Origin of the sequence: Terrihabitans rhizophilus (assembly GCF_033898525.1) — a bacterium.
GTDB lineage: Bacteria > Pseudomonadota > Alphaproteobacteria > Rhizobiales > Methylopilaceae > Flaviflagellibacter > Flaviflagellibacter rhizophilus.
In genome coordinates, this window is the sequence record NZ_JAXAFJ010000005.1 from 51,865 (window position 1) to 107,212 (window position 55,348).

Here is a 55,348-nt window from a genome sequence, read left to right on the forward strand (position 1 = left end):
TGCACGCGAGGGCAGGCGGCATCAGCGAAGGCGACGAAGCCGGCGCGGATCTGGACGCCATCGGGCATCAGTCGGGCCAGACCCTTCGCGCCACCACGGCGCGGTACGTGCGCGGCACCATCGAGAAAACCCGTAAGGTCGCCAACCTGCGGAACGCTCATGTCGAGCGGGGTCAGAACGGCGGGTGAACAACCCCGAGGCACGCGCGAGGCACGCGGGGCACGTCCAGTTCAGCGGTAGGGTGTTAACCCCTTGCTCTATCTAAGGAAACTTGGAGCGGGCGATGGGAATCGAACCCACGACATTCAGCTTGGGAAGCTGACGTTCTACCTCTGAACTACGCCCGCGCAGGCCGGACACTAAAGGGGGCTGGCGCCCTCGGCAAGCGCTCACCCGGTTTTGCGGTAATCCCTATACCACTCGACNGTTCTACCTCTGAACTACGCCCGCGCAGGCCGGACACTAAAGGGGGCTGGCGCCCTCGGCAAGCGCTCACCCGGTTTTGCGGTAATCCCTATACCACTCGACGAACCGGGCTATCCCTTCCTCCAGCGATGTGCGTGGCCTGTAGCCGGTCAGGGCCTCCAGAAGTCTGTAGTCCGCATGCGTCACGGGCACGTCGCCGGGCTGCATGGGCAGCATGTCCTTGATGGCGGTCCGGCCCAATGCAGCCTCTGTGGACGTGATCAACTGCATCAGTCCGGCTGGAGCGCCGCCGCCCAGATTGACGATCCGCCACGGAGCAGCCGGGGAGAGGGTGTCCGTGACACCTTCCCCTTGCACCGGCTCTCCTCTAACGGGGACGACGTCGACAAGTCGGGCGACAGCCTCCACCAGGTCATCGATATAGGTGAAATCGCGCTGCATCTGGCCGTTGCCGAAGACGGGTATGGGCTGTCCTGCCTCGATCTGCGCGACGAACTTGAAGAGCGCCATGTCCGGCCGTCCCCAAGGTCCGTAGACGGTGAAGAAGCGGAAGCAGGTGGTCGGCAGGTTCCAGAGATGGGCGTAGGAGTGCGACATCGCCTCCATGGCCTTCTTCGTCGCCGCATAGAGCGTCATTGGATGATCGGTGGGATCCGTCTCCGAGAACGGCATCTGCGTGTTCGCGCCGTAGACTGAACTGGTCGATGCCAGGAGCAGGTGGGCAGGCTGCGTCAGCCGCGCGATCTCCAGGACGTTGAAGGAGCCGACGAGGTTGGAGTCGACATAGGCGCGGGGGTTCTCGAGGCTGTAGCGGACACCGGCCTGTGCTGCGAGGTGGACGATCACGTCGGGCTGCGCCTGTTCCGCGGCACGGGTGAGGGCGTCCATGTCCTCCAGCATCGCGACATGGGCGTGGAAGCCGTCATTGGCCTCGAGCACCGCGTGCCGGTCCCGCTTCAGCTGCACGTCGTAATAGGGCGTCATGCCATCGAAGCCGGTGACCTGGTGCCCATCGGCCAGCAGGCGTCGCGCGAGATGGAACCCCACGAAGCCCGCTGTTCCCGTGATCAAGAAACGCATGAACGACCCGCTTATGTGATGCCTGCCCAGGCGACGCCGAAACAACGTGCGGTCACACGGGTTGGTTACACGCGGTGGTGTTCATCGTCCATGACAATGCCCGGTGGGGCGCGGGAGGATAGATGGCGACGGGAGACGGACAGGTGACGGCAGGTGACGAGGCGGTTCTCCGCAGCGAGGCGCTTACGGCTACAGTGGCAGCCAAGGGCGCCGAACTGGTGCGCCTGCAGGATGCGCAGGGGCGCGATCTGCTCTGGAGCGGGGATGAGGAAGTCTGGGGCTGGCACGCGCCGCTGCTGTTCCCCATCGTCGGCCGCGTCAGGAACGATCAGGTTAAGGTTGCCGGTCGGTCTTTTCCGATGAAGCAGCATGGCATTGCGAGGAAATCGCAGTTCCGCTCCATCGAGGCGGATGCCGGCCATTGCCTGTTCAGGCTGTCGCCCGACGCCTCCACCCGTGAAGCCTACCCGTTCGAATTCAGGCTGGACGTACTGTACGAGCTCAAGGGCAACGAACTCGCGATCACCGCATCGGTCACCAATACCGGCAGCGGTGACTTGCCCGCTTCCTTCGGGTTCCACCCGGCTTTCGTGTGGCCGCTTCCGGAAGGCGGAGCGCGTGAAGATCATGTGGTGCGGTTCGACGCCGATGAGCCTGCGGGAATACGGCAGTTGAACGACGGCCTGTTGAAGCCGGGTACCGTGCCAAACCCGGTTAGGAAACGCCGCCTGGCGCTGACGGATGAGCTGTTCAGCAAAGATGCCTTGGTCTTCGATCAGCCCAGGAGCCGGCGGCTGGTCTATGGCGGCAGGGGCGGGCCTCAAATCAGCGTCGAGTTTCCGGACATGCCGCATCTCGGCATCTGGTCGAAGCCCGGAGCGGGCTTTGTCTGCCTGGAACCCTGGCACGGGCATGCCAGCCCCGAAGACTTCGACGGTGAACTGCGCGACAAGCCCGGCATCGTCAATGTGCCCGAGGACGGAACCGCGCGTTTTGCCGTCCGCATCAGCGTTCTCGACCACCAGGAAGATCGGGTCTAACCTCCGTTGTATTGTGAGCGTTACAAGGGAGGATGGAGATGCCGGGAAGGCGCGAAGACGGACAGTTGATCGAGGAACTCGGGGTTATCGAAACCACCGAGAGCGATCAGATCCTCCGCTGGGACGGCGATGTCGTCTATATCGAGCAGGACATCTACCACAACGGCCAGTTGGTCCATCGCAAGTACCGCAGGCGGGTGACCGACGATGTGGCGCATGCCCTGCTGAAGCAGCTTGGCCACGTTCACTAGCTGCCACTGATCACGAAAAAGGCGGGCCGGGCGGCCCGCCTTTTACATCAGCCTGCGGGTTGATCCGGCCAGAACTGGAAGGCCCAGGTTTCGCTGAATGCCTGCTCGCCTATGTGCAGGAACAGGCGCAGCTCCACAGGATCGACGCCATCGGCGCCCTTGAGGTCGAACCGGGCGCGCCAGCGCTCGGTCCGCGGAATAGGCTCTACGATAACGTCGGTAAGCATGCCACGCGAGGTCGAGGCCGTGCCCTGGGGAGGTGCTTCGGTCGTCAGACCAGCCAGGGCGCCACCCTCGAATTCGACCACGAATTTGACCGCATCCGGTGTCGCGGTGTGGTCCTGCCCCGGTTCGCCGCCGCGCCCGATGCGGGTGGCGAACACATCCGCCAGTTGCTCCGCGGGGAAGGGCTCCTCGGCGCGCCAGTGCAGGCGGTAGCGGAAGTTGAGCGATGTGCCGGCCTCGATCGCCTGTTCCGGAACCCAGAATGCGACGATGTTATCGTGGATTTCGTCCTGCGTCGGGATTTCGACGAGTTGCACCGATCCCTTTCCCCAATCGTGCAGCGGCTGCACCCACAGCGATGGGCGGCGGTCATAGTTCACGCCGTCGAGATAGTTCTCGATGTTGCGATCCCGCTGCAGCAGGCCAAAGCCGAGGGGGTTCGTGTCCTGGAAGCTGGAGGTGACCACTCGCCGCGGATTGTTCAGCGGACGCCAGATGCGCTCGCCCTTGCCGGTCCAGAGCGCAATGCCGTCCGAATCGTGCACCTCCGGACGCCAGTCGATGAGGCGCATGCGGTTGTACTCGCCGTACCAGAACATGGAGGTCAGCGGCGCGATGCCGAGCTGCTGGATAGGCCTGCGGGCGAACAGGCGGGCGTCCACGTCCATCACGGCGCCGTCGGTGCGGATGACCGCGAACTTGTAGGCGCCTGAGATGCTGGGACCGTCGAGCAGCGCGTATACGAAGGTGGGGTCGCCCTCCTTCCGCGCCGGATCGATGTAGAACTCCACGAAGTCCGGGAATTCCTCGGGTGTGGGCACACTGACATCGACCGCGATTCCGCGCGCCGAAAGCCCGTACTGGTTCAGCGATCCGATAGAGCGGAAATAGGATGCGCCGAGGAAGACCATCCAGTCCTGGTGCTTCCAGTCCTTCCGGCGACGCGACTCGTGGAGGCGGAAGCCAGCGAAGCCTGCGTCCGAGGGCAGGCCCCGCGCCACGCTGTCCTTCGGCATGTCGAAGTAGTCGGCCGAGAACAGGATCTCTTGCGAGGTCTCGCTCTCGATGAGGTTGATGCTGACCTTTTTCGGGAAATACATCCCGAGGTGGAAGAACTCGATAGGATAGGCGCCGGGCCCGTTCGCGTTCAGCGCCTGATCGGCCTTGAAGACGATCTTGCCATGGGTGGCATAGTCGATCTTCGAGACGATTTCAGGGGCGGGGCGGTAGGGCTGCTTGTACGGCTCAGCGGAGCGCTGCTTCGCGCGTTCGATCAATCCCTCGAACGAAAACGGCTGGGACGGGCCCATCGGGTGTGAGTTCTGGGCGAAGGCCTGATCGGCGATGCCCGCCGATGCAAGGGAACCGAGAAGCCCGCAGATAAATTCACGCCGATCCGGAGTCACGTTGTGCATCCTCATCTGCTGTTCCGACAGAAACGTCCGAGCTTTCTTTAGTGACCTAAGCCATGGCGATCAATCCGCAGCCCTACGAAGATGCGCGCATGCCCTTCAAAGAGCAGGTAAATTAGGCTATATTGATGAGGCCGCGCAGCTTCGCGGCCCGGTCGATCCAGGAGAAGCCGCAAGGCTACCGAAGGCGCAATTCCCGAAAACGCTCAGGTCAGGTACTGGAACGGCTGGAGAGGAGATCTGGAGAGCGCGCTGAACCCAGGTTCAGGGCCGCCGAAGGGGCAAGCGGAGCCGTCATTGGCCTCGTGAATCTCTCAGGCAAAAGGACAGGTCGGGGACATGGACCCGAAATCCTTTGCGGAGAGCTCTTATGCATGTCCTCGTTCTTGGTGCCGGCGTCATCGGCACGTCCGCCGCCTGGTACCTTCAGAAAGCCGGCCATCAGGTCACCGTCCTTGAGCGGCAGGGCGGCGCCGGTCGCGAAACCTCCTTCGCCAATGGCGGGCAGATTTCGGTCTCCCACGCCGAGCCCTGGGCCAATCCGTCGGCTCCACTGAAGCTGATGAAGTGGCTGGGGCGGGAAGATGCGCCGCTCCTGTTCCGTCTTCGCGCGGACTGGCGGCAGTGGCGCTGGGGGCTCAGCTTCCTGCGCGAATGCACGGCGGCGCGAACCAGCCGGAACATCGCGCAGATCGTCAATCTCGGACTGTATTCGCGTCAGTCGCTCCAGGAACTCCGCGCCGAAACCGGCATCCAGTACGATCATCTGGAACGGGGCATCCTCCACTTCTACACCAGCCAGAGCGAGTGGGACGCGGCGCAGGAGCCGGCCGAAGTGATGCGCCGCCACGGCGCCGATCTGGACATGCTGACGCCGGATCAGGTGGTGGCCATCGAACCCGCGCTTGCCGGCGCCCGCGACAAGATCGTCGGAGGCAGCATGACGGTCGCCGACGAGTCCGGCGACGCCGGCATGTTCACGCGGGAACTCGCGAAGCTCTGCGAGGCAGCGGGGGTCTCATTCCTCTACAACACCACCGTTTTCGGGATGAACGAGGAGGGCGGCGAGATCACCGGCGTCCGCGTCCGCTCGGAGGATGGCTCCTACGCGACTTTGCAGGCCGATGCCTATGTGGTCTGCCTCGGCAGCTACAGTCCCATGATGGTGCGGCCGCATGGCATCGACCTGAACATCTATCCGGCCAAGGGCTACTCGGTCAGCATGCCGGTGGCGGATCCGGACAAGGCTTATCACGTGAGCCTGACGGACGATGAGTACAAGCTGGTCTTCTCCCGCCTCGGCAACCGGCTCCGGATCGCGGGCACGGCTGAGCTGAACGGCTACAATCTCGACCTCAACCCGGTGCGTTGCGAGGCCATCGTGCGCCGAGTGGAAGAACTGTTCCCCGGCGCGGGCGACACCTCGCAGGCCAGCTTCTGGACCGGGCTGCGGCCGCTGACGCCTTCCAACGTGCCGTATATCGGACGCACGCGGGTGCGGAACCTGTACCTCGACACCGGGCACGGCACCCTTGGCTGGACCCATGCCTGCGGCTCCGGCCGTGCAATCGCCGACATCATCTCCGGCAATAATCCGCCGGTGGATTTCGCCTTCACCCAGGCTTGATCCGGCTGCGGCGTCAGCGCGTTTGACGCCGCAGTTCCGGCCGGACTAGGTCTGCGCGAAAGGGAGCGACCACACATGAGGCTTCGTGGACCAGTCCTCGGCCTGTCCTTCTTCATCGCTGGCCTCGTGGTGATTGCCGTCGCGATGCTGTGGATGATGCCGTCCCGGCAGGCCGTCACCAACACCGCCTCGCTGGTGGGCGGATCGTTCCGGGGGGTCGATCAGGACGGCAAGGCGGTCACCGAAGCCGAGATGAAGGGCAAGCCCTTCCTCGTCTTCTTCGGCTTCACCCATTGCCCCGATGTGTGCCCGACCACCTTGTTCGAACTGTCGCAGGCCCTCAACGGCCTTGGCCCCCGGGCCGAAGGGATCAACGCGCTGTTCGTGACCGTGGACCCGGAGCGGGACACGCCGGAGGTCCTCCAGCGTTATCTCTCAAGCTTCAACCCGAGGATCCGGGGCATCACGGGTGACACGGCCTCGGTCGAGGCGATGGTCAAGACCTACCGTGCCTACGCGAAGAAGGTGGCGCTGGACGATGGCTCCTACACGATGGACCACACGGCGCTTGTCTACATCATGGACCGCAATGGCGGCTTCGTCCGGCCGCTGAACATGCAGCGTCCCACCGCCGAGATCGTCGACGAGCTGCGTACGGTTCTTTAGCCGCTGCATCCGCGACGTGCGGGCAAGGCCGTGTTCGGTTTTTTCCCAGAGATGCGGCGCATGCAGCATCTGGAAGGTGGCGCGCCACATGGCGGCGGATCCCAGCAGCCAGTACAGCGGCATCAGCGGCAGCCAGCGGTTCAGCCAGGACAGGTTGCGCCGATCCGCTCCGATGGCGCCCAGCGCAATGGCCGTGCCGAAGCCGAGCACGAGGTTCAGCAGCTCCAGCCCCTCCGTCGCCGAATGGGCCCAGCCACCTTCGCCCGTCAGCCATAGCCCAGCCGCCGTGTGGGCGAACACGCTGGTCAGGAAGATGGGAAGCATGATGGCGCTAAGCGGCACACCGCCGATGAAGGCCTGGAAGACAAGGAAGTTGCGCCAGCCAAGATCGCGCAGCAGCCGGCGCGGACTGCGCATGTGCACCATCCAGGTCAGGGCATAGCCTTTCAGCCACCGCGTGCGCTGCTTCAGCCACGCGTGGAAGGTGTTGGGCGCCTCCTCGTAGGTGGTGGATGTGATGGTGGTGGACGCATAGCCCGCGCGCGCCAGCCGGACACCGAGATCGGCGTCCTCCGTAACGTTCCACGCATCCCAGCCGCCCAGCCGGTCCAGCACCTCGGTGCGGAAATGGTTGGACGTTCCGCCCAGCGGGAAGAACAGGCCCGAACGCGACAGCGCCGGCAGGAGAGCGTCGAACAGGCCGGCATATTCCAGCGCGAACAGGCGCGTCAGCGGATGGTCCCGGATGTTGTCGATCGCGAGTCGCGCCTGCACGCAGCCGAGATGTGGCCCGGTTCGCGCAAAGGCGTGCAGCGCCTCACGGAGTTGACCCGGATCGGGCCGGTCCTCGGCGTCGAACACGGCAACGAAGCTGCCTCGGGCAAGGACGAGGCCCATGTTCAACGCGCGGGGCTTGGTGCGGGGCTGCCCATCAGGAAGCACCAGAACCTCGAAATGGCCGGGGAGATGCACATGCTCGAGCGCCGAGCGGGTTTCCTGGTCGGCTTCCTCCACCAGCAGCTTCACGTCCAGCTTGACGGCCGGATAGTCGAAGCCGTCGAGCGCCTGGATCAGTTCGGGCAGGCAGCGGCTTTCCCGGTAGAGCGGCACAAGCACGGTGTAGACGGGCAGGCGAGCATCCGGAACGCGAGGTCGGCTCTCGACCGAAAGCTCGGCCCGCACGGCCAGCAACCGCAGCGCCGTGAGGGCGATGAAGACAAGCGAAAGCGGTATGGCCGCGATCAGCGAATTCGCCACGGTGGCGCAGAGCGCCAGCGCCACGGCAATGCTCAGCACGAGAAAGCAGCAGGGCGCCAGCCAGGCCGCTCTCGCGCTCTGGCCGGATTGCTCGCGCGCGGGTCCTTCGGACGCGGTGACCACCAGTGCCGGCGCCGCTGCCCGGATCAGGAGGTTCGCGAACAGATCGGGTTCCGCCAGCAGGATCTGGTGGCGCATGCCGGGCAGGATCAGCAATTGGCGGGCAAGCGCCTCCATGCAGGTTCCGCGCACAGCCACGACCAAGCGGCTGTCCGGAAGCCGCAACACGCCGGCTCTCGCTGCAGCGCGCGTCTTGGCGACATCGAGGAAGGCGGCGGGAACGTCTTCCAGACGCGCGGCGCGGAGTTCGAGCCGGCGGGCAAGGCGGCCCACCAGATCGCTGGCCGGTACTGAAGAGAGAGCGAGGAGCCAGTCCATCGCGCTCGGATTCCAGCCGCCTGCCTGCTGTGAGGCCTGCCGGGCTTCGCCGTCGTTCGTCATGGCGCCGAGGAGAGCGCGCATGATCGTGTCCGTGGAAGGTACGTCTTCATCGAGCGAAAGATCGCGGCCGTGAGGGATCGTGCCGCCCTGGGCCGGCGGCAGATCCCCTCCGTGCGCCGACACGCGATGCTTTGCCCCGCCCGGCAGCATGCTTTCCCCCGCTCCCGTCGGCGTTATAAGCTAATCCGGATCAACTGACGCTGGTAAAACGACAAAATGCGCATCGCGCTCGCGCTCGGCCTTGCCGGGCTGCTCCTTGCTCTGGCGCCTGCCGCATCCTCTGCGCAGGAAGCTTCCCCGCTTCCCCGCTTCCGGGTCGCGCCGCTGGAGCCGACACCGGCCCCTCCCGGGCCGAGCCGTGTCGTGCGCTTCCTGACAGCCTCCGAGTTCCCGCCCTTCCAGTTCGTCGGCGGCGATGGAAACCCGGCGGGGCTCAATGTCGATCTGGCGAGGGCGATCTGCGCGCGCCTGAACTTTCCCTGCACGATCCAGGCCCTGCCATGGGACGAACTGCCGGCTGCGGTGGAGAGTGGACGCGCGGACGCTCTCATCGCGGGCATGAAGCCGACGGCCGCGCTGCGCGAGAGGCTGGATCTCACGCGTCCCTATTTCAGGCTGCCCGCCCGCTTCGTGGCGCTGCGGGACAGCCAGCCGTCCGAGATCTCGCCAGATGCCTTGGCCGGCAAGAAGGTCGCGGTGGTTCAAGGCACCGCGCACGAGGCTTTCCTGAAGGCCTTCTTCCCACAGGCGCAATTGATGGCAGAGGCCGATGCGAACGCCGCCCGCGCGGCGCTGCGGGAAAAGCGGGCCGATCTGCTGTTCGGTGACGGCGTGTCCCTGTCGCTGTGGATTGGCGGAACAGAATCGGCGGAGTGCTGCAGCTTCGTGGGTGGCCCCTATCCAGAGAGCCGCTTCTTTGGCGAGGGGATGGTCATCGCGGTGAAGAAGGGCGAGGTTCGCCTGCGCCAGCAGCTGGATCGCGCGCTGGACGAGATTGAGACCAGCGGCGCGATGGCCGATCTCTACCTGCGCTGGTTCCCCATCGGTATCTTCTAACGCGAGATTTGACGGCTACCCCGGCCGCCACCTAGGTTCCGGCCGATTTCTGGAGACAAGATTAGATGAGCGTTGCCGGTACCGGCACGGCCGCGGACATCGCGGCATTGGCGAAGGTTTCGACGGCATGGCCGTTCGAAGAAGCGCGCAAGATCGTGGACAGGCTGGAGCGCCGTGGCGGCGATGCCGGCAAGACGGTGCTGTTCGAGACAGGCTATGGCCCCTCGGGCCTTCCACATATCGGAACCTTCGGCGAGGTGGCGCGCACCAGCATGGTGCGGCATGCCTTCCGGGTGCTGACCGAAGACCGCATCCCCACGCGTCTCGTCTGTTTCTCCGACGATCTCGACGGCCTGCGCAAGGTGCCGGACAATGTGCCGAACCGCGATGCCATAGCTGCCTATCTTGGCCAGCCGCTGACGAGGGTGCCCGACCCGTTCGGCAGCCCGGAGGGTTCCTTCGGCGCGGCGAACAATGCCCGGCTGCGCGCGTTCCTCGACAGGTTCGGCTTCGAATACGAGTTCCTGAGCGCGACGGAGCAGTACACGTCCGGCCGCATGGACGAGACGCTGCTGCGGATGCTCGCCAAGTATGACGAGGTGATGGACATCATCCTGCCGACGCTGGGACCGGACCGTCGCGCTACCTATTCGCCCTTTCTCCCTATCTGCCCGCGCACCGGCGTGGTGCTGCAGGTGCCGATGGTGGACCGCGACGTCGCCGCGGGCACCATCACCTACCTCGATCCCCAGACGGGCGAGCGGATGGAAACGCCGGTCACCGGCGGGTGCGTGAAGTGCCAGTGGAAGGCGGACTGGGCGATGCGCTGGGTAGCGCTTGGCGTCGATTACGAAATGGCCGGCAAGGACCTGATCGATTCCGTGAAGCTGTCCGGCCAGATCGCCCGCGTGCTGGGCGCCGAGCCGCCGGAAGGCTTCAACTACGAGCTGTTCCTCGACGAGAACGGCCAGAAGATATCGAAGTCCAAGGGCAATGGCCTGACCATCGAGGACTGGCTGGCTTATGCATCGCCGGAGAGCCTGTCGCTCTACATGTACCAGAGCCCCCGGTCTGCGAAGCGGCTCCACTTCGACGTGATCCCGCGCAATGTCGACGATTACCTGAACTTCCTGGAGAAGTACCCGCAGCAGGAGCCGAAGGACCGGCTGCTGAACCCCGTCTTCCACATCCATTCCGGCGAGCCGCCGGCGGTTGAGCGGATCGGCTCGGAGGAGGTGCAGCTGTCGTTCTCGATGCTGCTCAACATCGCCTCGGTGTCGAATGCGGAAACGGAGGAGCAGCTCTGGGGCTTCATCCGGCAATATGCGCCGGGTGTCGGGCCGCAGACCCATCCGCGCCTTGGCGCGCTGGTCGGCTACGCCGTGCGCTACTACCACGACTTCGTAAAGCCCAAGAAGGTGTTCGCCGCGCCCGACGAGACCGCGCGTGCAGCACTCCAAGCCCTCGACGTGGCGCTGGCGGCGCTGCCGGCCGATGCGACCTCCGACGCCATACAAGCGCAGGTCTATGAGATCGGCCGCACCTTTTATCCCGACACCTCCGGCAAGGCGAAGTCTCCGGACGGACGCCCCGGCGTGTCGCATGCCTGGTTCGGCACGCTCTACAAGACGCTGATCGGGCAGGAGAAGGGGCCGCGCTTCGGCTCCTTCGTTGCGGTGTTCGGCATCGAGGACACACGGGCGCTCATCGCACGGGCCCTCAACAACGAATTTGCGGCGGCGTGATAATGAGCGGGCTGAACGTATATCTGTCGGGCGAAATCCACACCGACTGGCGCGAGCAGATCGAGCAGGGCGCAAAGGCGGCCGGGCTCGACATCGTGTTCACCGCGCCGGTGACCGTGCACGAAAACAGCGACGATTGCGGCGCGGTCATCCTCGGCGAGGAAGAGCGGACGTTCTGGCGGGACCACAAGGGCGCCAAGATCAACGCGATCCGCACCCGCACCCTGATCGGCAAGGCCGACATCGTGGTGGTGCGCTTCGGCGACAAGTACAAGCAGTGGAATGCCGCGTTCGATGCCGGCATCGCCTATGCGCTCGGCAAGTCGCTGATCGTGCTGCACGATCTGTCGCTGACGCATCCGCTGAAGGAAGTCGACGGCGCCGCACTCGCCGTGGCGGAAACGGCCGGGCAGGTGGTCGAAATTCTCGCCTATGTCCTGACGGGCGACCTGAAGCGCTGAGGCTGACGCCCTATTGGCTCGACCAGAGGATGCGGGCGATAAACGCCACCTGATCGAGCGGGATTGTCCGATCCGGATGCTCCGCATTGAAGGAGCGCAGCTCCACCAGCTTGGTGGTGCGGCGCTTCAGCTCCTTTGCCAGAACCTCGCCTTCATTGGTTTTCACCACCACGCGGTCGCCGCGCCGCACCTCGGCTGCGGGTGAAACAACGATGACGTCGCCGTTCCGGTAAAGCGGCAGCATTGAATCGCCTGATATTTCCAGCGCGTAGGCGTGTTCGTCGGCAACGGCCGGGAGATTGACCTCCTCCCAGCCTTCTCCCGCCGGAAATCCGGCATCGGTGAAGAACCCGCCCGCGCCGGCCTGTGCGAGGCCGATCAGTGGCACGGCCCGATTGGCCTTCGGAGATGCCGAGACAAGGTCGAGGAAAGCTTCCAGAGAAGAGCCGGTGGCGTGCAGGATCTTCGCCACGGATTCGGTGGACGGCCAGCGCGGACGCCCGTCGGCGGCGACCCGCTTCGAACGATTGAAGGTGGTGGGGTCCAGCCCGGCCCGCTTGGCGAGCGCCGAGGCCGACAATCCGTTGCTCTCGGCGAGCTGGTCGATCGCTGCCCAGATGCGGTTGTGGGTAAGCATGTGCGCCTTCCGGCTTTTATGCGGATAGTAGGAATTAGCTCCTTCTACTTGCGTTGTCCAGTAGATGCCGACCTTCCGGCGCTTGATCGCCGCTGACAGCGCGCCTAACACTCCGCACCATGGTTTCCAGCGGCCTCATCTTTAAAATCTTGGACGATGCCTTGTGGCAGGAGGCGCAGAGGGCGGGGGTCTTCCGTGGTGCGCCGGTCGATCATGCCGACGGCTACATCCACTTCTCGACGTCCGAACAGGTGGCAGAAACCGCGCGGCGTCATTTCGCCGGCCGCGACGATCTCGTCCTGCTCGCGATCGACACGGCAAAGCTCGATGCCCACGCCCTGAGATGGGAGCCCTCGCGGGGAGGCGACCTGTTCCCGCACCTTTACGGCGACCTGCCGCTGACCTCCGTCCTCTGGGCCAAGCCGCTTCCGTTCGTCGGCGGCCAACACATCTTTCCGGATACTGCATCATGATCACTGCCGGCTGGCCTCTTCTCCGCAGCGTCCTGGGCGGCGTGGACCCCGAGCGCGCGCACGACATGACGATCTCGGCACTGGAAAGCGTGCCGATGCGCGCCGCGCCGCCCGATGATCCGAGGCTGGCGGTGGAGGCGTTCGGGCTGCGCTTTCCGAATCCGGTGGGCCTTGCGGCGGGCTTCGACAAGGACGGGCGGGTGCCCGACCCGTTGTTGCGGATGGGGTTCGGCTTCGTGGAAGTGGGCTCGATCACGCCCAAGGCGCAGCCCGGCAATCCGAAGCCTCGCATCTTCCGTCTTCCCGAGGCAAAGGGCGTTATCAACCGGCTGGGCTTCAACAATGCCGGCCATCAGGCCGCGCTCACACGGCTGTCCCAGCGTGCCGGGCGTCCGGGCATTGTCGGCGTCAATGTGGGAGCCAACAAGGACGCGCTGGACCGCGCGGCTGACTATGCGGCGGGCGTGCGCGCCTTCTCCACCTTCGCCAGCTACCTGACCATCAACATCTCCTCGCCCAACACTCCGGGATTGAGGGATCTTCAGGCACGCGATGCGCTGGACGATCTTCTGGCCCGCGTCATGGAGGCTCGCGAGGAGGCACGCATCCGCCGGCCCGTGCTGCTGAAGCTGGCACCCGATCTGGCACTGGACGATCTGGATGATGCGGTCGAAGTGGCGCTGGCGCGGGGCGTCGATGGTCTCATCGTCTCCAACACCACCATCACCCGGCCGCCGGGCCTGACCGATGCGGCGATGGCCGAAGCCGGCGGTCTCTCTGGCGCGCCGCTGTTTCGCCGGGCTACATGGATGCTTGCCCAAACCGCACGGCGGACCGAGGGCCGGGTGCCGCTGGTCGGCGTCGGCGGCGTGGACTCCGCCGAGACCGCGCTGGCAAAGCTCCGTGCGGGTGCAAGCCTCGTCCAGCTCTACACCGCCATGACCTATAACGGCCCTGGCCTGATCGGCGAGATCAAGACCGGCCTGTTAGCCGCCATGGAGCGGGAAGCAGCCCCGTCCATCACCGATTTCATCGGCCGCGACCGTGACGCCATTGCAGCCGAGGGGCCGGGCTAGCGTCCGGCGTCCCAGACGAAGCCGGAGGCCCAGAAGGCGCCGATGGCAATGAGAATGCCCACCAACACGATAAGGGGGAGAGAACTGCTCCTCTCCCGGCGCGTTTCTGCCGGTACGGCGGGTGCTGCCGGTCCTGTGGGCACCGCAGGCGCGGCCGTTTCCATGGCGCGGGTTACAAAGCTGCCCGGAACATCCGAGGCAAGGGCCTTCTCGCGCTCCACGATACGGTGGGCCACGTAGTCGGTGATGGCCTGCGTGATCCCGTCCAGGCTCTCCGTTTCGGCCAGCAGCCTGCGGCCATGCCGCGTGTCCTGGAAGAACCTATAGGTTCGCTTGTCACGGTCGAGTTCGACGAAGCCGAGCACGTCGATGAACAGGCGCGCGGGATCTCCGGGCATGATGGCGGAATCGAACAGCTCGACGTCCTGCGGAACCTGCGCAAACACCGGCTCCAGCTTTTCCTTCAGCAGGTCGAGCCGCGCCATTTCCGCCGTGCGGAGTTCGACCAGGACGCCGGTCCGCTCAGCCGATGCCGTGCGCGCCCGGCGCAATGCCTCGCGGAGGCTTGGCACACCTGCTTCGCGTGGCATTTCCATTGGTTAACCCTTGGTTTACGAGCCTGACAAACTACCCTTCAAAATAGGTGAGCGGAAGTGTGGCGGAGGCGGCCATCCCCGCGCGAATCGAAGACTTGCCAACAAGGTGAACAGCCGCTGGCGGCAGGTGGTCTCGTCCGCGCCAGCCGTGCACCAGATTCTGCCTCATCTTGAGCCTGTCGAAGGATGGTCGGGCAGGGAGCGCAAGCATTCCTCGACAAGCCGAGGATGAGGTCCGTTCCCGCGGACGAACGATCTAAAATTTGAGGTCCGGCCCGATGGGAACGATCCGCGTCGGGTTTATGCCGGTGTGGCTCCAGTAGTAGTGCGTCTTGATGTGGTTGAGGTCTACGGTCTCGGCCACGCCCGGCGTGTGGTAGAGCCGGTGCAGCAGGGCCGACAGGTTTGAGTAGTCGGCAATGCGGCGCCGGTTGCACTTGAAGTGGCCGTGATAGACCGCATCGAAGCGCACGAGGGTAGTGAACAGCCGCCAATCCGCTTCGGTGGACTGGTTTCCGATCAGGAAAGGTGTTCGCCCGAGGCGGCCTTCCAGCATGTCCAGAGCTTCGAACAGCGCGGTTGCGGCTTCCTCATAGGCCTCCTGCGTCGTGGCGAAGCCCGCGCGATAGACGCCGTTGTTCACGCGCTCATAGACCAGCGCGTTCACCTCCTCGATCTCTTCGCGCAGTGGGGCGGGCCAGTAATCCTCCCGCGCATCGGTCAGGGCATCGAAGGCACTGTTCATCATGCGGATGATGTCCGCGGATTCGTTCGAGACGATGGTGCCGCGTTCGCGGTCCCACAGCACCGGCACGGTGACGCGGCCGGTATAGGCGCGGTCCGCCTCCAGATAGACTTCATAGAGCCGCCTGTGCCCGAACAGATGGTCGGGTGTTGCGCCGGGAAAGTCGCCAAACACCCAGCCTTCATCGGCCATGCGAGGATCGACGACGGAGACGCTGATCGCATCCTCAAGGCACTTCAGCTTTCGGAAGATCAGCGCACGGTGCGCCCAGGGACAGGCAAGCGAGACGTAGAGGTGATAGCGGCCCGCTTCAGCCTTGAAGCCCCCGTCGCCGCTCGGTCCGGGTTCGCCCGTAGCCGTCACCCAGTTCCGGAACCTGGAGCTCTCGCGGACAAACCTGCCACCCGACTTCTTGGTGTCGTACCAGGTGGTCTCCCACTTGCCGTGAACCAGCTGACCCATGGTGACACCTCGCCTGTTCGTTGGATTGGAGGAGCGGCTCCAGAAGAACGCCCGTTCTTCCTACTTGTGCCGGGGAATGCACTGTGATGTTAGTCGCGCCCGTTCTTCCGGGGGTTCCTGTGGTCCGACGATGCGGTCTTGAGGTGCGTAGCTGCGCACCGGAAATTTTCCGCCGCTGAACCCTGTTCGCGGCCTCCGCACCACGTGCCGCGAGCCTTCACATGACGCTTCTTTCTCTCGACATCGGGCCGGAGAGCCCGGACCTCGCCCCTGCCATCGACAAGCTGCACGAGCGGGCGTTCGGCCCCGGCCGCTTCGCGCGCAGCGCCTTCAGGCTGCGCGAGGGTGTGGCGCCCCTGCCTGAACTGTCCTTCGTCGCGAAAGTCGCGACCCTGCTCGTCGGATCCGTGCGGCTGACGCCCATCCGGATCGGCACCGCACCTGCGCTGCTGCTGGGTCCCCTGACGGTGGAACCAGCCTTTATGGGCCGCGGCATCGGCAGCACGCTGATGGAACGCTCCATTGCCGCGGCGCGCGAGGGCCAGCATGCGTTGATACTGCTGGTCGGCGACGAGCCCTATTATGGCCGCTTCGGCTTCCGGCGTGTCCCGCCGGGCCGCATTGCCATGCCGGGTCCCGTCGATCCCGCCCGCGTGCTGATCTGCGAGCTCCAGCCGGGGGCCTTCGTGGATGTCAGCGGGCCGGCAAACCCCGGCGGGCTATAGACCGCCTTCGCGCGGGCTCGCAGGCGCCTTGATGCCCGGCTGCACGCGGATCTCCACGCCAAGTCCGTCCATCAGGCTTGCGCTGGCGGCAGAGGTGGTGGCCACGAGAGCGGCCTCGCTCGAAAGATATGGCCCGGCCTCGTTGCCGTCGTGCAGGACGAACCATTTCTCTTCGCGGGGCATGATCTCGTAAACGGCGATGGCCATCGGCTTTCCTCCACTGCGTTCCGGGGGAAACGGGAGGGTTGCGGCGAAGGTTCCCCTTCAAGGGAGCGGATCAGCGGCCTTCGCGCGCCCAGGCTGCGGCCAGCGCGCCGATCAGCAGGATGAAGCCCGCGAAGCCGGCGAAGAGCGGGAAGATGTCGAGGCCGCGCACGGTGCTGGCCTGCGCCTGCCGGACGCCGATCCAGTCCGCCCCATATGCCCGCGTACCATCGCGCACGGCCACGATACGCGGAACATCAAGGCTGCCGCTGCCTTGCAGCAGGCGTCGCACGGATCCACCCGACGCATCCGTGACAGGCTGCAGCCGATCCGCCGTCGAGACGACCTCCTGGAACTCGCGGGGATTTGGCGTTCCGACATTGACCAGAGCGGTGAAGGTGCCGTCCTCTGCGCGGTGAAGGCCCACTTCGCCGGTTTCGAGGCTCGCCGTGAACAGGCCGGGCTCAGTCTGCTGAAGGGTAATGGGCCGAGTGGCCCCGGAGGGAAGTGTCAGTGTGACCTGCGGAGGGGTGTCCTCCATGGTCTGCCGTTCCACCGTGAGCAGGCCGCCACTGGCACGAAGCCGCAACGCCTCTTCTTCAAGGTCGGGCTCCTTCATCAGCCAATGCGCGGTGCGGCGCAGCAGGTCGAGATGCGGACCGCCGCCTTCGAAGCCGCGCGCCCACAGCCATGCCTGATCCGAGAGAAGCACGGCAACCCGGCCCTCCTCCTCGCGCGAAAGCACCAGAAGCGGACGATCCTGCGCGCCGGACATCAGGGTCTGGCCTTCGCGCGTTTCGGTTTCCACCACGCGGAACCAGTCGCTCCAGTCGGGCACGGTGCCGTCACCCGGAAGCTTGCGCGTCACCGGGTGCCGTTTGCCCGCATCCGTCACCAGAGGCTTGAAGCGCTGCTCGATCACCCCTCCGATAGGCTCCGCAGGCAGGACGGAGGCGAGCGGCGTCTCGGACAGGCTGCCCGGCCCCGCATAGTCCGGTCCCGCCGCCACCAGCACGGCGCCGCCATTGCGGACATATTCGGCGATGTTGTCGAAGTAGAGCATCGGAAGGATGCCCTGCCGCGCATAGCGGTCGAAGATGATGAGGTCGAAGTCCTGGATGCGCGTGACGAAGAGTTCGCGCGTCGGGAAGGCGATCAGCGACAATTCGTTGATGGGGGTGCCGTCCTGCTTCTCCGGCGGGCGCAGAATGGTGAAGTGAACGAGGTCGACGCCGGCATCCGCCTTCAGAAGATTGCGCCAGGTGCGCTCTCCGGAATGCGGCTCGCCGGAGACCAGCAGCACGCGCAGCTTCTCGCGGACGCCCTCGATCTGCAAGGCGGTGCGATTGTTCGCGAGCGTGAGCTCGCCGTCGACCGCCGAGGCCTCGATCTCCACCACATTCGGCCCCGCATGGGCGATCGGCACCTCGACGCTGGCATTGCGGCCGGGGATCACGACGGACCGCGCAATCTCCTCGCCGTCACGCCGCGCGATGACGGTCACAGGCTCCTCGCCCGAGATGCCCACATCATCGACGCGGAAGCCGACGCGTTGGGTGCGCTCGACAATGCCGAAGCGCGGTGCAGCAGTCAGGACCACGCGACGGTCGCGCTCGTTCTCGCGGCCGGACAACAGCGCGTGCATGGGGGCCTTGAAGCCGAGGGCCTGCAGGTCCGGGGGAACATCATGCACGATGCCGTCCGAGATGAAGACCGCCCCGGCCACGCGGTCAGGCGGCACGTCCGAGAGGGCCGCCTGCAAGGCTTTGAAGAGCTCCGTGCCGTCCGAGCCCTGTCCGGGCGCACCGCCTTCGACGATGCGTACCTCCATGTTCGGCAGCGCGCGGGCGCGTTCCTCCACCAGCCGCCGGGCTTCGGCGGTGCGCTCGTCGCGGCCATCGAGGTTCTGGCTGGCACTGCGGTCGACGACGACCGCCAGCACGTTGGGCACCGTGTCGCGCTCGGTCCAGTTGATCGCAGGATTGGCGATCGCCAGCAGCAGCAGCGCCAGCGCGATGCCACGCAGCATGGCGCCCCGTGGCCGCACGAAAATCAGCGCTGCGATAGCTGCTGCGGCGAGCACCGCGGCGACGATCAGCGCCGGCAGCGGCAGCAGCGGAGCGAAGGAGAGGTCGAGATCCACGCGGCGCTCCTACTGGCCCAGCCGTTCGAGAAGGGCGGGCAGGTGCACCTGATCTGCCTTGTAGTTGCCGGTGAGGGCATACATCACGATGTTGATGCCGGCGCGGTAGGCAAGTTCGCGTTGTCTCGGATCCGAGGGCACGGTCGGCAGCAGAGGCCGGCCCTGATCGTCCGCCGCCCAGGCGCCGGCCAGATCGTTCGACGTGATGAGGATGGGCGACACGCCGTCGCCGGAACTGACAAGATCGGCTTCGCCGCTCTCCTGTTCCTCAGCCGTGGGCTGCGCCTCCACCCAGAGCGGCCCCTCGTTGAAGCGCCCGGGAAAGCCGGACATCAGGTAGAAGCTCTTCGTCAGGACGTGCTCCGGCGTGATCTGCTGCAGTTCCGGCACGTCGAGTCCGGCCAGGATACGACGCAGCGCGCCGTTGGCGGCTCCCGCGGTTGACGCGAATGGCGCGTCGCGGGTGTCGAAAATGATACTGCCGCCTCTCTTCATATAGGCGTCCACGCGGGCCAGGGTTTCCGCCGGCGGTGTCGTGGCGCTCTCTGAAACGGGCCAGTAGATAACGGGGAAGAAGGCCAGTTCGTCACGGGCGGGATCGATGCCGACCGGCTCTCCGGGTTCGAAGGCGGTGCGGGCGGCCAGTTCGAATGTGAGGCCTTCGAGACCTGCCTTGCTGATGCGGTCGATCTCGGCGTCGCCGGTGACCACATAGGCGAGGCGCGTCGTCAGCGCGGCGCCCATCTCCTTATCTTCCTGTGCGTGGCCCGGCACAGGGTGGAAAAGGAAAGCGCCTGCCAGCAGGGCGGCTGTCGCGCCGGCACGCCGCAGGCGGGGCATGCGTCCCGACAGCAGGAGAACGAGGATTGTGTCGGCCAGCAACGCCAGGAAGGCGGCCGTCATCAGCCATGGCGCCAGCGGTTCCGGTTCCGCGGCGACGTAGCTGCGCACCTCAACGCCCAATCCATCCAGATCGAGCCGCGCCAGCGCTGCGTCGGCTTCGAGCGCGTTGACTGCGACGAAGCCGTCGGGCGGCCCATAGATGCCGGGCGGGTGGTCGCGATCAGCGACCGGCAGGCCGGTCGCGGGCACCGGCTTCGCGTAAGGCGGCGGCGCCCGGAAGGCGCCCGTTCCATCGAGGGTGCGCGTCGGGGCCAGTGTTGCGGGGGCTGTTTCGCCAGCTTCGGCGGTTGCATCGGCTGTTCCGGCGTCTCCGGACAATGCCACGGTGCGGCGCAGCATATCGACGAACACGCCTGAGATCGGAAGGTTCGACCAGACGGTGTCCGCTGTGACGTGGAACAGCACGAGAGTGCCGGTGCCCTGACGCCGATGGGTGACGAGAGGCGTGCCGTCGGACAACACGGCCCAGGTGCGCTCGGCAAGGTCGGGGGAGGGCTCGGCCAGCACCTGACGGTTCACCTTTATCTCTTCGGCCACCGGCAAGCCTGCGAAAGGGCTGCCTGGCGGGAAAGCGCCGAGCCCCTGCGGTGTCGACCACGCCAAGGCGCCGCCGAGCACGCGGCCGCCGCGCCTGAGCCGGACCGGAACCAGATCGTCCTCCTCCGCAGCGGCCAGGCGCGAGCCGGCGAAGCGGATCAGCATGCCGCCATTGTCCACCCAGGCCAGAAGCCGATCATGGGCGTCCGGCGTCAGCGTGCCGACATCGGCCATCGCAATGACGGAAACGCCATCCTCGACGAAGGTGGAGACCGATTCGGAAGCCGAACCGCCCGCAGCGTTGCGCACATCCGCGAACGGCTCCAGTGCGCGGGACAGGTAGTAGACCGGCGAGAGCAGCGGCTGCGCGGTGTCTGCGGTCGCGCCCGAAATCAGGCCCACTGCACGGCGGCGCCATCTCTCGTCGAGCATCTGCACGCCTCCGGCGGAACGGCCATCGGCAAGTTCCAGGCGCGCGATGTCGTTTCTGAGTTCCAGAGGCAGTTCGAAGCGGGCCGTTGTCTGGAGGTCACCGTCGGGGAAGGTGAAGACGGTGTCGCCCAGCGGTCTTCCCCGCAGGTCGAAAGCACGAACGCTTCCGCTCTCGCCGGCAGCCGACTCGCCGCGCAGCACCCGCACCGTCAGTGCGTCAGGCGTGTTGTCCGCACCTGCCAACGCCCGCGTGGTGCGGGCCGGGACACGCACCGCCACACGGCTGTCATTGCCTATACCGGCCAGCCCTTCGGCGAAGGCGCGCCCGCCTCGCGCTTCAAGGCCTGACGTGAACCACACGATCTCCGTCGCGGCATGCTCCCGCACAAAGGCCGTGATGCGATCGAGATGGTCGGCTGGACGGGAGGTGTCCGGCCGGGGTGCGAGGGTCCGCAGTACTTCGCGAGCTCCCGCAGGCGTCGTAATGGACAGGTCCGAAGGGCCGCCGCCGAGATCGAGCAGGGCCACAGGGCGGCCAGCCGTTTCCGCGCGGATGATCTCGCTCTCGATGGCCTCGACACGCTGCGGCCAGTCCGGCGCGCTCGCCCAGCCGGTTTCGACCAGCAGCGCCACCGGTCCGCTACCGGGGGCGACCGGCGGTGCCGGGTTGAGGATCGGTGCGGCCAGCGCAAGGATGATCAGGGCGGCCATTCCGAGCCGCAGCAGGATCAGCCACCACGGCGTGCGCGCCGCGCTCTCTTCGCTGCGGATGTCCAGCAGGAGGCGAAGCGGCGGGAAATGTACGCTGCGCGGCCGGGGCGGGACCATGCGCAGCAGGAAGTACAGCGCCGGAAGCACGATCAGGCCGGCAAGAAGCCAGGGGCTGAGAAAGGCGAAGGGCAGGGCGCTCACAGCCGGGCTCCCTCGACGGGTGCGCCAAGTTGCGCGTGGAGCGCGAGAAGTGCCCCGGTCGCCGGATTGTCGGTGCGATGACGTCCGCTGGACCACAGACTGGCGGCAGCGGCGGCATCGACCGCTTCACGATGGGCCTGCAGGCGGGCGGCATAGCCGGCGCGCAGATCCTGCGGGCGGCCGAGCGTGATGCGCTGGGCACCTTCGGGGTCGAGGAATTCCGTGCGCCCGGAAAAGGGAAAAGTCTCCTCGACCGGATCGGAGATGGAGAGCAGGTGCCCTCGGGCGCCGCGATTGGACAGCGTGCGCACCGTCTCGGCGATCTCATCCTCCGGCGCGAGAAAGTCGCCAATCAGCACGCCTTCCTCCAGGGGAGCGAGGGCATGGGCCATTGGAAGGCCGGACCCTGCGGGCGCGGAGGCCAGACGCTGGGCCAGCACCTCGATGGCCCTGCGGCTCGCGGTCGGCGCGCCCAGTCCGAGGATGCCGACGCGCTCACCGCCCCGTACCAGCAGATCCGCAAGCGCGAGCCCGATGATCACGGCGCGTTCGGCCTTGGAATCCTCGGCGAGACTGGAGCGGTAAGCCATCGAGGATGAGGTGTCGATCCACAACCACACGGTGTGCGCGGCTTCCCATTCATGCTCCCGCACGAACAGATTGTCGCCGCGTGCGGAGCGCCGCCAGTCGATGCGGCTACCCGGTTCGCCCGAGTTGAAGCGACGGAACTGCCAGAAGTTCTCGCCGGTGCCGGAACGCCGCCGCCCATGCAACCCATGCACGACGCTGGCCGCGATGCGGCGTGCGGAGACCACAAGCCGCGGCATTGCCGCCGCCAAACCTTGCGCGGCAGCATTGTGGCGTGCTCCGGGAGCGATCTCGTCGGGCTGGAACGTCCGGACCTGCACCATCCGCCGTCAGCCGAGCCTCTCCGCGAGGCGCACGATGACGTCCGAAACGGTGCGTCCTTCCGCACGTGCTGCAAACGTCAGCGCCATGCGGTGCTTCAGGACGGGTTCGGCCAGTGCCATCACATCCTCGACCGAGGGCGCGAAGCGGCCATCGAGCAAAGCGCGTGCGCGCACCGCGAGCATGAGAGCCTGGCTGGCACGGGGGCCGGGGCCCCAGCCGATGAACCGGCCAATTTGCGGATCCGCCGTCTCCGGGCGAGCCGAGCGCACAAGATCGAGGATCGCATCGACCACGCTTTCCCCGACCGGCAGGCGCCGGATAAGCCGCTGCGCCACAAGAAGATCCTCCGCGCTCATGGCGCGACGAGCGGTTGTTTCCTCGGCCCCGGTCGTCTCCAGAAGGATGCGGCGCTCGTCCTCGCGGCCCGGATAAGTGACGTCGATCTGCATCAGGAAGCGGTCGAGCTGTGCCTCGGGCAGGGGATAGGTGCCCTCCTGCTCCAGCGGGTTCTGCGTGGCAAGCACGTGAAAGGGATGCGGCAGGTCATGGCGCTCGCCGGCCACCGTGACGTGATGCTCCTGCATGGCCTGCAGCAGGGCCGACTGCGTGCGCGGGCTTGCGCGGTTGATCTCGTCGGCCATCAGCAGCTGCGCGAAAACCGGGCCGCGGATGAAGCGGAACGCCCGCACGCCGCCGGCGCCCTCTTCGAGCACTTCCGAACCAAGGATGTCCGACGGCATCAGATCGGGCGTGAACTGCACGCGACGGGCATCGAGGCCCAGCACCGTTCCCATGGCCTCCACAAGCTTTGTCTTGGCGAGGCCCGGCACGCCGACCAGCAGAGCGTGGCTTCCGCACAGGATCGTGAGCAGGGCACGCTCAACCACCTGTTCCTGCCCAAAGATGACCTCGCCAAGCGCCTGCCGTGCGGCGGCCACCTGCGCGATGGTGCTCTCCGCATTGCGCAGGATCATGGCGTCCAGGGATTCGGCTTCGGTGACGCTCATCGCTTGCTTGTCTTTCGGCTGGGGCCACCGCTCGCAGCTTGCGCCGGCCTTGTCCCATCAGGTTATGGTGTCGGACACAAAAGGGCGAGAGCGTGACCACACACTTTGCGGCGATTGATAGGACCGGGGTAGAGGCCAGACCGTTGTCTTTCGAGAAGACACGGGGAAATGCAGCATCATGATCCGCGCCATTGGTCCGAGCGTCCTTCTCTTCCTGCTCCCGTTCCTTCTGTTCTTCGCATGGAACGCGTTCCAGCGCCGCCCCGGCCGGTCGCGCGCGGTCCCGTATCTGAAGCTCTCCATCGTCGGCCTGGTTCTGGCTCTTGGCGGGCTGCTGTTCTTCCTCGATCCCACCGCCGACGAGCCGCGCGGCATCTACATCCCGCCGCGCTATGAGAACGGGCAGGTGGTGCCGGGGCATTTCGCGCCGCATCCGAAAGGTCAGCCTTGAACCCTGCCATCGCCGAGCTGCTGCGCAGCCCGGGCGTGGCGCGTGTCCTGTCTGTTCTGAACCAGGAGGAGGAGGAAGCGCGCATCGCAGGCGGTGCCGTGCGCGATGCCCTGCTCGGGAAGATCCCCGAGGACGTGGATTTCGCGACGACGGCGGAGCCGGCGACCACCGAACGGCTTGCGAAGGACGCAGGCATCCGCACGGTCCCCACCGGTCGGGATCACGGCACGATCACCTTCCTGCTCGAGGGCCGCACCTACGAGGTCACAACGCTTCGGCGCGACGTGGAGACCGATGGTCGGCGGGCGGTCGTCGCCTTTGGACGCGACTGGGCCGAGGACGCCCGTCGGCGCGACTTGACGATCAACGGCCTCTTCCTCGACCGCCACGGACTCGTCCACGATCATGTGGGCGGCATTGATGACCTGCAGCACAGCCGCGTGCGCTTCATCGGCAATGCCGGCATGCGGATCCGCGAGGACTATCTGCGCGTGCTGCGCTTTTTCCGCTTCTTCTCCCGGTTCGCGGATGGGCCGCCCGATGCGGAGGCGATGAGCGCCGCCATTCGGGAGCGACATGGCCTTCGCACGCTTTCGCGGGAACGCGTCAGGTCCGAACTGCTGAAGCTGCTGGTGACGCGGCGTGCCTCCGAAACAATGACGTTGATGGAGGAGGCCGGGCTGCTGAACGTGCTGACGGGCGGCGTTGCGCGGCTCGCGCGCTTGCAGAGGCTAGCGGAGATCGAAGCCGGCACAGGGCGCCTTCCGGACAACGTGCTCAGGCTCGGCGCCCTGGCGGTGTTCACGCAGGAAGATGTGGATCGCCTGCAGGAGCGCCTTCGTCTGTCGCGTGCCGAAACCGAACGATTGTCTGCGATGGCCGGCACGCACTGCGGCCTGGACCCAGCCGCGGACGCGAAGAAGAGGCGGCAGATCCTTTATCAGCTCCGACCCGCAGCTTTCGTGGATGGTGTCCTTCTTGGCTGGGCCGGTTCCGGGGCGCACGCGGATGCAGAAGCCTGGCATGACCTGCTGGCTTTCCCCCAAAGCTGGACCCCTCCGCAGCCACCGTTCCGGGCAGAGGACTTCATCCGGCTGGGCCTTCCGCACGGGCCGAGACTTGGGCACGCGCTTCGTCTCGCCGAACGGTTCTGGCGAGATGCCGATTTTCCGGATGATGCAGGCAGCCTTCAGTCCATCCGGCAACAGGCGTTCAGCCATGCCGGCTGACAGTCCCATCTTGGATTGCGGATTGAGCAATCTCCATATGGTTCGGCGAGAAACCACGGATGATGCCCATGAGCAGATGGAGAATGCCGGCAGCGATTATCGCGGTATCGCTCGCGGCAGGCAGCCTTGCCCGTGCCGATGTGCGGGTCGTGTTCGAAAATCCGCGCGGTTACACCGACGCTTCATCGTTCCGGCGCGGCGGGGTTGAACCCGGCGCTGGAGTGCTTCGCGAACTGGAGCGCTATCTCCAGCGCCTCGGCGAACGGAATCTCGGCCCGACGCAGCGCCTCGACATCCGCATCTCGGACGTCGATCTGGCGGGCGGCTTTCGCCCGTCCGCAGGCGCGCTGGACCAGGTCAGGATCGTGGACGGGCTGGAGCCGCCCCGCATTACGCTCTCCTATGAGCTCCATGAACGCGGGCGGCGCGTGGCCTCGGGTCGCGAACGGCTGGCAGACATCAACTTCCAATGGCGAAGCCATGCCAGCGGTCGCCTGGGCTATGAAAAGGCCCTGCTGCGGGACTGGTTCGAAGACCGCATCGTCAAGCGCCGGCCGGCACGCCGCCCCGGTTGATTCTCACGGCCAGCGGACGAGCGGCGGCATGGACGACAGGATCGAATCGACATTGCCGCCGGTCTTCAGGCCAAAGATCGTGCCGCGGTCGTAGAGCAGGTTGAACTCGACATAGCGCCCGCGCCGGATGAGTTGCTCTTCGCGGTCGGCATCGGTCCAAAGCGTGCCGACATTGCGGCGCACGATCTCCGGGTAGGCGGCCAGGAACGCATCCCCGACATCGCGCGTGAAGGCGAAATCCGCCTCGAAGTCGCCCGTGTCCAGCCAGTCGTAGAAGATGCCGCCGATGCCACGCGGCTCGTTGCGGTGCTTCAGGAAAAAGTACTCGTCGCACCACTCCTTCATGCGCGGGTAATCGCCCACGCCGGGATGGGCCTCGCAGGCCGTGCGATAAGCTGCATGAAAGTGGACGCTATCGGGGTCTTCCTGCGTTCGCCGGCGGTCGAGCATAGGCGTCAGATCGCCTCCGCCGCCGAACCATGCTTTCGTGGTGCGCACATGGCGGGTGTTCATATGGACGGTCGGCACATGCGGGTTGCGCGGATGGGCGATCAGCGAGATGCCGGACGCCCAGAATCGGGGGTCCTCCTGTGCACCGGGAATCTGCGCGCGGAACTCAGGTGAGAATTCGCCATGCACGGTCGAGACGTGCACGCCGCATTTCTCGAACACGCGTCCGTGCATCATCGACATGACGCCGCCGCCGCCGGGGCTGCCGTCATGGCCCGTGCGCGTCCACGGCGTGCGCACAAAGCGGCCGGCCGGCAGGCCGTCATTGCCCGGAGCTTCCCCCGCCTCGTCTTCCAGTGCTTCCAGCGCAGCGCAGATTCGGTTGCGCAGGGCCTCGAACCACACCGTTGCGGGATGATCGCTCATCTTCATGCTCCTCTTTGCGGTCCCACCTATTAGCCGCGTAAGGGTGGTCCGGAACGGGATGTCCGTGCGACATGGTGTCGTGCGCCGAGCCTTACTCTGGACAAATGCCAAGGTGGGGTGCCAAAACGCAGCCAGCGTGCGCCACAATGATGCCGCAGACGAGACGATTCCTCTCGCGGGACGCAGGCCATGTACGACCATTGGATGAGGTAGCCCAGGTGTCGACAGCAGACGCGGTTGAACCGACCCGCCGGGATTTCCTGTACATCGCGACAGGCGCTGTAGCCGCCGTTGGCGGTCTGGCGACGGCCGTGGCGTTCATCAACACGATGAACCCCGATGCCTCGACGCTGGCGCTTGCCTCCACCGATGTCGATCTCGGCCCCATCGCCGAAGGCCAGAGCATCACGATCAAGTGGCGCGGCAAGCCGGTCTTCATCCGGCACCGCACGCCCAAGGAGATCGAGGACGGCAAGGCCGTCCCGATGGCAGACCTCATCGACCAGAGCGCGCGCAACCCGAACATCGCGGACGCCGCTGCCGAGGCGACGGACCAGAACCGCGCAGCCGTTGGCAAAGAGCAGTGGCTGGTCATGATCGGCACCTGCACGCATCTTGGCTGCGTGCCGCTCGGCCAGTCGGGGGACTACAACGGCTGGTTCTGCCCGTGCCACGGTTCGCACTACGACACGGCGGGGCGCATTCGTAAGGGGCCGGCTCCGGAGAACCTCCATATCCCCCCTTTCGCCTTCACCAACGACACCACTGTGCGGATCGGTTAACCGGCCAACAGAAGCCGCCAAGGCAGGACAGCGATGAGCGGACATTCGACCTATTCCCCGCAGAACCCGGTTCTCAAGTGGTTCGAAAGCCGCCTGCCGATCATCGGCTTGGTGCATTCGTCTTTCGTCGCTTACCCGACGCCGCGTAACCTCAACTACTGGTGGACCTTCGGCGGCATCCTCGCGATCATGCTGATGGTGCAGATCGTCACGGGCGTCATCCTCGTGATGCACTACACGCCGCATGTGGACATGGCGTTCAACTCCGTCGAGCACATCATGCGCGACGTGAATCTTGGCTGGATGATCCGCTACATGCACGCCAATGGCGCGTCCATGTTCTTCGTGGCGGTCTACATCCACATCTTCCGCAACCTCTACTACGGCTCGTACAAGGCGCCGCGTGAGGTTCTGTGGATCCTGGGCGTCATCATCTTCCTGCTGATGATGGCCACCGCATTCATGGGTTACGTGCTGCCGTGGGGCCAGATGAGCCTGTGGGGCGCCACCGTCATAACTAATCTGTTCTCGGCCATACCGTTCGTGGGAGAGGCTGTGACCACCTGGCTGTGGGGCGGCTTCGCCGTCGACAACCCGACGCTCAACCGCTTCTTCTCGCTGCACTACCTGCTGCCGTTCATGATCGCCGGCGTGGTCGTGCTGCACATCTGGGCGCTGCACATCCCGGGCAACAACAACCCGACCGGCGTCGCGGTGAAGTCCAGCTCCGACACCATTCCCTTCAATCCGTACTACACGGTGAAGGATGGCTTCGCGATCGTGCTGTTCTTCATGTTCTTCGCCTGGTTCATCTTCTATGTGCCGAACTTCCTCGGCCACGCGGACAACTACATCCGCGGCAACCCGCTGCAGACGCCCGCGCACATCGTGCCGGAATGGTACTTCCTGCCGTTCTACGCGATCCTTCGCGCCGTACCGGACAAGCTTGGCGGCGTTATTGCGATGTTCGCGGCGATCGTCGTGCTGTTCTTCCTGCCGTGGCTCGACACCTCGAAGGTCCGCTCCACGTCCTACCGGCCCCTGTACCGCCAGTTCTTCTGGGTTCTGGTGGTGGTGTGCCTGTTGCTCGGCTATGTCGGCGGCAAGCCGGCTGAGCCTCCGTACATCCTGATCGGCCGCATCTTGACGGTCTATTACTTCGCTCACTTCCTGATCATCCTTCCGCTGCTCGGCTTCTTCGAGAAGACCAAGCCGCTGCCGGCGTCGATCACGGAGGCCGTGCTTGCCAAGACCCATGGGGCGCCGGTGGTGCCGGCGCACGGGGTCGCCCAGCCGGAGCGCCAGGGGTGAACCAGAACCGTATGACCCAGAAGGGCCGTCCCATGAGCAATGGCTTCCTCTCCCTGCTGAAGGCAGCCAGCCTGGCACTCGCGGTCGTCGTGGCCGTGCCGGCCATGGCTGCCGAAGAGGGCGGAACGGGCGAGATCAAGGGAGAAGACAACGCTCCCGGCGGTCATGGAAGCCTGAAGCCGACCAAGGAATCGTGGAGCTTCGCCGGTCCGTTCGGCACCTTCGACCGCGCTCAGGTGCAGCGCGGCTTCAAGGTGTACCGCGAGGTCTGCTCGTCGTGCCACGCGATGTCCCTGGTCTCCTTCCGCAACCTCATGGAACCGGGCGGCCCGGAATTCTCGGAAGGTCAGGTCCGCACCCTGGCCGCCGAGTACAAGGTGATGGACGGGCCGAACGACTCGGGCGAGATGTTCGAGCGTCCCGGCCGTCTGTCCGACCGCTTCCCTTCGCCGTTCCCGAACGATGCGGCGGCGCGTGCGGCCAATGGCGGAGCGCTGCCGCCCGACTTCTCGGTGCTGGCAAAGGCGCGCGGCTATGAGCGGGGCGTCTCGCTCGCGCTGCTCGATCTGGTCATGCAGTACCAGGAGCACGGCGTGGATTACATCCATGCCCTGATGACGGGGTACGATCATCCGGCTCCACATGGCGAGACAAAGCCCGGCCTGCATCACAACCCGTACTTCCCGGGTGGCTGGATCGCGATGCCGAAGCCCATCAATGACGGGCAGGTGGAATACACCGACGGCACGCCGACGACGGTCGATCAGTATTCGCGCGACGTGTCTGCATTCATGATGTGGGCGGCGGAGCCGCACCTCGAGGCCCGCAAGCGCATCGGCTTCCAGGTCATGGTGTTCCTGGCCATCTTCGCGGCGCTGCTCTACTACGTGAAGCGCAAGATCTGGAGCACCATCCCGCACTGACGGCCACGTGCCTTCAGGGCTGTGCAAAGCAGGTCGATGGCGGCTATAAGCCGCCATCCCAGCCCTCCTTCCCAGGCTTCCGATGTCCCTTGCGAATGAGCTTGAAGGCCTGATCCGGACCATCCCGGATTATCCCAAGCCCGGCATCATGTTCCGTGATGTCACCACCCTGCTGCAGAACCCGACCGGCATCCGCAAGGCCGTGGACGGACTGGCTGAGGCGTTCTCCGACATCGACTATGATCTGGTGGCCGGCATCGAAGCGCGCGGCTTCATCCTTGGCGGGGCCTTGGCCTATGCCCAGAACCGCGGTTTCGTGACCATCCGCAAGAAGGGCAAGCTGCCGCACGTGACGCTGAGCCAGCAATATGCGCTGGAGTACGGCGTCGACCATGTCGAGATCCACGCCGACGCCGTGAAGCCCGGCCAGCGCGTCCTGCTCATCGACGACCTCATCGCCACCGGTGGCACCGCAGAGGCCGGCATGCAGCTTATTCGCCGCCTCGGCGGCAGCGTGGTTGGGGCCGGGTTCGTGATCGACCTGCCGGAACTCGGCGGCGCCCGTCGCCTTGAGGGCCTTGGCGCCCGCGTGGAATGCCTGATGCGGTTCGGCGGCCATTAGCTGAGTACAGGCAACCACCGTCCGGTCGTCAGAACGCCCCGGCCGCATTGTGCGCACTCCGGATCGGTTCCGGCAGCCGGAACTTCGGGGCGCAAGCCAGGATCAGCGAGATTGTGCTGTCGAGGTCGGCGAGGTGTCCCGCTGACACGTAAACCGGCTTGCAGCCTGCTCGCGTGCGCAGGGCCGCGCCTATGATCTCGCCCCGGTCCGTCACCAGCTGACAGGCGCCGCGTTCCGGCCCCACCTCCTCATGCGAGCCGCACAGACGGTTCTTGGCGTTGGCGACCGTGGGCACGCCCAGCCAGAGCCCCATATGGCAGGCGATGCCGATCCGGCGCGGGTGCAGGTAGCCCGAGCCGTCGAAGATGAAGACATCCGGCACATGACGGAGCCGGCTGAACGCCTCTTCCAGAACCGGACCTTCACGGAACGACAGCAGGCCGGGAACATAGGGGAACGGCGTCGGCATCTGCGCGACGGCGGTCTCCACCGGCTCGAAGTCCGGGAAGGTTGTGACGACCACGGCTGCGCGCGAGACGTCGTTCTTCACGCTGACATCGACACCGGCCACGAGGCCGATGCCGGCAAGATCGAGCGGCCGATCCGTGATCACCTCGCCCCGCAGCCGGTTCTGTTCGGCCACGGCTTCCTTCGGCGAGATGTCCCAGCGGTTGACCGCGTTGAGCTTCATCAGTTCGCGAAGCGGAAGTGCAGCACGTCGCCATCCGCGACCACGTATTCCTTGCCCTCAAGGCGCAGCTTGCCGGCATCGCGCGCGCCGGCCTCACCCTTCAGCGACACATAGTCGGTGTAGGCGATGGTCTCTGCGCGGATGAAGCCCTTCTCGAAATCCGAGTGGATGACGCCGGCCGCGGCCGGAGCCTTCGTGCCTTTTTCGATGGTCCAGGCGCGCGCTTCCTTTGGGCCGACCGTGAAATAGGTGACGAGGCCCAGCAGCCCATAGCCAGCACGGATCAGCCGGTCGAGGCCGGGTTCGGTCAATTCGAGCGCTTCCATATACTCGGCGCGCTCCTCGTTCGGCAGCACCGCGATTTCGCTCTCGATGCGCGCGGAGATGGTCACGGCGACGGCGCCTTCCTCCTTCGCCCGACGCTCGACCTCGGCGGAGAATTTGTTGCCGGTGGCGGCGGACTCTTCCTCCACATTCGCCACGTAGAGCACGGGCTTCGAGGTCAGCAGGTTGAGCGCCTGGAACGCCGGCTGTTCGTCTTCCTTGATGGAGGCGAGGCGAGCCGGCTTGCCCTCGCGCAGAAGCGGAAGCACCCGGTTGATGAGCTCGATGCTCTCCTTGGCTTCCTTGTCGGTGCGGGCGCGCTTCTCGAGCGCCGGGAGCCGCTTCTCGAGGCTGTCCAGATCGGCCAGCATCAGTTCCGTTTCGACCGTCTCGGCATCGGCGAGCGGGTCGATGCGGCCTTCGACATGGGTGATGTCGTCGTCCTCGAAGCAGCGCAGCACATAGGCAACGGCATCGACTTCGCGGATATGAGCGAGGAACTGGTTGCCGAGGCCCTCGCCCTGGCTCGCGCCGCGCACAAGGCCGGCGATGTCAACGAAGGTGAGGCGGGTCGGGATGATCTGCGCGGAACTGGCGATGGCCGCCAATGCGTCCAGCCGAGCATCGGGCACGGCGACTTCACCCACATTGGGCTCGATGGTGCAGAAGGGGTAGTTCGCCGCCTGCGCGGACGCGGTCTGCGTCAGGGCGTTGAACAGGGTGGACTTGCCGACATTGGGCAGCCCGACGATGCCGCATTTGAAACCCATGATTATCCCCCTGCACGCGCCCCGGGCAGTGCAGGGCTTCCAAGCCCCGCTGCCTCGAGCGCAAGATGCACCTTGTTCTGGAAGCCCGGCGCGTCGCCCCGGGCAAGAAGATCTGCGTTAGTGGCGATCGCGTCCGTCAGCGCATCCACCCACGGCCTTTCGGACTTCGCGAAATCGCCCAGCACATGGCCGTGCACGAGTTCCTTCATGCCGGGATGGCCGATGCCGAGCCGCACGCGCACATAGTCGTTGCCCAGCAGCGCGCTGATGGAGCGCAAGCCGTTGTGCCCCGCATTGCCGCCGCCGGTCTTCACGCGCAGCTTTGCCGGCGCGAGATCAAGCTCGTCATGGAAGACGATGATGTCTGACAGTGCGATCTTGTAGAAACGGGCGGCCTCGCCCACCGCGCGGCCGCTCTCGTTCATATAGGTGCGCGGCTTCAGCAGCAGCACCTTCTCGCCGCCAATATCGGCCTCCAGGGCCTCGCCCTGGAAACGCGCGCGCAGGGGCGAACGGCCCCAGCGCGCGGCGATCTTGTCCACCGCCATGAACCCGATATTGTGGCGGTTGCCGGAATAGCCGGAACCCGGATTGCCGAGGCCGACAAAGAGCCGCATGGCTCCCTCCGTATATTACTCGGCGTCGGGCGCTGCGGCTTCGGCAGCCGGAGCCTCGGCTTCCGCCTCATCCTCGACCTCTTCAGCAGCCGGCGCGGACACGCTGGCGACCGTGAAGTCCTCGTGATGCGTGGGCTTGGCGCCGTTCGGCAGCTTGATCTGCGAGATGTGCACGGAGTCGCCGATGGCGAGGCCGGACAGGTCGACCTCGATCGCCTCGGGGATGTTCTCCGCCGACACGGACAGCTCGACAGTGTGCGCAAGGTTCAGCACGCCGCCGTCCTTGAGCCCCGGTGCCTTGTCCTCGTTGATGGTGTGGACCGGCACCGTAACGGTGACGACCGAATCCTTGGACACGCGCAGGAAATCGATGTGGACCAGGTGGCCCTTCACAGGATCCAGCTGGTAGTCTCGCGGGATGGCGCGCTCGGTCTTGCCGTTGACGTCGATCTCGAAGATCGTGGTCAGGAAGCCGCCTGCATTCAGCAGGATGAACATGTCGTTGCCGTTCAGCGCAATGCCGACAGGAGACTGCTTGGCGCCGTAGATGACGGCAGGAATTTTGTGCTCACGGCGCAGTGCGCGGGCGGCTCCCTTGCCGGCCCGGTCGCGCGCTTCGGCCTTGATGGTCTTGGTCGCGGTCATGATGATCTCCAAAAGAAAAGAAGGCCGCATGGCGGCCTTCGCAAGCATGCCGGCGCACCTCCAGGGTGTGGACGCCGGACGGCGGGTTCTATAGCGGCAAAGCCCATTCCGCGCAATTGCGCCGCGCGGGCTGCCCCAGCTAGTCGAACAGGCTGGAAACCGACTTTTCTTCCGAGGTGCGGTTGATGGCCTCGCCGATCAGGCTGGCGATGGAAATGGTGCGGATGTTGCGCGACACGCGCACCGCTTCGGTGGGCATGATGCTGTCGGTCACCACCAGTTCCTTGAGCTGCGAGGCCGTGATCCGGGCCACGGCGCCGCCCGACAGGACACCGTGCGTGATGTAGGCATAGACATCTGTCGCGCCCTGTTCGATCAGCGCATCGGCCGCGTTCACCAGCGTGCCGCCGGAATCCACGATGTCGTCGACGAGGATGCAGGTGCGGCCCCTGACATCGCCGATCACGTTCATCACTTCGCTCTCGCCCGGGCGCTCGCGGCGCTTGTCGACGATGGCGAGCGACGCGTCGAGGCGCTTAGCCACGGCACGGGCGCGCACCACGCCGCCGACGTCGGGCGAGATGACGGCGATGTTCTCGGCCTTGATGTTCTCCTGGATGTCGCGGACCAGGGCCGGCGCGGAGAACAGATTGTCGGTCGGGATGTCGAAGAAGCCCTGGATCTGTCCGGCGTGCAGGTCCAGCGTCAGCACGCGGTCGGTGCCCGCGCGGGTGATGAGGTTTGCCACGAGCTTGGCCGAGATCGGCGTACGTGGGCCGGCCTTCCGGTCCTGCCGTGCATAGCCGAAATAGGGCAGGACGGCCGTGATCCGGCGGGCCGAGGCGCGGCGCAGCGCATCGACCAGGATCAGCAGTTCCATCAGGTGGTCGTTCGTGGGGAACGAGGTGGACTGAAGGATGAAGACATCCTCGCCGCGCACGTTTTCGAGGATCTCGACGAAGATCTCCATGTCGGCGAAGCGCCGCACATTGCAGCGGGTGAGGGGGGTCTGGAGGTAGGCGGCAATCGCCTCCGCCAGCGGACGGTTCGAATTGCCCGCGACGAGCTTCATAGTACCCCCATGCGCGCCGGTTTCCGGCCCCGTCCGGCGCATCCCAATCTGGAGCGGCTCTTATCAGCGAAAGGCGGCTGCCTCAACTTTCCGGCAGCGGATTCCGCAGGGCTTACGCCGAATGTTGCAGAGGTGTGACGTCCGCGACCGGAATCGCGATAGCCGCGACCAGTCGCCCATAGTCCGGCTCGCCCCTGTGGGTCGAGCGGCGATAGGAGAAGAATCGCTCCTCATCCGCATAGGTGTCGTGCCCGGTGTCTTCCACGATGGCGACGTCGCTCTGCTTCAGCTGCTGCACGATGTAGCCGGCCAGATCGAACATGGCATGGCCGCCATTGGTCGACGCAACGAAGAAGCGCTCGTTGAGCAGATCGGCCGCGCGGAACCGGGCCACGAATTCCGGCCCCACCTCGTAGCTGCGCTGGCGGATGCAAGGCCCGAGCGCGGCGACCATGGATCCCCGGCGGGCGCCGAGTTTCTCCATGGCATCGACGGTCGCTTCGAGAACGCCGCCGATCGCGCCCTTCCAGCCGGCATGTGCGGCCGCGACCACGCCTGCACCCTCATCGGCAAACAGGATCGGCCCGCAATCGGCCGTGGCGACGCCCACCGCGAGACCGGGAATGTTGGTCACCACCGCATCGGCGTGCGGCGCCTCGCCCAGCGGCCAGGGCTCGAGCGCCACCATCACCTGGTTGGAATGGATCTGGTGGGGCGTTGCCAGTTGGCCTTCCGCGACGCCAAGCCAGCAGGCCATGCGCCGACGATTCTCCGCCACGGCCATGGGTTCGTCCGCCGAGCCGCGCCCTCCGTTAAGCGACGCGTAGATGCCCTGCGAAACACCTCCCTCCCGGGTGAAGAACGCATGCGAAATGCCGGACAGGGCCGCGAGAGCGGGTGCGGTCACCGGAGAGGGGTTTGTCATGGAAGGGGATGCTCGAAGCCGGGAGGATGGGGCAGGCGGGGGGACGTTATGGATAAAGCCTTGAACAAGGAACCCATACCCGTAGGCGCCGGGTCCAGCAGCCGCTCCACGGCGACCTGAAGCGCTGCCGAGACAGTGGTAGCGGAGTTTCGCTGAAGGGTGGCGAGCCGGGGCATGATCCCCATGGCGAGCAGGAAGTCGCGCTGCATTACCGGGCCGTGCGCGACGGCGCCCGAGGCGCTGGCGGCGCCTGCCAGAGCGGCGAAATCGACATGGGCCGTCAGGTCCGCCTCTCCCAGCTCGGCAAGTACTTCCTGCCGACGATGCGCCTTCAGGGCCTGCAGCGTCTCGCCGGGTGCGGTCCGTGTGTAGCCATAGTCGATGACGAGGCCCGCCCCTCCATGCTGGACGATGCGGGCTGCGAGATCGGCCATGGCGCGATGGGAGGCTGGGGAGGTCTCGGCCACGCAGCCCGGCGGACAGGCACGGAGGGCGTCGGGTACGAGCTCCGCAGGAACGGCATAAGGGGCGAGGCCCAGGGCAAGTTCACCCTCGGACGAAAGGCCCACGCAACGCTCGCGCCAGCCCTCCGGGACGCGCACATAATGATGCACCGGCAGCGCGTCGAAGAACTCGTTGGCGATGACGATCATCGGGCCGGCGGGCAAGCTAGCGAGGTTGTCGTGCCATGTCGCCGTGGCACCGCCCGTCTCCAGAAGCCGCTTCTGCGAAGCGCGCAGGATCGGGCTCGTCTCCACCAGATGCACGTCGACCGCTTCTCGTGCTCCGGGCACGGACTTCAGCGCGCGCAAAGCGTCGGCCATCAGGGTGCCGCGCCCGGGGCCAAGTTCCACGAGCAGCACTCGCTCGGGCTCTCCCAGCGACATCCAGACCATCGCAGCCCAGAGACCGACAAGTTCACCGAAGATCTGGCTGATCTCGGGGGACGTGATGAAGTCGCCGGCCGCACCTAGCGGGTCGCGAGTGCCATAATAATGCTCGTTGGCGGTGGCCATCACGGCAGCAATGGATTGAGGCCCGTCCACCTTAATGCGGCGGCGGATCGCTTGCTCGACGGGCGTCATGACGTCTGGTGGCGAGGCGCCGTGAGGGCCAGCGTAAGACCGATCACGATCAGCGGCACCGAGAGCAGCATGCCCATCGTCAGTCCGCCGGCGAGGAAGCCGATCTGCACGTCGGGCTGACGGAACAACTCACCGAAAATCCGCACGACGCCGTAACCGGAAAGGAAGGCCCCGGCGAGGAGACCGGGACGCCGCAACGCTCCCGAACGGACCAGCGCCATCATCAGGACGAACAGCACCAAGCCTTCCAGCCCTGCCTGGTAGAGCTGGCTCGGATGGCGCGGCTCGGGACCGGCATCCGGGAAGACGACAGCCCAAGGCACGTCGCTGACCCGGCCCCACAGCTCGCCGTTTACGAAATTGGCAATGCGCCCGAAGAACAACCCGATCGGGACAACCGCCGCGGCAAGATCGAACATCGACCGCACGCTTGCCGCATGCCGGCGCGACAGCAGCCAGAGGGCGAGGCCTGCTCCCGCAAGGCCGCCATGGAAGGACATGCCGCCATGCCACGGCATCAGCGCTTCCAGCGGGTTCTGCGCGTAATAGGTGGGATTGTAGAACAGGACGTAGCCGAGCCGTCCGCCGAGGATGACACCCGCTGCGGCATAGACCAGCATGTCGTCGACGCCCGCCGCGTCGAGAGGCGGCTTGCCGTTCCAAAGCGCCGTGTTGCGCACGAGGCGGGTTGCAAGCCACCAGCCGCCGAGCAGGCCCGCGATATAGGCGAGCGCATACCAGCGGACGACAAGAGGGCCGACCGCGAAGGCGACCGGGTCGAGCATGGGAAAGGGGATTGCCAGCAAGGGCATGCACCCGCCTGTTGTCCATGGAGGAAGCGAACGCTTCTCCTTGCGCGTGGGATATGCAATCTCCATGTGGACATTGTCCAGCAGAGGCGGAGATCACTTCAATGACACAGACAAGCGGCCGCCTGTTCGACGGAATCGGACGCCTGATGACGGATGCCGTGGGCGCCGCCGATAGCGTGAAGCGCGAGATCGAGACGATCGTTCGCAGTCAGGCCGAGCGCATCCTTGGCGATCTGGACCTTGTCCGTCGCGAGGAGTTCGAGGCCGTGCGCGAGATGGCGGCGAATGCGCGCGCCGAGAACGAGAAGCTGGCAGCCCGCATCGCGGCGCTTGAGGGAGCATCCGGTGGCTCCACCTACACGGAAGCCCCGGAGCAGTCTTCGACCATTCCGGGCAACGATACGACGAGCCCTGCCGCTGCGATCTAGCGGCATCCACTTTCCCTTGGGACAGTCACGGGCTCCCGGTGCAGGGCTACCGGGTAGCCGCTATGTTCATAAAACGTCGATTCGACGTGGTGTAATTGTTGTTTGTGGTGCCAGGCGTGTCGTGTTCGCGCGTAGAGCCACCAGAAGGAGGCTTCATGATTGGCGTTGATTTCGAACGCCTCGCGAACCCGGTGGATGTCGTGGAGCACCTCGCTTCCACCAACGACTGGATGTTCGACCGGTCGACCGAGGACGAGATCACCATCAATGTCGGCGGCAGCTGGACCGATTATCACGTGTCCATCACCTGGATGCACGACATCGAGGCCCTGCACATCGCTTGCGCCTTCGACCTAAAGGTGCCGGAGCCGCGCAGGGCGGAAGTGCTGCGCCTGCTCAATCTCGTGAACGAGCAGATCTGGGTCGGGCATTTCGACCTCTGGAGCGGCGAGGGGCTGGTTCTCTACCGCCACGCTCTGCTGCTCTCCGGCGGCGCCGAGGCCACCGATCGCCAGATCGAGGCCATGCTGGCCACCGCGACCGAGGCTTGCGAGCGCTACTACCAGGCGTTCCAGTTCGTGGTGTGGGCCGGAAAGACCGCGCGTGAGTCGTTCGACGCCGTGATCTTCGACACCGCGGGCCGCGCGTGAGCGGGGCAGGGGAACCCTCTGTTTCCGTGAACCCGCCGGGTCCGCTGCTCGTCATCGGAGCGGGCAAGATGGCCTCTGCCCTGCTTGAGGGCTGGCTGGCTCTCGGCGTGGATCCCTCGGCGGTGTTCGCCGTTGATCCGTCGCCTGCGCCTGAAGTCGCCGCGGCTCTCGAGAAGGCGGGCGTGCAGCTCAACGCGGCGTCCATACCCGCACCTTCGGTGGTTCTGTTGGCCGTGAAGCCTCAGATGCTCGAGGCTGCTCGCGCTACTCTCGAGGCGCATGTGGGGCCGGGCGCGCTCCTCATCTCCGTGCTGGCCGGGAAATCGATCGCTACATTGGAGGCCGGCTTGCCGGCCGGGGTGGCGGTTATCCGCACCATGCCCAACACGCCTGCTGCTGTCGGGCGGGGCGTGACGGCGCTGATCGCCAACAACGCAGCCACCGGCGAGCAGAAAGCGCTGGCCGATGCATTGCTGCGGGCTGTCGGCGACGTGGTCTGGCTCGAAGACGAGTCATCGATCGACGCGCTCACCGCCATTTCGGGCTGCGGTCCGGCCTATGTGTTCCTGCTCGCGGAATGCCTTGCCAAGGCCGGCATGGAGGCTGGGCTCCCGCAGGGCATGGCGGCGCATCTGGCGCGAGCCACAGTCACCGGAGCGGGCGAGCTTCTTCATCGTTCCGACCTCGAACCCGATGTGCTGCGCCGGAATGTCACCTCTCCGGGCGGCGTGACGGCGGCAGCTCTCGATGTGCTGATGGGGCCGTCAGGTTTCGAGCCCTTGCTCAAGGAAGCCGTCGAGCGTGCGGTCGCGAAGTCCCGGGAACTCGGTGCCTGACCGCCGCCTTGGCCGCAAGGAACATGCGGTCTACATTGATGCTCGGTCTCTTGCCTGGAGGTAGATGTTGGATACCGAGACGAAGCCTGCGGGATCGCCCCATGAGCGGGCCGTCGATGCGCTCATGACCCTCCTGGCCGAGCAGGACTGGCAGTCGATCACACTCCCGCAGATTGCCGCGCGAGCGGGCCTTTCGCTCGCCGAGCTGCGCGGGCTTTTCCCCTCTAAGGGCGCCATCCTGTCCGGCTTTTCGCGGATGATCGATCAGCGCGTGCTGAAGCTCGACGCCGCGTCCACCGAGATGCTGGACCAGCCTGCGCGCGAACGCCTGTTCGATGTGATGCTGCGGCGGTTCGATCTTCTCCAGCCCTATAAGCAGGCCATCCGCAGCGCCCGGCGTGGCCTGCTGGCCGATCCCCTGTCGCTGTCTGCATGGAACCGGGTGGAGGTTACCTCGGCGCAGTGGATGCTGGCCGCCGCGGGCATCGAGGACAGCGGGCCGGAAGCTGCCATCAAGGCACAGGCTCTTGCCCTGATCCACGCGCGTGTGCTCGGCACCTGGCTCGACGAGGATGATGTGGACATGCCCCGCACGATGCGCGAGCTCGATGGGCAATTGCGTCAGGCGGAGCGGGCGCTGGAAACCGTCGACATCGTGAAGAACACGATGAGGCCGCTCTTTTCCCTGGTGGAAGGCGTGCTGCATCGTGGCAGGCGTCCGGCACCGGATGCGGCGGACGACATCGTTTCCCCCTCGCTATAGCAGGTCCGCATGCACCCCGCGCCTGAGCCGGAGATCTCGTACAGCGACTTTGAGAAAGTGGACATCAGGGTCGGCACCATCGTGGGTGTTGAGCCGTTCCCCGAGGCGCGGAAGCCTGCGTGGAAGCTGCGCATCGACTTCGGGCCCGAGCTTGGGGTGAAGAAATCATCGGCACAGATCGCGCACTACGACAGCGGCCGGCTGCTTGGGCAGCAGGTGCTTGCCGTGGTCAACTTTCCTCCTCGCCAGATCGGCCCCTTCATGTCCGAAGTGCTGACTCTTGGCCTGCCGGGCAGCCATGGCGAGGTGGTGCTGATCCTGCCCGAGGGTGAAGTGCCGAATGGCGGGCGTATGTTCTAGGCTCGCCGTTAAAGGGGAATGTGCAGGCGGGCGCGCAGACCGCCGAGCTTGCTTGTCGAAAGGCTGACATCTCCGCCATGGCCGCGGGCAACGTCGCGCGCAATCGATAGTCCAAGTCCGGAGCCCGGACGGTTGAGGTTCCGGGAGTCATCCAGGCGGAGGAATGGGCGGAATACGTCCTCGCGCTTGTCTTCCGGGATACCGGGACCATCGTCATCCACCAGCACCACGAAGTAGCCGTCTCCACACTCGGCGGTAACCTCGACGCGCTTTCCGAACCCAAGCGAGTTGGAGACCAGGTTACCGATGGCGCGCTTGAGCGCATCAGGCCGCGCGATCACGCTTTCTCCGCCGCGATAGCTGAAGTGGATCTGCTGTCCCGCCGGATGCAGGTCGGCCTCGATCTCGCGCATGAGTGCTGCGGCATTGATCCGCCGGGGAGCCTCGCCTGCATCTCCCCGGGCAAAGGCCATGTAGCCCTCGAGCATCCTGTCCATTTCGGCGATGTCGTCCTCCAGATCCGCGATGCCGGCATTTGGCGGCAGCAGCGCGATCTGAAGCCTCAGGCGGGTCAGGACGGTTCGCAGGTCATGCGAAACGCCGGCCAGCATGGTCGTGCGCTGTTCGATCTGCCGCTCGATGCGGTCGCGCATGGAGAAGAACGCGCTCGCCGCCCTACGCACTTCACGTGCGCCGCGCAGCCGAAAGGTCGGTGTTTCCCGGCCCTTGCCGAGGTTCTCGGCCGCGTTGGCAAGTTGCAGGATGGGGCGGATCTGGTTGCGCAGGAACAGAACCGAGATCGTGATGAGGATGATTGCCGTTCCCGCCATCCAGAGCAGGAAGATGTGGGAGTTGGAGGCGTAGGCGCTGTTGCGCGGCACGCCTATGCTGAGCAGTTCGCCCGGCAGCTTGATGCGGATCTCCACGTTTCTGAGATCGGTCGTGGTGTCGATCCAGAACGGCTCCTCCATGCGGCGGGCGAGTTCCTGGGAGAGCACCCGGTCGAGGATCGAGAACAGCGGCTTCGGCAGTTGGGCAGGCAGATTGCCGTCCGGGAGGAAATCCAGCTGGAGCTTCAGGTCCTCCGAGGCGACGCGTTGGAGGACTTCGCGATCGCTGCCCAGTTCGGTGTTCCGGGTCAGGTCGATCAGTGCCGCGATGTCCTGCGCAACGGCCGCGGAAAGACGTCGGGTTACGAGTTCCCAGTGACGCTCCATGAAGACAAGCGCTACCACCGACTGCAGCAGCAGCATTGGAACGATGATGATGAGCAGGGAACGGGTGTAGAGCCCCTTGGGAAGCAGATTACTCAAGCCGAAGCGCCCGCCGTTACCGGCCTTCTCCGCGGCCACGATGGCGGTTTCGCGCTCCATCACAGATCGACCATCAGTCGGTAGCCGCTGCCGCGCACCGTCTGCAGAAGCAGGGGTTGGGCGGGATCGTCCTCTATCTTGCGGCGAAGGCGGTTGATCTGGACGTCCACGGCGCGCTCGCTTCCCGCGCCGCCGCCTCCGAGCGCCTCCCGGGAGACGGCGCCGCCCCGCTGTTCCGCCAGTTGCCGCAGCAGGTCGCGCTCGCGCTCCGTGATGTGGATGATGTCGGCTCCCCGGCGCAACTCGCCCCGCGAAAGATGGAAGCGGAAGTCGCCGAACACGACGGTCTCTCCTCCGGTCGGTCGCTGGGGCTGCGTGCTGCGGCGCAGCAGAGATGCGACCCGAAGCAGGAGTTCACGAGGCACGAAGGGCTTGGTGACGTAGTCGTCCGCGCCTGTCTCCAGGCCGTTGATGCGGTCGTTCGGTTCGCCCAGGGCCGTGAGCATGAGGATTGGTACGTCGGAACCCGCGCGGACGGCGGTCGCAAGTTCCAAACCTGACTGGCCGGGCATCATGACGTCCACGATCAGGAGATCGAAGACCAGACCCGACGCTTTGGTCAGCGCCTCCTGCGCCGATGCGGCCTTGCTCACGCGGTAGCCGTTTTCGGCCAGATAGCGTGCCAGCAGGTCGCGAATGCGGGCGTCGTCGTCGACGACGAGAATGTGCGCCGCGCCATCGGGCAGGCCGCCGCCATTGCCCTCGGTCATCAGAGGCCGCCGGAGCCGCTGACAAGCTGCATGACGTCCTCGCGCGCATCGGCATCTATCATCGCCGTCAGGAAAGCCGCGACCGTTTGCCCCGTGCCGGTGTCCATGCTGGCGAGGGCACCCGAGATGCGCCGCGCCTGAAGGCGGGTGAGGTCGCGCGTCAGCGCCGTTCCCTTCGGCGTCAGGCATAGAAGGCGCTGGCGGCGGTCCTCCTGTCCTTCCCGTGCCTCGATGAACTCCTGCTCCACGAGATCGCGCAGCACACGTCCGAGGCTTTGCTTGGTGATTTTGAGGATGGTCAGCAGGTCCGCGACCTTCAGGCCCGGATTGCGGCTGACGAAGTGCAGCACGCGATGATGAGCGCGCCCGAAGCCGTAGCGAACCAGCAGGGCATCGGCATCAGCCACGAAGTCCCGGTAGGCGAAGAACAGCAGCTCGATCAGCTCAAGCGTCGCCTCGTCCGGAGGGCCGCGACGCTCGCTGGGCGGATCCATGTCCTCGGGCCGGGATGAAAGTACGTCAGTCATATTGACATATTAGCCCCATGCGCACAGAAATCCTACCGCAATGATCAGCGCGACGTTCCGCGTGGGTGGATTCCCTCGCGCCAGCCGCCAGAATCCGGCCATCACGCGGGGCCACGATGCCCACGCTTCGAGGAGACGTCCATGCTTGTGCAACCTTTCGACAATCGCCCGGGCGACATCTGGTACGATGGCGGGCTCGTGCCGTGGTCGGACGCCACCATGCATGTGCTCTCCCACGGCCTGCATTATGCAAGCTGCGTCTTCGAGGGCGAGCGCGCCTATGGCGGTGAAATCTTCAAGCTGCAGGAGCACACGGAGCGTCTGATAGAGTCGGCCCGGCTTCTCGACTTCGAGATCCCGTACTCCGTGGAAGAGATCAACGAGGCCTGCCGCCTGACCTTGGCGAAACAGGGTTTCCGGGACGCCTACATCCGCCCGGTTGCGTGGCGCGGCTCGGAGATGATGGCGGTGGCGGCGCAGCACAGCAAGATCCACCTCGCAATCGCGGTCTGGGAATGGCCCAGCTATTTCGATCCGGAGCAGCGCCTGAAGGGTCTGAAGCTCGATTTGGCGGAATGGCGCCGGCCCGATCCGCGCACCATTCCGTGCAAGGCCAAGGCCGCCGGCCTGTACATGATCTGCACGCTCTCCAAGCATGCTGCCGAGCGCAAGAACTGCGCGGATGCCCTGATGCTGGACTGGCGCGGCCAAGTTGCGGAGTGCACCGGCGCCAATGTGTTCTTCATCAAGGACGGCGAGATCCATACGCCGGACCCGGACTGCTTCCTCGATGGCATCACCCGCCGCACCGTCATCGACCTGGCGCGGGCGCGCGGCATCGTGGTGAACGAACGCGCGATCATGCCGGAGGAACTGGCGGGCATGGAGGAATGCTTCATCACCGGCACGGCCGCCGAAGTCACGCCCGTGGCCTCCATCGCCGACTGGACCTTCCAGCCCGGTGAGATGACCAAGACGCTGATGAACGACTACATGGCTGCGGTGCAGCCCGGCGCGGCCGTGGCAGCCGCCTGATCGAAAGGGCCTCCCTCACGGGAGGCCCGCATTACTCGCCCACCAGGCGCCGGGATACCGCCCGTGTGCGCCCGAGGCGCACCACCTTGCCGTCGGTGGACACCGGCGCAACTGCAACCGCCTGGCTTTGCAGAAACGCTTCTATAGCCGCCGCGCTGCCCGGCCGCTGGATGAAGTAGCCCTGAACGAACTCGCATCCGGCGCCCGCGAGGCGTTCGAATTGCTGAGCGTTCTCCACGCCTTCTGCGACCACCGGAAGGTTCATGGCTGCGGCGACCGCCAGGACGGAGAGCACGAGGTTCTCACCCTGCGGATCACGCAGGAGTTCGTTCGTCAGGGACCTGTCGATCTTCAGCCGGTCGAAGGAATAGCTGCGCAGATAGCCAATGGAAGAGTAGCCCGTCCCGAAGTCGTCCAGTGCAATGGTGACGCCGAGGCGCCGCAACTGGGCTAGCTTCTTGGAGGCCATCGCCGGATCGGAGATGAGGATGCCCTCCGTCAGCTCCACTTCGAGGCGTGAGGGCGGGACCCGATGGCGGGCCAGAACGGCCCTGAAATTGCTGATGAAGGACGGATCGCGCAGTTGCACCGGGGAGACGTTGACCGACACCCGCAGGTCCGGCCAGCGCACCAGATCCTCGCAAACCCGTTCCAGCACGAAATCGCCGATTTCGCGGATCAGCCCGCTCTCTTCGGCGACCGAGATCATCTTGATCGGAGATGAGCTGCCCATGCCGCCAGGCCAGCGGATGAGCGCCTCAAGGCCCGCCACGGCACCGTCGGACGCGCGCGCGATGGGCTGGTAATAAACCTCCAGCTCGCCATTCCGCAGCGCCTGACGCAGCCGGCCTTCCAGGTTCTTCTTGTCCTGCGTGCCGGTGTCCATCGAGGGGCGGAACTGGAGCGGCTCCTGCCGCGCGATGCGCTTGGCCTGGAACATCGCCGTGTCGGCCTGGCGCACCAGGGTTTGCGGCTCGTTCGTCTCCGCAGATGCCAACGCGAAGCCCACTGCGCAGGACACCTGGAATTCCAGGCCACCCACCGTCAGGGGGTCGCTGAGCGAGGAAGTCAGGCGGAGAGCCGCTTCGGAGACGCGGGATGCAACAGACTGATTGACGACCATCGCGAACTCGTCGCTGCCCAGCCGGGCCAGCGTAGCACCTGCAGGCTGTGCCGCTGCAAAGCGGGACGAGATCAGACGGATCATGTCGTCGCCTCCGCTGTGGCCGACGGCATCGTTCACGCGCTTGAAGCCGTTAATGTCCAGGAAGATGACCGCAAGATTGCCGCTGCGCGCTGCCTTCTCAGCCTCCTCAGAGGTGATGAACTCCAGGAAGCCGCGGCGGTTAAGCAGGCCCGTAAGACCGTCGGTGCGGGCAGCCTTCTGCGCACCCTGCTCGCTTTCCGCAAGCGCCACTCCAAGCATCCGGGTGCGATAGCTGATGCCGAACATGGTGACGCAGAACGCGGCCAAAGCAAACAGGAGGAACTGGTAGCCCTCCATCAGGATGGCCATCCCGGGCTGGGGGGCCTCCCATGACAGGAAGCCCAGAACCTGTCCGGACGGATCGCGGACCGGAAGATTCTCTTTGCCGGGAGTCGAAGTGTCCGCCAGCTTCAGGCTCGGCATGGAGAACGAGCGACCGAGGGATGAGATTTCGTCGCCCAGATCCTGGACGGCCATTAGGAATGGGCGATCGAGCGAGAAAGGCGCATTCGCGCCGCCGATGATCCGTGCAGCGGCCACCAGCATGACACGGTCGCCTGACCGGGCGAAGCCTGTCCGGCCGCGGCCTGTCTCATGCTCGGATGCAAGCAGGTTGAGTGCTGTCGTGACTGCGTCTCCGAGAGGGGCCTGCCGTTCCTGCTCGCGCCAGGAGAGAACAACCCGCCCCGTGGGTGTGACAAGGGCGGATGCATCGACAGGGCGGCCATACAGGCCGGCCCCGAACTGCTCAGCCAGCGTCTCCCGGTCCTCGGTGCGATAGGCCTCGTCGATCTCGCGCCGATTGGCCACGTTTCCGGCAGCCTCGGCCAACCTGTCTGCCGCAGTGCGGAGAATGCCCTCGGCCGAACTGCGCGACACCGCTGCCGCCTGCCGGTCATGGCTGCGAGACAGCCACACTGCCGTGAGCATGACCGTGAGGAAGGTCACCACGATGCACAGCACCGAGTAGACGGTGATCTGCCGGCTAAGCCTTTGGCCCGATGAACGCTGGAACGCCATGATGCCCTTTGGCGACGTTGAACCGGCGCGAGGAGCACCGGAGACGCCAGGAGCTTGCCGGCAAATCCTTTTTTTCCCGTGTACGAATCAGCTCATCGGCGGCGCGAGCCAAGATCGAAGAGGCGGCTCAGAAGCCAGAGCGGGAAGACGATGACCGCACCGAGCAGGAACCAGCGCGTGAGGGTCGCAAGGGCATCGTAGATGTTGTCGAAGAATGCGTAGAACAGGTCCTGCACGGCATAGAACAGGCCACGCACATCCAGCCCGAACGCCGCCAGCACCACCCCGATCACCACCGAGAGCAGGGCAAGCTTCAGGAGGACCCAGAGAGGCGATCCGCCGAAGAAGCGCGTCACCGGATTGGATGAGCGCGTATGCGGAACGTCACGTCGGTCCATCGGTGCGCGGCTGTCGGGAGGAGGATTGCTCATGGGCATGATGTAGCATGCGGCGAGGGCTTTGCTACCCGCGCCGCATGCCGTTCCGTCACTTTGGAGAGACGGGCGCCGCCATGGGTGCATCCTCATAGACGACCGCGCGGCGTGCCGAGAGCCCGAACGCCACGATGATCCCGTAGCAGATCACGGGAACGATCAGCGCCATGCCGATGGTAGAGGCGTCCGCCACCGTGCCGGTCAGCACGGGAAGGATGGCGCCGCCCACAATGGCCATGCAGAGCAGGCCCGAGCCTTCCGGTGTCTTCGCTCCAAGTCCCTCGAGGCCCAGCGAGAAGATCGTCGGGAACATGATGGAGTTGAACAGGCCGACCGCGATCAGGGCCCAGCCGGAGATGGTTCCGGTGGTTGCCATGGAGGTCAGCACCAGAAGCGCCGCGACACCTGCGAAGACCGCGAGCAGCACGCCCGCCTGCACCTTTTGCAGCAGCCAGGAGCCGATGAACCGCCCGATCATGGCGCCGCCCCAGTAGAAGGCGATCAGTTCGCCTGCGGTGCGTGCGTCCACCCCGAGCACCGTCGGCTGTTCAAGGTAGCTCACGAGTACGCTGCCGATGGACACCTCGGCGCCGACATAGGTGAAGATGCCGATGACGCCGAACAGCACGCGCGGGCGCCGCAGCAGCCGGAAGCTGTCGCGGAAGCCGTATTCGTCCGGCCTCTCGGTGCGGACGGCGCGGCGCTGCGCCCAGAAGATGGCGGCGATGATGAGCAGCACCACGGCGATGGCGACGTAGATATTGCCGATGATGGCGCCTTCCTCGGCCCGGAGCGCCGGCAGCTGTTCCCTCGGCACCGTGGCGGGGTCGATGCTGGCGGCGGTGCCAAGCAGGAGTTGGGCGCCGATGAAGGGCCACACCGTCGTGCCCAGCGCATTGAAGGCCTGCGCGAAGGTCAGGCGGCTGCTCGCGGTGGCGGGTGAGCCGAGCCCGGCGATGAGCGGGTTGGCGGCCACCTGCAGGATTGTGATGCCGCCGGCAAGCACGAAGAGCGCAACGAGCAGGGGCCAGTACACGCCGGAATTGGCGGCAGGCCAGAACAGCAGCGCGCCGCCGGCCATCACCACCAGCCCGGCAACCAGCCCGCGCAAGTACCCAAGGCGCGCGACCAATGTGCCGGCCGGGATGGAGACGAAGAAATAAGCCATGAAGAACGCGAACTGCGTCAGCATGGCTTCGGCGAAGGAGAGGTCGAAGAGCCCCTTCAGCTTGGGGATGAGGATGTCGTTGAGGCTCGTCGCGCCGCCCCAGATGAAGAACAGGCCGATGATCAGCCAGACAAGGGCCGGCTTCGTGCCGGCGGCATCGCTCGAAGTCCGCGGTGGGCTCACATCCATGATGCGCCTCTTCTCAGGTGATCCGGCACCACGCCCGGTCCTGCCGAGACCATGACGGTCTGGATCCCAGAGCAGAAGTGTAGCGCTCCTTCGTGAAGTCCACCTGTGACGGGGCAGAACCTTCGTCTATCGGGCAAGCCTTGCAGGCGATCTGATGCGCTCAGGCATCAGGCCGTGGCTTCGCGGAGCAGCGCCTCAAGATGCTCGATCCGGTCCGCCTCGCGCGGCGGCTTGTCCCAGCGGATGCGGGAAATGCGGGGGAAGCGCATCGCAACGCCCGAGCGGTGCCGGGTGGAGCGGTTCAGGCCCTCGAACGCGACTTCCAGGACCAGGCCTTCATCCGGCTCGTGGGTGACCTCGCGGACGGGTCCGAAGCGGTTGATGGTGTTCTTCCGCACGAAGCGGTCGATGCGGGCCAGTTCCTCGTCTGTCATGCCGGAATAAGCCTTCCCCACGGGGATCAATTCCTCCGTTCCGTCGACCATGCGCCAGACGCCGAAGGTGTAGTCGGAGTAGAAGCTGGAGCGCTTGCCGGAGCCGCGCTGCGCGTACATCAGCACGGCATCCACGTTGAACGGATCGCGCTTCCATTTGAACCACGGCCCCTTCGGGCGGCCGGGCACGTAAGGAGCGTCGCGCCGTTTCAGCATCAGCCCCTCGACGGCGTCGGAATCCACGCCGGCGCCGCCGGAAGCCGGATCGCCACGTTTCGCCGCCAGTTCCGGCCAGTCCGCGAAGGGCACCTGCGGTGAGAGGTCGATCACCGGATTGGCGATGCGGCTGATGAGGGCCTCGAGCCGTGCGCGGCGCTCCGTGAGGGGCAGGGGACGAATATCCTCGGTGCCGTCCACGAGAAGATCGTAGGCGCGGATATGCGCGGGATACTCGGTCGTCAGCTTGGGCGTGATCGTCTTCCGGTTCAGGCGCTGCTGCAGCACGTTGAAGCTCTGCACGCGTCCTTCACGCAGGATAAGGAGTTCGCCATCTATGGCACCCTCGAAGTTCAGGGCGCCGAGCACGTCCGGAAACGCCTCCGACACATCCTCCCCTGTGCGGGAATAAAGCCGGGGCACAAGATGGCCCTCCGGATCGCGGCCGGCGACCGCCTGCACCCGAATGCCGTCCCACTTCCATTCGGCTGCGAAATCCTCCGGCTTCAACGCCTCGCGCCAGTTCGCCGTGTCCTCGATGGCCGTTGCCAGCATCGGAGGACGGAACGGCGCAGGATCAGTGTTCTCCGGACGCGGGCCTCGGCCCTCCACCCACGCGAACAGGTCCTCATAGGGAAGCCGCACGCCGGCCCAGACCAGTTCTATCTCGTCCGGCTCCACGCCGCCGAGGCTGGCAACAGCGGTCTTCGCCAGTCGCGCCGACGCGCCGATGCGAAGGGAGCCGGTGATGATCTTCAGCAGCGCCCAGCGGCCGGTCTCGTCCAGCGCGTCGAGCCAGCCCGCAATGCGGTTCGGCAGGTCGGCCTTGGTCGTCTCGTGCAGCCCCTCCACGATCTCGGAAAGCGGCGGCACGTAGTTGGCACGATGCTCCACGGGCCACATCAGGGCCGCGGTCTCGGCGGTGTCGCCCACGAAGTCGCGCGACAGGGCAAAGAGATAGGGATCGGTCCGCTCGGCGATGAGGCTGCGGATCATGTTGGGCTTGGCGTGGCGGAAGCTGAGGGAACCGGTCAGCGCCGCCAGTGCATAGCCGCGCTCCGGGTCCGGCACCTCGCGGAAATAATCCGCCATCAGCCGGATCTTGGCATTGCGACGGGGCTCGTAGGACAGGCGGTCGAGGAGGGCGGCGAAGCGGTTCATTGCGCCGCAGCCTCCTCACCCAGCCCCGGCGCGGGCTCGCCCTCTTCCTCGCCATAGCCGACGAGGTGCAGCGGCTTCGCCATCAGGCCCTGCTGGTGGCACCAGTGCACAAGGGCCTCCTCGGCGCCGTGTGTGACCCAGATCTCCTCTGCCCCGGTTTCCAGCACCGTGCGCTGGAGATCGTCCCAGTCGGCGTGGTCGGAGATCACGAGCGGCAGTTCGGCACCGTTCTGCCGGGCGCGGGCGCGTACCCGCATCCAGCCGGACGCCATGGCCGCCACCGGGTCCGGGAACTTGCGCGACCACAGGTCCTGCAGTGCGGAGGGCGGGCACAGCACGATTTCGCCGTCGAGGTTCTTGCGCTCTGTGGCTATCACCGGCCTGACCTCTCCAAGCGGCGCACCTTCGGATAGGTAGAACTCCGTGAGCTTCACCATCGCACCATGCAGATAGATCGGCCGCTCCCAGCCAGCCTCGCGCAGCAGCGCCATGACGCGCTGCGCCTTGCCGAGCGAGTAGGCGCCGATGAGGTGGCTGCGTTCCGGGAACAGCTCGACCGAATCCAGCAGCTTCGCCACCTCGTCACGCGCGGGAGGATGGCGGAACACCGGCAGGCCGAACGTCGCTTCCGTGATGAACAGGTCGCACGGCACCGGCTGGAAGGGTGCGCAGGTGGGATCGCGCTCGCGCTTGTAGTCGCCGGAGATGACGGCCCGGAAGCCCTTCCACTCGAGCAGGATCTGCGCCGAGCCGAACACATGCCCGGCCGGGTGGAGCGAGGCCTGAACGCCGCCGCCGATCTCCACCACCTCGCCGTATTCGACCGGCTGCTGGCTCTTCGTGAAATCGGCGCCGTAGCGCAGCGCCATGATGCGCAGCGTCTCGGGCGTTGCCATCACTGCGCCATGCCCAGCCCGCGCGTGATCGGAATGGCCGTGGGTGATGAGCGCCTTCTCGACGGGCTTCGTGGGGTCTATGTGGACGCCTGCAGGGCGGCAGCAAAGCCCGTGGCTGGTCTGGCAGAGAAGATCTTCGGCGCGCATGGACGTGTGAAGATAGTCCGCGAACTGCGGGAAAGAAGGGGATGGCGGACGTGGAGTGGCGGCCTCTCACCTTTGGCGACCTCGACGCGGTCATGCGGCTTCAGGAGCAGGCCTATCCCTGGCATCAGGAAGAGCGCGCCGTGTTCGAGAACCGGTTGGGGCTTTACCCCGAGGGTTGCCTCGCTTTGTCGGATGCCCAGGGCCTGAAGGGTTATCTGATCAGCCATCCGTGGCACGCCGCCTCGCCACCGCCGCTCGACAGCCGGCTGGACCGGCTTCCCGAACAACCCGGCACCTACTACCTGCACGATCTCGCGCTGGCGCAGGCCGCACATGGCGCAGGCCATGCAAGGCGTCTGGCGGCCCTGATTGCCCGGCATGCGGTGGAGCGGGGCTTCGCTTCCCTGTCGCTCGTCGCAGTGAACAACTCGGCTGTGTTCTGGCAGCGGCAGGGCTTCGCGCCGGCCATGACGCCGGCGCTCGCGGAAAAACTGGCAAGTTACGGCGCCGACGCCATCTTCATGACACGCGCGCTGGCGCGGGAAGAGACCCCAGAACCCGATTGTCCGCCGCAGCCATCCTCGCGCCTCTAGACCTCCCGCGGCAGTTCACCGACTGGTTCACTGCGCGCGGCTGGTCGCCCCGCGCGCATCAGCTGGACCTGCTGCGGCATGCGCGTGAAGGCCGCTCGACGCTGCTGATCGCGCCAACCGGCGCCGGCAAGACTTTGGCGGGGTTCCTGCCGAGCCTTGTGGAACTGGCGGAGCGCGGCGCGCTGACACGCAATCAGCGGCAGGGCATCCATACGCTCTACATCTCGCCCCTGAAGGCGCTCGCGGTCGATGTTGCGCGCAATGTCGAGGCGCCGGTCACCGACATGAATCTGCCGATCCGCGTGGAGAGCCGCACGGGCGACACGCCGCAGTCGAAGCGGCAGCGCCAGCGCACTGACCCGCCGGACATCATGCTGACCACGCCGGAACAGGTGGCCTTGCTGATCTCGGGCAAGGAGGCGGAGAGCCTGTTCGGCGGCCTGCGCCGCATCATCGTGGACGAGCTTCACGCGCTGGCTCCCACCAAGCGCGGCGACCTGCTGTCGCTCGGCCTCGCAAGGCTGCGGACGCTCGCGCCCGGCGCCACCATTACGGGCCTCTCCGCGACAGTCGCCGACCCCGATGACCTGCGCCGCTGGCTGGTCGCTCAGTCGGATGCGCAGGGCGAGGTGCAGGAGGGGCTGGCGGATCTCGTGGTTGTCGAAGGCGGCGCGGAGCCGGACATCGCGATCCACGAAACCGAGGAGCGCCTGCCGTGGTCCGGCCACGCCGCGCGCCATGCGCTGCCCGCGATCTATGAGGAAATCGGTCGTCACAGGATGACGCTGATCTTCGTCAACACGCGCTTCGTGGCGGAGTTTGCGTTCCAGGAACTGTGGCGGCTCAACACCGAGAACCTGCCCATCGCGCTGCACCACGGCTCGCTGGACGTCGCGCAACGGCGGCGGGTGGAGGCGGCCATGGCGGCCGGCAAGCTGCGGGCGGTGGTGGCGACCTCCACGCTCGATCTCGGCATCGACTGGGGCGACATCGATCTGGTCGTTCATCTCGGCTCGCCAAAGGGCTCGTCGCGACTGCTGCAGCGCATCGGCCGCGCCAACCACCGCATGGACGAGCCGTCGAAGGCCATCATCGTGCCCGGCAGCCGCTTCGAGCGCGTGGAGTGCGAGGCCACGCGCGCTGCCGCCATGGATGGCGAGCAGGACGCCGAGATGGTGCGCGCCGGGTCCCTCGACGTGCTGGCCCAGCACGTGCTCGGCATGGCCTGCACGGCGCCGTTCGATCCCGACGAACTGTTCGCGGAGATCATTTCGGCGGCGCCCTATGCGTGGCTGATGCGTGCGGATTTCGACGCCGTCGTGAACTACGTGGCGACCGGCGGCTACGCGCTGAAGAGCTATGAGCGCTTCGCCAAGATCCGCCAGACGAAAGAGGGGCTCTGGCGCGTCTCCAATCCGCGCGTGGTCCAGCAATACCGCATGAATGTCGGCACCATCACGGAAGCCGAGATGCTGAAGATCCGGCTCGTGCGCGGCGGCAGCGGCGGCGGGCTCACGGGACCCATAGGGCGCGGCGGGCGGGTGCTGGGGGAGGTGGAGGAGGGCTTCGTCAACACGCTGTCGCCCGGCGACACCTTCGTGTTCGGGGGCGAGGTGCTGGCCTTCCAGGCGGTGCAGGAGAACAACGCCTATTGCTCCCGCTCCAACGCCACCGATCCGCGCGTGCCGTCCTATGCCGGCTCCAAGATGCCGTTCACCACGGGCGTCGCCGCGCGCGTGCGCCGGATGATCGCCGATCCCGAGAGCTGGCACGTGTTCCCGGAGCAGGTGCGCGACTGGCTGGAGATCCAGCGCGAGCGCTCCATCATCCCCGGACCCGACCAGCTTCTCATCGAGACCTTTCCGCGCGGGGGGCGTTTTTTTCTTACCTGCTACCCATTCGAGGGCCGGCTGGCGCACCAGACGCTGGGCATGCTGCTGACGCGGCGCATGGAACGCGCGGGTCTCAAGCCGCTCGGCTTCGTGGCCACGGACTATGCCGTGACGGTGTGGGGAATAAAGGACGTGGCGGGGGAAGTCGCGCGCGGAAAGCTCGCTCTGGCGAGCCTGTTCGATCAGGACATGCTGGGCGACGACCTTGAGGAATGGCTTGCCGAATCCAGCCTCATGAAGAGAACATTTCGTGATTGCGCCATCATTGCCGGCTTAATCGAGCGCAATTTTCCCGGTCAGAAGAAGACCGGCCGTCAGGTCACCATGTCCTCCGATCTTGTCTATGACGTCCTGCGCCGGCATGAGCCGGACCACATACTGCTTCGCGCCGCACGGGCCGATGCCGCACGCGGCCTGCTCGACATCCACCGCCTCTCCGACATGCTGGCGCGCGTGAAGGGGAAGACCGTCCACATGGCGCTGGACCGCGTGTCCCCGCTCGCCGTGCCGGGCATCCTCGAGATCGGCCGCGAGCCGATCTACGGCGAGGCGCAGGACGCCCTGATCGAGGAAGCGGCTGACGAACTCGTGCGCGAGGCCATGGGGCCGGGGCATTGAGCGTGACATCGGATGAACTCGATCTCGCCGGTACGCCCTTCACGGTGCTGCCGGAAGGTGGCCTCTGGCACGATGCCGAGCGCATGCTGATCGTCGCCGACCTCCATCTGGAGAAGGGGTCCGCCTTCGCGGCACGCGGAAGGGGATTCCTGCCGCCCTATGACACCGCCGCTACTCTTGGTTTGCTCGGCAAGCTGATGGCCCGGCTGCAGCCGAAGCGGGTGCTGGCGCTTGGCGACAGCTTCCATGACAGCCGGGCGGGTGATCGCATCCGCCCCGAGGATGTCGAGACACTGTGCGGTTTACAGGTGGGACGCGACTGGCTCTGGATCGCTGGCAATCACGATCCCGAGCCGCCGTCCTGCGCGCGCGGTGAGTGGCTGCACGAGTTTAGGCTGGGAGACGTGGTGCTGCGGCATGAGCCGAGCGCAGGCCCCGCCGACGGTGAAATCGCGGGCCATCTTCACCCGGTCGCGAAGATCCGGGTGCGCGGCGCCAGCGTGCGGCGCCGCTGCGTGGCAACCGATGGCCGCCGTGCGATCCTGCCCGCATTCGGCGTCTATGCCGGAGGTCTCAATGTGCGCGACCGCGCCTTTGGCGGTCTCTTTCAACCAGGCGCCCTGTGCGCCTGGATGCTGGGCAACAGCAGCGTCTACCGCATGCCCGCCGAGAAGCTGGTGCCTGACAGCGGCGCACCGGCAGCGCGCCGCTTCTAGAGCCTAGCGGATCGGCCGCACCAGTTGGCTGGTGCTGACGCGGTTGGCGTTGACCGGGTGGTCCCATCCTTCCGGCGGTTCCGCCACGGTGTTGGCTTTTGCCGACAAGGGCTGTGCCTTCCACCCTGCGGCCTTCGACTGTGCGGTGGCAAGATCGCTGTTCGAAAGCTTGGTGGCCACCTGGTCGCGCTTTGCAGCGGCATCGCCGTCGCCCTGTTTTGCTGCGAGCGCGAACCACACATAAGCCTGTGCGAGATCGGGCTTGCCGACGAGGCCGCGCGCCTCGACCACGCCCAGATTGTACTGGCTGTCCTTGAGGCCCAGCTCGGCGGCGCGGCTGAACCAGCCATAGGCATCCTTCATGTTCGGCTTGCCCAGCCCGCCTTCGGCGTGCATCACGCCGAGATTGTGCATGGACTGGACGTTGCCGCTGGCGGCGGCCTGCTCGTAGAGCTGACGGGCGCCTGGGATGTCCTTGGGGACGCCGGTGCCTTTTTCCTTCAGGCTGCCGAGCAGGTACTGCGCCGGCGCAAGGCCTGCGCTGGCGGCGCGGCCCAGATGTTCGGCGGCACGTGTGGGATCGCGCGGAACGCCCCGGCCTTCGACAAGGCGAAGCGCCGTCTCGTAGAGGGCTGCCGGATCCCCGGCAGCTGTCCTGCGCTGAAGCGGCGTCAGGGTAGAGTCAGCCGGTGCCGGTGCCGGTGCCGGCGCTGCCTGCGCGGGCTCGGCGGGCATCAAGATCGGCGGGAGCGCC

55 protein-coding genes, 1 tRNA gene, 1 pseudogene and 1 riboswitch (2 of these 58 running past the window's edge) are annotated in these 55,348 nt (G+C 65.9%); of the genes and pseudogenes, 27 read left to right on the plus strand and 30 right to left on the minus strand.

Features of this window, described 5'->3' with window-relative positions:
• A protein-coding gene (locus SCD90_RS09720; protein ID WP_319844481.1) for an integrase crosses the window boundary here: on the plus strand, positions 1-188 show its 3' end. The gene continues 949 nt to the left of window position 1, outside the view; only the last 188 of its 1,137 coding nucleotides appear in the window; its start codon lies off the left edge, out of view; it ends in the stop codon at positions 186-188.
• 84 nt (positions 189-272) lie between these two features.
• Here the strand turns inward: SCD90_RS09720 and SCD90_RS09725 are convergent.
• Positions 273-347, minus strand: a tRNA-Gly gene (locus tag SCD90_RS09725).
• A gap of 145 nt (positions 348-492) precedes the next feature.
• Complete coding sequence (locus SCD90_RS09730; RefSeq protein ID WP_319844482.1) at positions 493-1,506, minus strand: NAD-dependent epimerase/dehydratase family protein; 1,014 nt, start codon at positions 1,504-1,506, stop codon at positions 493-495.
• Between the two features lie 122 nt (positions 1,507-1,628).
• Here SCD90_RS09730 and SCD90_RS09735 point away from each other — a divergent pair, with 122 nt between their 5' ends.
• Together SCD90_RS09735 and SCD90_RS09740 are read left to right on the plus strand one after the other, a co-directional pair.
• A complete protein-coding gene (locus tag SCD90_RS09735) occupies positions 1,629-2,546 on the plus strand; it encodes an aldose 1-epimerase family protein (RefSeq protein WP_319844483.1) in 918 nt (305 codons plus the stop codon).
• Between the two features lie 38 nt (positions 2,547-2,584).
• On the plus strand, positions 2,585-2,797 hold the full coding sequence (locus SCD90_RS09740) for a hypothetical protein (RefSeq protein WP_319844484.1): 213 nt from the start codon (positions 2,585-2,587) through the stop codon (positions 2,795-2,797).
• Between the two features lie 47 nt (positions 2,798-2,844).
• On the opposite strand, the gene SCD90_RS09745 is transcribed toward SCD90_RS09740, so the two are convergent.
• Complete coding sequence (locus SCD90_RS09745) at positions 2,845-4,443, minus strand: OpgD/OpgG family glucan biosynthesis protein (protein WP_319844485.1); 1,599 nt, start codon at positions 4,441-4,443, stop codon at positions 2,845-2,847.
• A 221-nt stretch (positions 4,444-4,664) separates the two neighbouring features.
• A riboswitch (glycine riboswitch) is annotated at positions 4,665-4,774 on the plus strand.
• 30 nt (positions 4,775-4,804) lie between these two features.
• Here SCD90_RS09745 and SCD90_RS09750 point away from each other — a divergent pair.
• Both SCD90_RS09750 and SCD90_RS09755 read left to right on the plus strand, forming a co-directional pair.
• On the plus strand, positions 4,805-6,061 hold the full coding sequence (locus tag SCD90_RS09750) for a D-amino acid dehydrogenase (protein WP_319844486.1): 1,257 nt from the start codon (positions 4,805-4,807) through the stop codon (positions 6,059-6,061).
• Between the two features lie 75 nt (positions 6,062-6,136).
• On the plus strand, positions 6,137-6,727 hold the full coding sequence (locus SCD90_RS09755) for an SCO family protein (protein ID WP_319844487.1): 591 nt from the start codon (positions 6,137-6,139) through the stop codon (positions 6,725-6,727).
• Between the two features lie 300 nt (positions 6,728-7,027).
• Here the strand turns inward: SCD90_RS09755 and SCD90_RS09760 are convergent.
• Positions 7,028-8,635: pseudogene (locus tag SCD90_RS09760) on the minus strand (glycosyltransferase); the annotation flags it as partial.
• Between the two features lie 66 nt (positions 8,636-8,701).
• On the opposite strand from SCD90_RS09760, the gene SCD90_RS09765 reads away from it, so the two are divergent.
• The 3 genes from SCD90_RS09765 (at position 8,702) to SCD90_RS09775 (ending at position 11,747) form a co-directional block, all read left to right on the plus strand.
• A complete protein-coding gene (locus SCD90_RS09765; RefSeq protein ID WP_319844488.1) occupies positions 8,702-9,541 on the plus strand; it encodes a transporter substrate-binding domain-containing protein in 840 nt (279 codons plus the stop codon).
• A 65-nt stretch (positions 9,542-9,606) separates the two neighbouring features.
• Positions 9,607-11,286: a lysine--tRNA ligase gene (locus tag SCD90_RS09770; protein ID WP_319844489.1), complete on the plus strand. Its 1,680-nt coding sequence runs from the start codon at positions 9,607-9,609 to the stop codon at positions 11,284-11,286.
• A gap of 2 nt (positions 11,287-11,288) precedes the next feature.
• On the plus strand, positions 11,289-11,747 hold the full coding sequence (locus SCD90_RS09775; RefSeq protein ID WP_319844490.1) for a YtoQ family protein: 459 nt from the start codon (positions 11,289-11,291) through the stop codon (positions 11,745-11,747).
• A gap of 10 nt (positions 11,748-11,757) precedes the next feature.
• Here the strand turns inward: SCD90_RS09775 and SCD90_RS09780 are convergent, their stop codons facing one another.
• Entirely contained in the window at positions 11,758-12,384 is a 627-nt protein-coding gene (locus SCD90_RS09780) for a S24 family peptidase (RefSeq protein ID WP_319844491.1), read from the minus strand.
• A 119-nt stretch (positions 12,385-12,503) separates the two neighbouring features.
• On the opposite strand from SCD90_RS09780, the gene SCD90_RS09785 reads away from it, so the two are divergent.
• A complete protein-coding gene (locus SCD90_RS09785) occupies positions 12,504-12,857 on the plus strand; it encodes a DUF952 domain-containing protein (RefSeq protein ID WP_319844492.1) in 354 nt (117 codons plus the stop codon).
• Positions 12,854-13,933: a quinone-dependent dihydroorotate dehydrogenase gene (locus SCD90_RS09790; RefSeq protein ID WP_319844493.1), complete on the plus strand. Its 1,080-nt coding sequence runs from the start codon at positions 12,854-12,856 to the stop codon at positions 13,931-13,933. Before SCD90_RS09785 ends, SCD90_RS09790 begins: the two co-directional genes overlap by 4 nt.
• On the opposite strand, the gene SCD90_RS09795 is transcribed toward SCD90_RS09790, so the two are convergent.
• Both SCD90_RS09795 and SCD90_RS09800 read right to left on the minus strand, forming a co-directional pair.
• Positions 13,930-14,529: a hypothetical protein gene (locus SCD90_RS09795; RefSeq protein WP_319844494.1), complete on the minus strand. Its 600-nt coding sequence runs from the start codon at positions 14,527-14,529 to the stop codon at positions 13,930-13,932. The two genes, SCD90_RS09790 and SCD90_RS09795, sit on opposite strands and share 4 nt — an antisense overlap.
• Before the next feature lie 256 nt (positions 14,530-14,785).
• Positions 14,786-15,736 (minus strand): glutathione S-transferase family protein, encoded by a 951-nt coding sequence (locus tag SCD90_RS09800; RefSeq protein ID WP_319844495.1) that lies wholly within the window; start codon positions 15,734-15,736, stop codon positions 14,786-14,788.
• A 221-nt stretch (positions 15,737-15,957) separates the two neighbouring features.
• Between SCD90_RS09800 and SCD90_RS09805 the strand changes: the two genes are divergently transcribed.
• Entirely contained in the window at positions 15,958-16,461 is a 504-nt protein-coding gene (locus SCD90_RS09805) for a GNAT family N-acetyltransferase (RefSeq protein ID WP_319844496.1), read from the plus strand.
• On the opposite strand, the gene SCD90_RS09810 is transcribed toward SCD90_RS09805, so the two are convergent.
• The 5 genes from SCD90_RS09810 to SCD90_RS09830 all read right to left on the minus strand — a co-directional run bounded on the left by SCD90_RS09810 (position 16,456) and on the right by SCD90_RS09830 (position 23,511).
• Entirely contained in the window at positions 16,456-16,668 is a 213-nt protein-coding gene (locus SCD90_RS09810) for a hypothetical protein (protein WP_319844497.1), read from the minus strand. The genes SCD90_RS09805 and SCD90_RS09810 overlap by 6 nt on opposite strands.
• Before the next feature lie 70 nt (positions 16,669-16,738).
• A complete protein-coding gene (locus SCD90_RS09815) occupies positions 16,739-18,808 on the minus strand; it encodes a hypothetical protein (RefSeq protein WP_319844498.1) in 2,070 nt (689 codons plus the stop codon).
• 9 nt (positions 18,809-18,817) lie between these two features.
• Positions 18,818-21,592 carry a DUF4159 domain-containing protein gene (locus tag SCD90_RS09820; protein ID WP_319844499.1) on the minus strand — a complete coding sequence of 925 codons (2,775 nt, stop codon included), beginning with the start codon at positions 21,590-21,592 and terminating at the stop codon, positions 18,818-18,820.
• Positions 21,589-22,503 (minus strand): DUF58 domain-containing protein, encoded by a 915-nt coding sequence (locus SCD90_RS09825; protein ID WP_319844500.1) that lies wholly within the window; start codon positions 22,501-22,503, stop codon positions 21,589-21,591. The genes SCD90_RS09820 and SCD90_RS09825 overlap by 4 nt, the downstream gene beginning before the upstream one ends.
• A 6-nt stretch (positions 22,504-22,509) precedes the next feature.
• Positions 22,510-23,511: an AAA family ATPase gene (locus tag SCD90_RS09830; RefSeq protein ID WP_319844501.1), complete on the minus strand. Its 1,002-nt coding sequence runs from the start codon at positions 23,509-23,511 to the stop codon at positions 22,510-22,512.
• Positions 23,512-23,689: 178 nt separating this feature from the next.
• Here SCD90_RS09830 and SCD90_RS09835 point away from each other — a divergent pair, with 178 nt between their 5' ends.
• From SCD90_RS09835 to SCD90_RS09845, 3 genes are all read left to right on the plus strand, one after another.
• Positions 23,690-23,962, plus strand: a complete 273-nt coding sequence (locus SCD90_RS09835) for a DUF6111 family protein (protein WP_319844502.1) — start codon at positions 23,690-23,692, stop codon at positions 23,960-23,962.
• Entirely contained in the window at positions 23,959-25,191 is a 1,233-nt protein-coding gene (locus SCD90_RS09840; RefSeq protein ID WP_319844503.1) for a CCA tRNA nucleotidyltransferase, read from the plus strand. The genes SCD90_RS09835 and SCD90_RS09840 overlap by 4 nt, the downstream gene beginning before the upstream one ends.
• Positions 25,192-25,274: 83 nt before the next feature.
• Complete coding sequence (locus tag SCD90_RS09845) at positions 25,275-25,766, plus strand: DUF3016 domain-containing protein (protein WP_319844504.1); 492 nt, start codon at positions 25,275-25,277, stop codon at positions 25,764-25,766.
• 3 nt (positions 25,767-25,769) lie between these two features.
• Here the strand turns inward: SCD90_RS09845 and hemF are convergent, their stop codons facing one another.
• Positions 25,770-26,642 carry an oxygen-dependent coproporphyrinogen oxidase gene (gene hemF, locus SCD90_RS09850; RefSeq protein WP_319844505.1) on the minus strand — a complete coding sequence of 291 codons (873 nt, stop codon included), beginning with the start codon at positions 26,640-26,642 and terminating at the stop codon, positions 25,770-25,772.
• 218 nt (positions 26,643-26,860) lie between these two features.
• Between hemF and petA the strand changes: the two genes are divergently transcribed.
• The 4 genes from petA (at position 26,861) to SCD90_RS09870 (ending at position 30,280) form a co-directional block, all read left to right on the plus strand.
• Entirely contained in the window at positions 26,861-27,424 is a 564-nt protein-coding gene (petA, locus tag SCD90_RS09855) for a ubiquinol-cytochrome c reductase iron-sulfur subunit (RefSeq protein WP_319844506.1), read from the plus strand.
• A gap of 33 nt (positions 27,425-27,457) precedes the next feature.
• On the plus strand, positions 27,458-28,735 hold the full coding sequence (locus SCD90_RS09860; protein WP_319844507.1) for a cytochrome b: 1,278 nt from the start codon (positions 27,458-27,460) through the stop codon (positions 28,733-28,735).
• Between the two features lie 32 nt (positions 28,736-28,767).
• Complete coding sequence (locus SCD90_RS09865; protein WP_319844656.1) at positions 28,768-29,658, plus strand: cytochrome c1; 891 nt, start codon at positions 28,768-28,770, stop codon at positions 29,656-29,658.
• Between the two features lie 82 nt (positions 29,659-29,740).
• Entirely contained in the window at positions 29,741-30,280 is a 540-nt protein-coding gene (locus SCD90_RS09870; protein WP_319844508.1) for an adenine phosphoribosyltransferase, read from the plus strand.
• A 28-nt stretch (positions 30,281-30,308) separates the two neighbouring features.
• Here SCD90_RS09870 and nfi read toward each other — a convergent pair whose 3' ends face one another.
• From nfi to lgt, 8 genes are all read right to left on the minus strand, one after another.
• Entirely contained in the window at positions 30,309-30,971 is a 663-nt protein-coding gene (gene nfi, locus SCD90_RS09875; protein WP_319844509.1) for a deoxyribonuclease V, read from the minus strand.
• Positions 30,971-32,065, minus strand: coding sequence for a redox-regulated ATPase YchF (ychF, locus tag SCD90_RS09880; RefSeq protein WP_319844510.1), 1,095 nt, complete (start codon positions 32,063-32,065; stop codon positions 30,971-30,973). The genes nfi and ychF overlap by 1 nt, the downstream gene beginning before the upstream one ends.
• Before the next feature lie 2 nt (positions 32,066-32,067).
• Positions 32,068-32,682: an aminoacyl-tRNA hydrolase gene (pth, locus tag SCD90_RS09885; RefSeq protein WP_319844511.1), complete on the minus strand. Its 615-nt coding sequence runs from the start codon at positions 32,680-32,682 to the stop codon at positions 32,068-32,070.
• A 15-nt stretch (positions 32,683-32,697) separates the two neighbouring features.
• A complete protein-coding gene (locus SCD90_RS09890) occupies positions 32,698-33,327 on the minus strand; it encodes a 50S ribosomal protein L25/general stress protein Ctc (protein ID WP_319844512.1) in 630 nt (209 codons plus the stop codon).
• 139 nt (positions 33,328-33,466) lie between these two features.
• The gene (locus SCD90_RS09895; protein WP_319844513.1) at positions 33,467-34,399 is read right to left on the minus strand and encodes a ribose-phosphate pyrophosphokinase; all 933 of its coding nucleotides are present in this window, start codon (positions 34,397-34,399) and stop codon (positions 33,467-33,469) included.
• A gap of 112 nt (positions 34,400-34,511) precedes the next feature.
• A complete protein-coding gene (gene pgeF / locus SCD90_RS09900) occupies positions 34,512-35,324 on the minus strand; it encodes a peptidoglycan editing factor PgeF (RefSeq protein ID WP_319844514.1) in 813 nt (270 codons plus the stop codon).
• Entirely contained in the window at positions 35,321-36,409 is a 1,089-nt protein-coding gene (locus tag SCD90_RS09905) for a class I SAM-dependent methyltransferase (protein ID WP_319844515.1), read from the minus strand. The genes pgeF and SCD90_RS09905 overlap by 4 nt, the downstream gene beginning before the upstream one ends.
• Entirely contained in the window at positions 36,406-37,221 is an 816-nt protein-coding gene (lgt, locus tag SCD90_RS09910) for a prolipoprotein diacylglyceryl transferase (protein ID WP_319844516.1), read from the minus strand. The genes SCD90_RS09905 and lgt overlap by 4 nt, the downstream gene beginning before the upstream one ends.
• Positions 37,222-37,322: 101 nt before the next feature.
• On the opposite strand from lgt, the gene SCD90_RS09915 reads away from it, so the two are divergent.
• From SCD90_RS09915 to SCD90_RS09935, 5 genes are all read left to right on the plus strand, one after another.
• Positions 37,323-37,649 carry an accessory factor UbiK family protein gene (locus SCD90_RS09915; protein ID WP_319844517.1) on the plus strand — a complete coding sequence of 109 codons (327 nt, stop codon included), beginning with the start codon at positions 37,323-37,325 and terminating at the stop codon, positions 37,647-37,649.
• A 155-nt stretch (positions 37,650-37,804) separates the two neighbouring features.
• The gene (locus tag SCD90_RS09920) at positions 37,805-38,299 is read left to right on the plus strand and encodes a type III secretion system chaperone family protein (RefSeq protein WP_319844518.1); all 495 of its coding nucleotides are present in this window, start codon (positions 37,805-37,807) and stop codon (positions 38,297-38,299) included.
• Positions 38,300-38,325: 26 nt separating this feature from the next.
• A complete protein-coding gene (gene proC, locus SCD90_RS09925; protein WP_319844519.1) occupies positions 38,326-39,135 on the plus strand; it encodes a pyrroline-5-carboxylate reductase in 810 nt (269 codons plus the stop codon).
• 64 nt (positions 39,136-39,199) lie between these two features.
• Positions 39,200-39,898 carry a TetR/AcrR family transcriptional regulator gene (locus SCD90_RS09930; RefSeq protein ID WP_319844520.1) on the plus strand — a complete coding sequence of 233 codons (699 nt, stop codon included), beginning with the start codon at positions 39,200-39,202 and terminating at the stop codon, positions 39,896-39,898.
• Positions 39,899-39,907: 9 nt separating this feature from the next.
• Positions 39,908-40,258, plus strand: coding sequence for a tRNA-binding protein (locus SCD90_RS09935; RefSeq protein WP_319844521.1), 351 nt, complete (start codon positions 39,908-39,910; stop codon positions 40,256-40,258).
• A gap of 8 nt (positions 40,259-40,266) precedes the next feature.
• Here SCD90_RS09935 and SCD90_RS09940 read toward each other — a convergent pair whose 3' ends face one another.
• Genes SCD90_RS09940 through SCD90_RS09950 form a run of 3 tightly spaced genes read right to left on the minus strand, consistent with a single transcriptional unit; the run spans position 40,267 to position 42,868 of the window.
• Positions 40,267-41,631 carry an ATP-binding protein gene (locus SCD90_RS09940; RefSeq protein ID WP_319844522.1) on the minus strand — a complete coding sequence of 455 codons (1,365 nt, stop codon included), beginning with the start codon at positions 41,629-41,631 and terminating at the stop codon, positions 40,267-40,269.
• Positions 41,631-42,341, minus strand: coding sequence for a response regulator transcription factor (locus SCD90_RS09945; protein ID WP_319844523.1), 711 nt, complete (start codon positions 42,339-42,341; stop codon positions 41,631-41,633). The genes SCD90_RS09940 and SCD90_RS09945 overlap by 1 nt, the downstream gene beginning before the upstream one ends.
• Complete coding sequence (locus tag SCD90_RS09950; RefSeq protein ID WP_319844524.1) at positions 42,341-42,868, minus strand: MarR family winged helix-turn-helix transcriptional regulator; 528 nt, start codon at positions 42,866-42,868, stop codon at positions 42,341-42,343. Before SCD90_RS09950 ends, SCD90_RS09945 begins: the two co-directional genes overlap by 1 nt.
• A 141-nt stretch (positions 42,869-43,009) precedes the next feature.
• On the opposite strand from SCD90_RS09950, the gene SCD90_RS09955 reads away from it, so the two are divergent.
• The gene (locus SCD90_RS09955) at positions 43,010-43,903 is read left to right on the plus strand and encodes a branched-chain amino acid aminotransferase (protein WP_319844525.1); all 894 of its coding nucleotides are present in this window, start codon (positions 43,010-43,012) and stop codon (positions 43,901-43,903) included.
• Positions 43,904-43,934: 31 nt separating this feature from the next.
• Here the strand turns inward: SCD90_RS09955 and SCD90_RS09960 are convergent, their stop codons facing one another.
• The 5 genes from SCD90_RS09960 to SCD90_RS09980 all read right to left on the minus strand — a co-directional run bounded on the left by SCD90_RS09960 (position 43,935) and on the right by SCD90_RS09980 (position 50,775).
• On the minus strand, positions 43,935-46,130 hold the full coding sequence (locus SCD90_RS09960; protein ID WP_319844526.1) for a putative bifunctional diguanylate cyclase/phosphodiesterase: 2,196 nt from the start codon (positions 46,128-46,130) through the stop codon (positions 43,935-43,937).
• A 92-nt stretch (positions 46,131-46,222) separates the two neighbouring features.
• On the minus strand, positions 46,223-46,561 hold the full coding sequence (locus tag SCD90_RS09965) for a DUF6460 domain-containing protein (RefSeq protein WP_319844527.1): 339 nt from the start codon (positions 46,559-46,561) through the stop codon (positions 46,223-46,225).
• A 55-nt stretch (positions 46,562-46,616) separates the two neighbouring features.
• Positions 46,617-47,924 carry a sugar MFS transporter gene (locus SCD90_RS09970; RefSeq protein WP_482258156.1) on the minus strand — a complete coding sequence of 436 codons (1,308 nt, stop codon included), beginning with the start codon at positions 47,922-47,924 and terminating at the stop codon, positions 46,617-46,619.
• Between the two features lie 164 nt (positions 47,925-48,088).
• Positions 48,089-49,732 carry a cisplatin damage response ATP-dependent DNA ligase gene (locus SCD90_RS09975; RefSeq protein WP_319844529.1) on the minus strand — a complete coding sequence of 548 codons (1,644 nt, stop codon included), beginning with the start codon at positions 49,730-49,732 and terminating at the stop codon, positions 48,089-48,091.
• A complete protein-coding gene (locus SCD90_RS09980) occupies positions 49,729-50,775 on the minus strand; it encodes a ligase-associated DNA damage response exonuclease (RefSeq protein ID WP_319844530.1) in 1,047 nt (348 codons plus the stop codon). Before SCD90_RS09980 ends, SCD90_RS09975 begins: the two co-directional genes overlap by 4 nt.
• A gap of 41 nt (positions 50,776-50,816) precedes the next feature.
• Between SCD90_RS09980 and SCD90_RS09985 the strand changes: the two genes are divergently transcribed.
• Genes SCD90_RS09985 through pdeM form a run of 3 tightly spaced genes read left to right on the plus strand, consistent with a single transcriptional unit; the run spans position 50,817 to position 54,594 of the window.
• Positions 50,817-51,368 (plus strand): GNAT family N-acetyltransferase, encoded by a 552-nt coding sequence (locus tag SCD90_RS09985; RefSeq protein ID WP_319844531.1) that lies wholly within the window; start codon positions 50,817-50,819, stop codon positions 51,366-51,368.
• Complete coding sequence (locus SCD90_RS09990) at positions 51,338-53,878, plus strand: ligase-associated DNA damage response DEXH box helicase (RefSeq protein WP_319844532.1); 2,541 nt, start codon at positions 51,338-51,340, stop codon at positions 53,876-53,878. The genes SCD90_RS09985 and SCD90_RS09990 overlap by 31 nt, the downstream gene beginning before the upstream one ends.
• Before the next feature lie 2 nt (positions 53,879-53,880).
• Entirely contained in the window at positions 53,881-54,594 is a 714-nt protein-coding gene (gene pdeM, locus SCD90_RS09995; RefSeq protein ID WP_319844657.1) for a ligase-associated DNA damage response endonuclease PdeM, read from the plus strand.
• Positions 54,595-54,597: 3 nt separating this feature from the next.
• Here the strand turns inward: pdeM and SCD90_RS10000 are convergent, their stop codons facing one another.
• Positions 54,598-55,348, minus strand: partial view of a tetratricopeptide repeat protein gene (locus SCD90_RS10000; protein ID WP_319844533.1) — the end only. It continues 1,436 nt past the right edge of the window; the window shows 751 of its 2,187 coding nt (coding positions 1,437-2,187); its start codon lies off the right edge, out of view — the gene reads right to left on this strand; its stop codon occupies positions 54,598-54,600.

Coding starts and splice junctions, on each gene's coding strand:
- SCD90_RS09730 (WP_319844482.1), bottom strand. CDS start 1,506: ATGCGTTTCTTGATCACGGGAACAGCGGGCTTCGTGGGGTTCCATCTC.
- SCD90_RS09735 (WP_319844483.1), top strand. CDS start 1,629: ATGGCGACGGGAGACGGACAGGTGACGGCAGGTGACGAGGCGGTTCTC.
- SCD90_RS09740 (WP_319844484.1), top strand. CDS start 2,585: ATGCCGGGAAGGCGCGAAGACGGACAGTTGATCGAGGAACTCGGGGTT.
- SCD90_RS09745 (WP_319844485.1), bottom strand. CDS start 4,443: ATGAGGATGCACAACGTGACTCCGGATCGGCGTGAATTTATCTGCGGG.
- SCD90_RS09750 (WP_319844486.1), top strand. CDS start 4,805: ATGCATGTCCTCGTTCTTGGTGCCGGCGTCATCGGCACGTCCGCCGCC.
- SCD90_RS09755 (WP_319844487.1), top strand. CDS start 6,137: ATGAGGCTTCGTGGACCAGTCCTCGGCCTGTCCTTCTTCATCGCTGGC.
- SCD90_RS09765 (WP_319844488.1), top strand. CDS start 8,702: ATGCGCATCGCGCTCGCGCTCGGCCTTGCCGGGCTGCTCCTTGCTCTG.
- SCD90_RS09770 (WP_319844489.1), top strand. CDS start 9,607: ATGAGCGTTGCCGGTACCGGCACGGCCGCGGACATCGCGGCATTGGCG.
- SCD90_RS09775 (WP_319844490.1), top strand. CDS start 11,289: ATGAGCGGGCTGAACGTATATCTGTCGGGCGAAATCCACACCGACTGG.
- SCD90_RS09780 (WP_319844491.1), bottom strand. CDS start 12,384: ATGCTTACCCACAACCGCATCTGGGCAGCGATCGACCAGCTCGCCGAG.
- SCD90_RS09785 (WP_319844492.1), top strand. CDS start 12,504: ATGGTTTCCAGCGGCCTCATCTTTAAAATCTTGGACGATGCCTTGTGG.
- SCD90_RS09790 (WP_319844493.1), top strand. CDS start 12,854: ATGATCACTGCCGGCTGGCCTCTTCTCCGCAGCGTCCTGGGCGGCGTG.
- SCD90_RS09795 (WP_319844494.1), bottom strand. CDS start 14,529: ATGGAAATGCCACGCGAAGCAGGTGTGCCAAGCCTCCGCGAGGCATTG.
- SCD90_RS09800 (WP_319844495.1), bottom strand. CDS start 15,736: ATGGGTCAGCTGGTTCACGGCAAGTGGGAGACCACCTGGTACGACACC.
- SCD90_RS09805 (WP_319844496.1), top strand. CDS start 15,958: ATGACGCTTCTTTCTCTCGACATCGGGCCGGAGAGCCCGGACCTCGCC.
- SCD90_RS09810 (WP_319844497.1), bottom strand. CDS start 16,668: ATGGCCATCGCCGTTTACGAGATCATGCCCCGCGAAGAGAAATGGTTC.
- SCD90_RS09825 (WP_319844500.1), bottom strand. CDS start 22,503: ATGGTGCAGGTCCGGACGTTCCAGCCCGACGAGATCGCTCCCGGAGCA.
- SCD90_RS09830 (WP_319844501.1), bottom strand. CDS start 23,511: ATGAGCGTCACCGAAGCCGAATCCCTGGACGCCATGATCCTGCGCAAT.
- SCD90_RS09835 (WP_319844502.1), top strand. CDS start 23,690: ATGATCCGCGCCATTGGTCCGAGCGTCCTTCTCTTCCTGCTCCCGTTC.
- SCD90_RS09845 (WP_319844504.1), top strand. CDS start 25,275: ATGCCGGCAGCGATTATCGCGGTATCGCTCGCGGCAGGCAGCCTTGCC.
- hemF (WP_319844505.1), bottom strand. CDS start 26,642: ATGAGCGATCATCCCGCAACGGTGTGGTTCGAGGCCCTGCGCAACCGA.
- SCD90_RS09860 (WP_319844507.1), top strand. CDS start 27,458: ATGAGCGGACATTCGACCTATTCCCCGCAGAACCCGGTTCTCAAGTGG.
- SCD90_RS09865 (WP_319844656.1), top strand. CDS start 28,768: ATGAGCAATGGCTTCCTCTCCCTGCTGAAGGCAGCCAGCCTGGCACTC.
- SCD90_RS09870 (WP_319844508.1), top strand. CDS start 29,741: ATGTCCCTTGCGAATGAGCTTGAAGGCCTGATCCGGACCATCCCGGAT.
- nfi (WP_319844509.1), bottom strand. CDS start 30,971: ATGAAGCTCAACGCGGTCAACCGCTGGGACATCTCGCCGAAGGAAGCC.
- ychF (WP_319844510.1), bottom strand. CDS start 32,065: ATGGGTTTCAAATGCGGCATCGTCGGGCTGCCCAATGTCGGCAAGTCC.
- pth (WP_319844511.1), bottom strand. CDS start 32,682: ATGCGGCTCTTTGTCGGCCTCGGCAATCCGGGTTCCGGCTATTCCGGC.
- SCD90_RS09890 (WP_319844512.1), bottom strand. CDS start 33,327: ATGACCGCGACCAAGACCATCAAGGCCGAAGCGCGCGACCGGGCCGGC.
- SCD90_RS09895 (WP_319844513.1), bottom strand. CDS start 34,399: ATGAAGCTCGTCGCGGGCAATTCGAACCGTCCGCTGGCGGAGGCGATT.
- pgeF (WP_319844514.1), bottom strand. CDS start 35,324: ATGACAAACCCCTCTCCGGTGACCGCACCCGCTCTCGCGGCCCTGTCC.
- SCD90_RS09905 (WP_319844515.1), bottom strand. CDS start 36,409: ATGACGCCCGTCGAGCAAGCGATCCGCCGCCGCATTAAGGTGGACGGG.
- lgt (WP_319844516.1), bottom strand. CDS start 37,221: ATGCCCTTGCTGGCAATCCCCTTTCCCATGCTCGACCCGGTCGCCTTC.
- SCD90_RS09915 (WP_319844517.1), top strand. CDS start 37,323: ATGACACAGACAAGCGGCCGCCTGTTCGACGGAATCGGACGCCTGATG.
- SCD90_RS09920 (WP_319844518.1), top strand. CDS start 37,805: ATGATTGGCGTTGATTTCGAACGCCTCGCGAACCCGGTGGATGTCGTG.
- SCD90_RS09930 (WP_319844520.1), top strand. CDS start 39,200: ATGTTGGATACCGAGACGAAGCCTGCGGGATCGCCCCATGAGCGGGCC.
- SCD90_RS09935 (WP_319844521.1), top strand. CDS start 39,908: ATGCACCCCGCGCCTGAGCCGGAGATCTCGTACAGCGACTTTGAGAAA.
- SCD90_RS09940 (WP_319844522.1), bottom strand. CDS start 41,631: ATGGAGCGCGAAACCGCCATCGTGGCCGCGGAGAAGGCCGGTAACGGC.
- SCD90_RS09945 (WP_319844523.1), bottom strand. CDS start 42,341: ATGACCGAGGGCAATGGCGGCGGCCTGCCCGATGGCGCGGCGCACATT.
- SCD90_RS09950 (WP_319844524.1), bottom strand. CDS start 42,868: ATGACTGACGTACTTTCATCCCGGCCCGAGGACATGGATCCGCCCAGC.
- SCD90_RS09955 (WP_319844525.1), top strand. CDS start 43,010: ATGCTTGTGCAACCTTTCGACAATCGCCCGGGCGACATCTGGTACGAT.
- SCD90_RS09960 (WP_319844526.1), bottom strand. CDS start 46,130: ATGGCGTTCCAGCGTTCATCGGGCCAAAGGCTTAGCCGGCAGATCACC.
- SCD90_RS09965 (WP_319844527.1), bottom strand. CDS start 46,561: ATGAGCAATCCTCCTCCCGACAGCCGCGCACCGATGGACCGACGTGAC.
- SCD90_RS09975 (WP_319844529.1), bottom strand. CDS start 49,732: ATGAACCGCTTCGCCGCCCTCCTCGACCGCCTGTCCTACGAGCCCCGT.
- SCD90_RS09980 (WP_319844530.1), bottom strand. CDS start 50,775: ATGCGCGCCGAAGATCTTCTCTGCCAGACCAGCCACGGGCTTTGCTGC.
- SCD90_RS09985 (WP_319844531.1), top strand. CDS start 50,817: ATGGCGGACGTGGAGTGGCGGCCTCTCACCTTTGGCGACCTCGACGCG.